Annotated in this window: 36 protein-coding genes (1 of these 36 running past the window's edge); 28 read left to right on the top strand and 8 right to left on the bottom strand. The window is 37.7% G+C overall.

Annotated elements, in window-relative coordinates; genetic code table 11:
- Nucleotides 1–1,779 carry the 3' portion of a sialate O-acetylesterase gene (locus tag QM524_RS22225; RefSeq protein ID WP_283346291.1) on the top strand. It extends 147 nt beyond the left edge of the window, so the window shows 1,779 of its 1,926 coding nt (coding positions 148–1,926); its start codon lies beyond the left edge, outside the window; the stop codon is at nt 1,777–1,779.
- Nucleotides 1,780–1,877: 98 nt separating this feature from the next.
- Here the strand turns inward: QM524_RS22225 and QM524_RS22220 are convergent, their stop codons facing one another.
- Nucleotides 1,878–2,900 (bottom strand): LacI family DNA-binding transcriptional regulator, encoded by a 1,023-nt coding sequence (locus tag QM524_RS22220; protein ID WP_283346290.1) that lies wholly within the window; start codon nt 2,898–2,900, stop codon nt 1,878–1,880.
- A 264-nt stretch (nt 2,901–3,164) separates the two neighbouring features.
- Here QM524_RS22220 and QM524_RS22215 point away from each other — a divergent pair, with 264 nt between their 5' ends.
- Nucleotides 3,165–4,715, top strand: coding sequence for a glycoside hydrolase family 43 protein (locus QM524_RS22215; protein WP_283346289.1), 1,551 nt, complete (start codon nt 3,165–3,167; stop codon nt 4,713–4,715).
- Between the two features lie 228 nt (nt 4,716–4,943).
- Here the strand turns inward: QM524_RS22215 and QM524_RS22210 are convergent, their stop codons facing one another.
- Nucleotides 4,944–5,573, bottom strand: coding sequence for an RNA polymerase sigma factor (locus QM524_RS22210; RefSeq protein ID WP_283346288.1), 630 nt, complete (start codon nt 5,571–5,573; stop codon nt 4,944–4,946).
- Nucleotides 5,574–5,861: 288 nt separating this feature from the next.
- On the opposite strand from QM524_RS22210, the gene QM524_RS22205 reads away from it, so the two are divergent.
- From QM524_RS22205 to QM524_RS22135, 15 genes are all read left to right on the top strand, one after another.
- A complete protein-coding gene (locus QM524_RS22205; protein WP_283346287.1) occupies nt 5,862–6,959 on the top strand; it encodes a FecR family protein in 1,098 nt (365 codons plus the stop codon).
- A 205-nt stretch (nt 6,960–7,164) separates the two neighbouring features.
- Entirely contained in the window at nt 7,165–10,767 is a 3,603-nt protein-coding gene (locus QM524_RS22200; RefSeq protein WP_283346286.1) for a SusC/RagA family TonB-linked outer membrane protein, read from the top strand.
- A 36-nt stretch (nt 10,768–10,803) separates the two neighbouring features.
- Nucleotides 10,804–12,531: a RagB/SusD family nutrient uptake outer membrane protein gene (locus tag QM524_RS22195; protein WP_283346285.1), complete on the top strand. Its 1,728-nt coding sequence runs from the start codon at nt 10,804–10,806 to the stop codon at nt 12,529–12,531.
- Nucleotides 12,532–12,686: 155 nt separating this feature from the next.
- A complete protein-coding gene (locus tag QM524_RS22190; RefSeq protein WP_283346284.1) occupies nt 12,687–18,341 on the top strand; it encodes a cellulose binding domain-containing protein in 5,655 nt (1,884 codons plus the stop codon).
- Between the two features lie 356 nt (nt 18,342–18,697).
- On the top strand, nt 18,698–19,726 hold the full coding sequence (locus QM524_RS22185; RefSeq protein WP_283346283.1) for a LacI family DNA-binding transcriptional regulator: 1,029 nt from the start codon (nt 18,698–18,700) through the stop codon (nt 19,724–19,726).
- A gap of 387 nt (nt 19,727–20,113) precedes the next feature.
- Complete coding sequence (locus QM524_RS22180) at nt 20,114–21,301, top strand: glycoside hydrolase family 88 protein (protein WP_283346282.1); 1,188 nt, start codon at nt 20,114–20,116, stop codon at nt 21,299–21,301.
- A gap of 134 nt (nt 21,302–21,435) precedes the next feature.
- Complete coding sequence (locus tag QM524_RS22175; RefSeq protein ID WP_283346281.1) at nt 21,436–23,337, top strand: glycoside hydrolase family 97 protein; 1,902 nt, start codon at nt 21,436–21,438, stop codon at nt 23,335–23,337.
- 20 nt (nt 23,338–23,357) lie between these two features.
- The gene (locus tag QM524_RS22170) at nt 23,358–24,206 is read left to right on the top strand and encodes an ROK family protein (protein ID WP_283346280.1); all 849 of its coding nucleotides are present in this window, start codon (nt 23,358–23,360) and stop codon (nt 24,204–24,206) included.
- Between the two features lie 464 nt (nt 24,207–24,670).
- A complete protein-coding gene (locus QM524_RS22165; protein WP_283346279.1) occupies nt 24,671–25,885 on the top strand; it encodes a sugar MFS transporter in 1,215 nt (404 codons plus the stop codon).
- 508 nt (nt 25,886–26,393) lie between these two features.
- Entirely contained in the window at nt 26,394–28,037 is a 1,644-nt protein-coding gene (locus QM524_RS22160) for a glycoside hydrolase family 43 protein (RefSeq protein WP_283346278.1), read from the top strand.
- A 33-nt stretch (nt 28,038–28,070) separates the two neighbouring features.
- Nucleotides 28,071–30,350 carry a heparinase II/III domain-containing protein gene (locus tag QM524_RS22155; RefSeq protein ID WP_283346277.1) on the top strand — a complete coding sequence of 760 codons (2,280 nt, stop codon included), beginning with the start codon at nt 28,071–28,073 and terminating at the stop codon, nt 30,348–30,350.
- A gap of 272 nt (nt 30,351–30,622) precedes the next feature.
- Complete coding sequence (locus QM524_RS22150; protein ID WP_283346276.1) at nt 30,623–31,252, top strand: RNA polymerase sigma factor; 630 nt, start codon at nt 30,623–30,625, stop codon at nt 31,250–31,252.
- Between the two features lie 237 nt (nt 31,253–31,489).
- Nucleotides 31,490–32,605: a FecR family protein gene (locus tag QM524_RS22145; protein ID WP_283346275.1), complete on the top strand. Its 1,116-nt coding sequence runs from the start codon at nt 31,490–31,492 to the stop codon at nt 32,603–32,605.
- Between the two features lie 172 nt (nt 32,606–32,777).
- Complete coding sequence (locus QM524_RS22140) at nt 32,778–36,176, top strand: TonB-dependent receptor (RefSeq protein WP_283346274.1); 3,399 nt, start codon at nt 32,778–32,780, stop codon at nt 36,174–36,176.
- A 72-nt stretch (nt 36,177–36,248) separates the two neighbouring features.
- Nucleotides 36,249–38,012, top strand: coding sequence for a RagB/SusD family nutrient uptake outer membrane protein (locus QM524_RS22135; protein ID WP_283346273.1), 1,764 nt, complete (start codon nt 36,249–36,251; stop codon nt 38,010–38,012).
- Nucleotides 38,013–38,476: 464 nt separating this feature from the next.
- Here the strand turns inward: QM524_RS22135 and QM524_RS22130 are convergent, their stop codons facing one another.
- From QM524_RS22130 to QM524_RS22110, 5 genes are all read right to left on the bottom strand, one after another.
- A complete protein-coding gene (locus QM524_RS22130; RefSeq protein WP_283346272.1) occupies nt 38,477–38,884 on the bottom strand; it encodes a type II toxin-antitoxin system VapC family toxin in 408 nt (135 codons plus the stop codon).
- Nucleotides 38,866–39,129 (bottom strand): hypothetical protein, encoded by a 264-nt coding sequence (locus QM524_RS22125; protein ID WP_283346271.1) that lies wholly within the window; start codon nt 39,127–39,129, stop codon nt 38,866–38,868. Before QM524_RS22125 ends, QM524_RS22130 begins: the two co-directional genes overlap by 19 nt.
- A 127-nt stretch (nt 39,130–39,256) precedes the next feature.
- Nucleotides 39,257–40,315: a serine hydrolase domain-containing protein gene (locus QM524_RS22120; RefSeq protein ID WP_283346270.1), complete on the bottom strand. Its 1,059-nt coding sequence runs from the start codon at nt 40,313–40,315 to the stop codon at nt 39,257–39,259.
- Between the two features lie 8 nt (nt 40,316–40,323).
- On the bottom strand, nt 40,324–41,916 hold the full coding sequence (locus tag QM524_RS22115) for a hypothetical protein (RefSeq protein WP_283346269.1): 1,593 nt from the start codon (nt 41,914–41,916) through the stop codon (nt 40,324–40,326).
- A 24-nt stretch (nt 41,917–41,940) separates the two neighbouring features.
- Entirely contained in the window at nt 41,941–43,875 is a 1,935-nt protein-coding gene (locus QM524_RS22110; protein WP_283346268.1) for a glycoside hydrolase family 127 protein, read from the bottom strand.
- Nucleotides 43,876–44,092: 217 nt separating this feature from the next.
- Here QM524_RS22110 and QM524_RS22105 point away from each other — a divergent pair, with 217 nt between their 5' ends.
- From QM524_RS22105 to QM524_RS22055, 11 genes are all read left to right on the top strand, one after another.
- Nucleotides 44,093–45,268, top strand: a complete 1,176-nt coding sequence (locus QM524_RS22105; protein ID WP_283346267.1) for a patatin-like phospholipase family protein — start codon at nt 44,093–44,095, stop codon at nt 45,266–45,268.
- 169 nt (nt 45,269–45,437) lie between these two features.
- Nucleotides 45,438–46,130, top strand: a complete 693-nt coding sequence (locus QM524_RS22100) for a hypothetical protein (RefSeq protein ID WP_283346266.1) — start codon at nt 45,438–45,440, stop codon at nt 46,128–46,130.
- A gap of 72 nt (nt 46,131–46,202) precedes the next feature.
- Nucleotides 46,203–46,748, top strand: a complete 546-nt coding sequence (locus QM524_RS22095) for a hypothetical protein (protein WP_283346265.1) — start codon at nt 46,203–46,205, stop codon at nt 46,746–46,748.
- A 13-nt stretch (nt 46,749–46,761) separates the two neighbouring features.
- Nucleotides 46,762–47,628, top strand: a complete 867-nt coding sequence (locus QM524_RS22090; protein ID WP_283346264.1) for a hypothetical protein — start codon at nt 46,762–46,764, stop codon at nt 47,626–47,628.
- Nucleotides 47,625–48,488: a hypothetical protein gene (locus QM524_RS22085; protein ID WP_283346263.1), complete on the top strand. Its 864-nt coding sequence runs from the start codon at nt 47,625–47,627 to the stop codon at nt 48,486–48,488. The genes QM524_RS22090 and QM524_RS22085 overlap by 4 nt, the downstream gene beginning before the upstream one ends.
- Before the next feature lie 755 nt (nt 48,489–49,243).
- Nucleotides 49,244–50,149 carry a peptidase associated/transthyretin-like domain-containing protein gene (locus QM524_RS22080; protein WP_283346262.1) on the top strand — a complete coding sequence of 302 codons (906 nt, stop codon included), beginning with the start codon at nt 49,244–49,246 and terminating at the stop codon, nt 50,147–50,149.
- A gap of 659 nt (nt 50,150–50,808) precedes the next feature.
- Nucleotides 50,809–51,444, top strand: a complete 636-nt coding sequence (locus tag QM524_RS22075; RefSeq protein WP_283346261.1) for a hypothetical protein — start codon at nt 50,809–50,811, stop codon at nt 51,442–51,444.
- 260 nt (nt 51,445–51,704) lie between these two features.
- On the top strand, nt 51,705–52,607 hold the full coding sequence (locus QM524_RS22070) for a YwqG family protein (RefSeq protein WP_283346260.1): 903 nt from the start codon (nt 51,705–51,707) through the stop codon (nt 52,605–52,607).
- 244 nt (nt 52,608–52,851) lie between these two features.
- Nucleotides 52,852–53,364: a hypothetical protein gene (locus tag QM524_RS22065; protein WP_283346259.1), complete on the top strand. Its 513-nt coding sequence runs from the start codon at nt 52,852–52,854 to the stop codon at nt 53,362–53,364.
- A gap of 9 nt (nt 53,365–53,373) precedes the next feature.
- Nucleotides 53,374–53,598 carry a hypothetical protein gene (locus QM524_RS22060; protein WP_283346258.1) on the top strand — a complete coding sequence of 75 codons (225 nt, stop codon included), beginning with the start codon at nt 53,374–53,376 and terminating at the stop codon, nt 53,596–53,598.
- A gap of 216 nt (nt 53,599–53,814) precedes the next feature.
- Nucleotides 53,815–54,306 (top strand): hypothetical protein, encoded by a 492-nt coding sequence (locus QM524_RS22055; protein ID WP_283346257.1) that lies wholly within the window; start codon nt 53,815–53,817, stop codon nt 54,304–54,306.
- 221 nt (nt 54,307–54,527) lie between these two features.
- Here QM524_RS22055 and QM524_RS22050 read toward each other — a convergent pair whose 3' ends face one another.
- A complete protein-coding gene (locus QM524_RS22050; RefSeq protein ID WP_283346256.1) occupies nt 54,528–57,356 on the bottom strand; it encodes a glycosyl hydrolase in 2,829 nt (942 codons plus the stop codon).
- Between the last annotated feature and the right edge of the window lie 315 nt (nt 57,357–57,671).

Below are 57,671 nucleotides of genomic sequence, written 5' to 3'. Positions count from 1 at the left end.
AAAATTCAGGTAAAGTTTCAAAATAAAACCTATAAAACAATTGCTTCAAAATCTGGTCGTTGGCAATTGACTTTACCAGCTTTTGAAGCGGGTGGGCCATATCAGATGGAGGTGAGCGATCCAAAAAATAAAATTACCATCAACGATATTTTGATTGGCGATGTATGGTTTTGTAGCGGTCAAAGTAACATGGTACACCAGCTCAATATCCATGATGTTACGTATGCTCGAGAAATTGCGGAGGCTAATTTCCCTCAAATCAGACAATTTTGGGTACCTACCTTAACCAATCTCGTTTCAGCTCAAGAAGATATTCCTGCGGGACAGTGGAAAAAGGCCGTGGGTGAGGAGGTAAGACCATTTTCAGCAGTAGCCTATTTTTTTGCGAAACAGCTTCATCAAAAATACCAGATTCCAATCGGTATTATCAACGCTAGCGTCGGCGGAACTCCGATTGAAGCTTGGATTAGCGAAGAAGGTTTGCCCGAAATATCCAATATGAAAGAACTTGTAAACAAAAACAAGGATACTGCCCGCATCAATGAAGTCAATCGCAAAAGTCAGGAATACAGTCGCTCTTTGCCACAACCAAGTGACGAAGGAATGACTGGTAAATGGTATGAAACGAATTATATTCCCAAGAATTGGAAAAATATCAATGTGCCAGGGTATTGGGAAGACCAAGGTATTCGCAACTTAGATGGTATTGTTTGGTATAGAAAAGAAATTGAGATTCCTACCTCGATGATTGGTAAAAATGCCAAAGTCTTTTTAGGAAGAATTGTCGATGCTGATGAGTTATATATCAATGGAAAAAAAGTGGGTTCAACAGGATATATGTATCCCCAACGCAGATATGCCGTTGCTCCTGAGATATTAAAAGCAGGCAAAAATATCTTTGTCGTTCGAGTGACCAACAACGGCGGGAAAGGTGGTTTTGTACCAGATAAACCATACTGTATTTTTTCAGAAAAAGATACCGTTGATTTGAAAGGAACATGGCAATATAAAGTTGGAGCAGTATTTCAAAGACAATTTAACCCCAATGCTGTCTTTCCCATAAGTGCTCAAAATCAGCCAACTGCACTCTATAATGCTATGGTGGCACACGCTATTCCATACGCTATCAAAGGAATTTGTTGGTATCAGGGCGAGAGCAACGCTGGAAAACCTACAGAATATGCACAATTATTACCCGCTTTGATTAAGGATTGGCGACAAAAATGGAATAATACAACATTGCCATTCTTGTATATACAATTGCCTGGATATATGGATTATGACTATCTTCCTTCTGAAAGCAGTTGGGCTGTTCTGCGAGAGTCACAAGCCAAAGCATTGTCAGTACCGAATACTGCGATGACAGTTGCCATCGACCTCGGCGAATGGAATGATATTCACCCAGACAACAAGAAAGATGTGGGAGAACGACTTGCCTTGACGGCCTTAAAATTGGCATATCATGAAAATGTTGTTCATTCAGGTCCAAGTTTGCTTTCTTCCGAAATCAAGGATAATCAAATAATCTTGACTTTCGAGAATATAGGAAATGGACTCAAAACCAAAGACGGAGAACCTATTGGAGATTTAGCGATTGCAGGAACAGATAAGAAATTTGTATGGGCAAAATCAAAAATTGAAGGAAATAAAGTAATTGTTTGGGCTGATGGTATTTCGAATCCGAAATTTGTCAGATATGCGTGGGCCGATAACCCCGTAAATCCAAATTTAATCAACGCTGAAGGACTACCAGCCTCGCCGTTTAGGACGGATAATTAGGGCGATTCAAATTGAGTGATTCGTGATTGAGTACATGAGTGATTAGGTTCAAATTTGTAAGTTATCTGTAGAGACGCAATATTTGCGTCTCTGGTGCTTTACCTCCTCATCGAACTCTGCCTAGTCATTAATTCTGTCTCCAAAATCACTTCGTCTATTTTAGGAACGCCGTTATTTTTGCGAATATCGTCGAAATAAACTCGGGCGGCTCTGATGCCTAATTCCTTGCTTTTTTGGTCAACGGAAGATAGAGAGGGATTCATAATAGCGGTGAAGGTTTCATTGGCAAAACCAAAAATACCCAAATCTTGTGGTACTCGAATACCTAATGATTCTGCCTTCTGAAGTACGGCAACTGATTGGTGGTCCGATACCGTAAAAATGGCATCTGGTCTATTTTTATCCTGTAAAAGTTGGTCTATCACTTCGGTAACAACATTCAAATCAAAGACGTCGTCAAATAATAAGGGTGTTTTACTTGAAAAGGCAGAATCTTCCCAAGCCTGTAAAAAACCATCTCTACGTTGTTTGAAGGTCGTTAAATGAGTGGGGCCACCCAAAAAAGCGATTCGTTCATAACCTTGTCCAAAAAGACTTTGCATGACATCGAAAGCCGCTTTTTTGTTGTCGTTCAGTACTTTACAACTATTTAATTGGTCGAGATAACGGTCGATTTGAATTAGAGGAATATTATGCTGAGCTATGTTTTCCAAATGCTCAGTCGTTGTGGTTTCGGCAGCGACTGAAAGAATAATACAGTCTACATTTTGTCTCACTAGGGTATCAACCGCCAGACATTCTCTTTGGTATGACTCATGAGTTTGACATATAATGAGGCTGTGATTATGTTCAAAACATATTTCTTCGATTCCTGCAATGATTTCCGAAAAGAAACTCTGATTGATATGAGGCACAATAACCCCAAGCGTTTTGGAAGAACCTTGACGCAAATTGGCCGCATGCGAATTAAGCTTAAAATTCAATTCTTTGGCTTTTTTCTTTACCGCAGCTACGACATCGGGATTAATGGAAGGATGTTCGTTTAGTGCTCTCGACACATAAGATGCCGAAATACCCATGGCTCTTGCCAAATCATAAATGGTTATTCTTCTTTGACTCATTCTTTTTTGAAAATAACAGGGTTTAGGACTGTTACATTACTTTATAATGAAGTAAAGTTACGTTTTATTAATATCTACCTAACTCTTTTTTAGAATCAAACAATAAGATAATTAAATATATGAATAATAATATTTCAAAATGTTTGGTTTATCTTAAATCGATGGCTAAATTTGTCCTATTATTATGCATAAAGCAGGTCATAATTGACTTGCCTTTTATTTTACCTCTAAAAGTGTCAATTTGACACATTGTAAAGACGAATTATGTTGAAAAAAATAATTACCTCTTTATTCCTATTTGTAAGTTTTGGGAATGGAGTACAAGCCCAAAAAGCTCAAAATCCCGTCATCTTCGCAGATGTGCCCGACATGTCTATGATTCGAGTAGGCGATACCTACTATATGAGTAGCACCACCATGCACATGGTACCAAACGTACCAATGATGAAATCAAAAGATTTGGTGAATTGGCAATTGGTGAGTTATCCTATCGATACCTTGGGGTCAATTGATGAACTAAATCTTCGGAATGGCAAAAGTACCTATGGAAGAGGTTCATGGGCGAGTAGTTTGCGATTTCATAAGGGTACCTATTATCTTACAACCTTTGCTCAAACGACCAATAAAACCTACGTTTTTACTACAAAGAACATAGAAAAAGGTCCTTGGAAAGTCCACACTTTTGCTCCTTCTTATCATGATCATACCTTATTTTTTGATGATGATAAAGTTTATTTAATTTACGGAGGAGGAAAACTAAATATCATCGAACTTAAAAGTGATGCTTCTGGAGTAAAGGAAGGCGCTGTACCCCATGTTTTGATAGAAAATGCTAGTGCACCTGCAGGTCCAATTGGTTTACCATCTGAGGGATCGCAATTGTTTAAAGTAAATGGGAAATACTATTTATTTAATATTGCTTGGCCAAAAGGTGGTATGAGAACCGTAGTAGTGCACAGGGCAGATAAGTTAACTGGCCCATGGGAAGGTAAAGTGGCGTTTCAAGACAAAGGCGTTGCGCAAGGAGGCTTGATTGACACACCCGATGGAAAATGGTTTTCTTATTTGTTTAGGGATTATGGTGCAGTTGGTCGAATCCCTTATTTGGTGCCTGTAACATGGGAAAATGGCTGGCCAGTATTAGGTGAAAATGGCAAAGTTCCTGCTACTCTCGATTTGCCTATAAGTACTGGATTGATTCCACACTTGGTAAATTCAGATGAATTTACTCGTAAGAAAGGTGAGGCATCTTTTCCTTTAGTCTGGCAATGGAACCACAATCCTGACCATAAACTATGGAGTTTGACTGAGCGAAAAGGTTTTCTTCGTCTCAAAACTGCTCGCATAGATACTTCGTATTTGTTGGCAAGAAATACATTAACTCAAAGAACCTTTGGCCCAACTTGTTCGGGTAGCGTTTTACTCGACGTTTCAAAGATGAAAGAAGGTGATTTTGCAGGATTAAGTCTTTTACAAAAACTATTTGGACAAGTAGGAGTGCAGGTAAAAAATGGGAAGAAAGTTATAACCATGGTGAGTGCTAATACTGGAAAACCCGCGCTGATAGAAGAGGTTCCATTAGAGCAAAATCAAGTTTACCTGAAAGCGAGTTGCGATTTTACTGAATTGAAAGATACCGCAGCATTCTTTTACAGTCTCGATGGAAAGAATTGGACTAAGATAGGCGAGCCTCTTAAAATGAAGTACACTTTACCACATTTTATGGGCTATCGATTTGGCTTATTCAATTATGCTACGAAAGAGATAGGAGGTTACGCTGATTTTGACTATTTCAGAATCAGTAAAGACCTTTAAAAATATAAGTGAAATAAGAGTTTTGAGGCCTACAATTGAGGAATAGAGATTTTGAATTGGGAAATCTGATTTTAGTATAAAATATTGATAGTTATTTATTTATACTCAAAATTCACAACTCATAATTCAACACTCTTAAATAAGACAGTGTATTAATTATTTTGGATAGATAATGATAATCAAGCTATGCTCCAAGAATTTCTTGGAGCATACTTATTTTTGAAAGGATTATAAGTTCATTTTCAAGTGAATAAAGTAGGTAGCAACCCAAATTTCCCAATGATTTGGGAATAAAGTTCTCAAGGTATTCATCGATTTTTGAAGGTGATTTGAAACGGATTGTTTATTAATATTCATCAAATCAGCTATTTCATCGTGGCTTAGACCTTGATAAAATTTCAAAAAAAGTACTTCTCTTTGGCGCTTGGGCAGTAATTCTAAGGCTTTTCTTACACGTTGCTCATTTTGCGAATATATTTCCGTCGAAATCCACTGGTCTTCAATATTGGTTTCGTCAGCAATATTAGCCTCCTCTGAGTCAACATCGGTGCTGAATTCCTGCCATTTATTTTTACGCATTTGGTAGAGTAGATTGTTGCGTAAAGCTCTTATCAAATAAATGCTTATCACATTGATGGTGCCAATGGTATTTCTTTTTTCCCATAATTGTAGGAATAAATCTTGAATACCATCTTTAATGGCTTCTTTATCACTTGTGAAGTTCACGGCATAGTTGAACAATAGACGATAATGTGCTTCGCATAATTTGCTGAATGCCGCACGGTCACCTAGCTGAGATTGTTCCCATAAAGAGACATACAACTCATTATTTTTTGATAGAGAGGCTGACTTTACCATAAGTTTGCTTAATTGATTAAGCAAATGTAACAAAAAAAATAAATAATGATATATTTTTATGAAAAAACTTTTTCCATTTTTTCAAATAGAGGTAAAAGACGGTTTTATTTTTACTAATGATCTCACGAGGTTAATCGTTTAATAACAAGTTTAGATCCTTCGGACATACTGGATTGATTTACTTGAAAGCAATTTATTTTTATTTAAAAAAAAGTTTTCAAAAAAAGAGTATGACAAGAGTATTATTACATCTTTTGTTTGAAGAATAGAAAAAGTGCAATAAATCCTATGCAAGATTATAGACAATATAAGCCAACAGATTTTATTTCGGATGATTCTTTCCGAGCATGGGTTTTAGAAAACTCTGAGGAAGAAACCGCCTTTTGGGAACAATGGATGCTACTGAATCCTGATAAGAGAGCCGATATTTTGGAAAGCAAAGGCATTTTATTGTCGATTTACAAAGCTTTTGATCATGTAAGTGATGCAGAAGTATCGCTTGAGCTAGAAAAGTTAAATGCTCAATTGGATGAATCAGAAGCTCAGTACAAGGTAGTTCGCTGGCCTTGGAACAAAATTTTCTATGCTGCCGCTTCGGTGCTGTTGATCGTTGGCGTTTTTTGGTTGAATAAAGGTCGTGAATCCTCTCTGCAAATCGAAAAAAGTATTGCTTTGGCACAAGGTTCGTCCTTAAAATGGATTACCAAAGAGAATACGACCGATCATCAGATGACCGTAAACTTGGAGGATGGAAGTACAATTGTTTTACAAAAAAATAGTAAAATCCTGTACCCCGAAAAGTTTGAAAAAGAACAAAGAAAGGTAATACTTATCGGGGAGGCATTTTTTGAGGTAGCAAAAAATCCATCGAGACCATTTTTTGTATTTGCTGACAAATTGGTGACTAAAGTGTTGGGTACTAGTTTTTTAATCCAAGCAAATGAAAATGACAAAACTGTAAAAGTGGTTGTAAAAACAGGTAAGGTATCAGTTTTTGAAAATACAGAAAGTAATTTGGATGAACATACCAACCACAAGAAATTAGAAGGATTGGTACTCACGCCGAATCAACAAGTGGTATTCGACGAAACCGATAAGAGAATGATTAGAAGTTTGGTTGATTCACCAAATTTGTTAAAAGTTCCTATTCAAAATCAGGTGTTTGAATTTACTAATGTACCAATATCGGAGGTATTCAAAGTTCTTGAAAAAGCGTACGGTGTGAATATCGTATACGATGCTGATGTGATGAAAAATTGTTATTTGACGGCCTCGCTGGATGATGAACCTCTTTTTGAAAAACTCAACCTCATTTGTAAAACCCTTGATGCAAAGTATGAACAAGTGGATGCGCAAATTGTAATATATTCTAACGGTTGTTATTAAACGTTAGGAAGCGGACAATTTTATTTTGAGATAAAGTAAACCTTATTATTATGTAAAAACTCGGCTAGTAGCCACAAAAAAGAAGCGAAGGTGTTCCCGCACCCTCGCTTCGGAACTCCCTATCTTCTTTGGCAATGACGATACACACTAAAAAAGTGTGCTGGGGGAGCGTTTGCCGATTCGAAACGACAAATCAAACAAAAGTATGAAAAACAAAGTACTATTTCAAAAAACAATCCTAAAAGTCATGCGGATAAGTTTCTATCAGGTGCTTATTGCGATTATCTGTACAACGATGGCTGAGGCACGTGAAGGTGTGGCTCAAAACATCCTTAATCAGAAACTCAGTGTTCAAAGCAATAATCAGTCAGTTGAGAGTATTTTACATAAATTGGAAAAGTTGTCGGATGTACGTTTTTTGTATAACCCTCAAATTTTCTCGGCTAATTCTACTGCTACAATTTCGGCTAAAAACGAGTCTTTAGATATTGTTTTAGATCGTTTGCTTAAACCTTTAAGGGTTGATTATGAGATGGTTGGGAATAAAATAATCTTGAAAAAGAATATGATGTTAGCAACTATTTCTACTTTAGAGTCTCGTATCAATACCCTAACTTTATTGGGTGACCAGACGGTAAAAGGTAAAGTGACTGATGAAAATGGTCAGGCTGTTCCTGGTGCCAGCATTATCATAAAAGGGACTACTAAAGGAACTACGACAGATGAAAAGGGGGAGTTTAGCATTGTAGTGGCTGAAACAGGTACACTCATTATCTCATCTGTTGGCTTTAACAAAAGAGAGGTAAATGTATCCAAACGTGTAGTAGTAAACGTTACTCTTGAGTCGGATGTCAAATCACTTAATGAGGTTGTGGTTGTAGGTTATGGTACAGCAAAAAAGGCAACTTTGACGGGTTCAGTAGCAACGGTTTCTGCTCAAACTTTTAAAGATAGAGGTCCAGTTTCTAGCCCTTTGGCGGCATTGCAAGGTCAGGTGGCAGGCGTGACTGTAACGCGTAACTCAGCACAATCGGGTCGTGAGGGCTGGAATTTCCAAATCCGAGGTGCTGCCTCTGTTAACTCTACCGAACCATTGGTAATCGTAGACGGCGTGCCAGTTCCTTCGGTAGGGGCACTAAATTCTTTTAACCCTAATGATATCGAAAACATATCTTTCCTAAAAGATGGTTCTGCTGCGATTTACGGTTCACGTGCCGCTGGCGGTGTGGTATTGATTACCACCAAGCGTGGAAAGTCTGGTAAGGTTGTGATTGACTACAATGGTTCGACTTCTATTAAAAAAGTAGGTTTGCTTCCAAAATTAGTGGATATCAAAGGTTGGGCGCCATTTGTAAAAGAAGCACGTGCGACTGATGGGTTCCCTGCGACAGATATATGGTATAACTATGGTGCTGTAGCTGAAAAAGCATTGGCTGCAGGTAAGCAGTGGATGACAAAAGCAGAGTATGATGCTATGAGTGTCAATGGTGCCTCCTTGTTTGGAGATGTAAAAGATTTTACTTTTTTCCCAGGTACAGAACAAGATATGCTTTGGGGCTCGGCAACTTCTACCGAACATCAGCTGAGTATATCAGGTTCTACTGAAAAATCGGGTTACAGAATTTCCCTAGGCTATTTGAAAGATGGAAGTTTGTTGCAAGTAGGAAATAATTTCTCAGACAGATACAATGCACGTCTTACGCATGATTACCAATTTTCTAAGAAGTTGAAATTAGAAACGAATATTTCTTATGAAATTCAAAATATTGTTCAACCAACCTATTTAGGCGATGTTTTGAATAATGGTAATCAGCCGGGCAAACCATTGAGCGGTTTGGGCTTGACGGGCAAGCCTTACGTTTGGGGTTCGGGTTTGGGTAATGCTTCTGTCAATCAAATTGCGATTCAAGGGGGCGATAACAAGGAATATAACAACCGTTTGAACTCCAATGTGAACTTGACCTACGCTTTTAATTCAAATCTGAAAGCTGTTGGATATGCAGGATTTTATCAACTAGATACTGATATTCGTACGTTGGGTAATTCGATTGGATGGTATGATTATTCGGGAAATGTTTTGATTTCGAATTTACCTACAAGAAGTTTCTATCAACGTTCATCGCGTTTGGAGAATAACTATAATTTAAACGGATACTTGGAGTATGAGAAAGAGGTTGCTCAAAATCAGACGATTAAGGCTGTATTGGGAGCACAATACGAATTGTATCAGCGTAATATTTATTTAGCAAAAACATTTGATGTATTAGCAAATGTACCTCCTTCACTTTCTTTGAGTGTTGGTGACCCTACTTCCAAAACGGTAACTGAAAGTCAAACTCACACCGCATTAGCAGGTTATTTTGCTCGTTTTAATTACAACTTCAATGATAAATATTTTGTAGAAGCCAATGCACGCTACGATGGTTCATCAAAATTTAGAGCACAAGATCGTTGGAAATTGTTTTATGGTGTTTCAGGAGGCTGGCGCCTTGGTCAGGAAGACTTTATCAAAGATTTGAATATTTTTGATGAATTAAAATTAAGAGCTTCGTATGGGGTGATGGGTAATCAGAGTGGCATTAGCAATTATGACTATATCCAATTCTTGAATCTTGCGTATTCTACTAGTTCAACCGATGCCAGTTATCCAATTTTGGGTACTAGTCCAGTGGTTCGCGTGTCGCCAACAGGTACTTTGGTAGCGTACGACCGCACATGGGAAAAACTAGAAACCGAAAATATTGGTCTAGATTTTGGACTTTTGAAAAGACGTTTGTCTGGGTCATTTGATTATTTCTGGAAACGTAATGGTAATATGTTGTTGAGTCGTACCTATTCGGCAGTAATGGGGGCAAGTGCACCAACGGGAAACAATGGTGATTTAAGCGTTTGGGGATGGGATTTCTCAATGAATTGGAGAGATAAAGTAGGAGAACTTTCTTATAATTTAGGTTTTAATATTTCAGATAGCCAAAATAAATTAGTCAATTTTGGTGGACAAAATCTCATCAGTAGTGCCAACCGTGGATTTAACTCAGCAGTAGAAGGATATCCAATCAACTCATATTTTGGATTGGTATACGATGGTCGAATCCAAACTCAGGAACAATTAGACAATTATCGCAAGTATATCACTGGCAATAATATTGGCATGCCTTCGGGAGTAGCTACTGCACAGTCTAACAGCCGTTTGGCACTTGGCGACAATATGTTTAAAGATGTAAATGGCGACGGAAAAATTACTTTCCCAGAAGATGCTGTTTATCTTGGCACTGATAATCCTCGTTATTCTTATTCATTAAATGGTGGTTTGCAATTCAAGGGATTTGACTTTAGCTTTATTTTACAAGGAGTTGGCAAACGCACTATCATTCGCGATGGTAACTGGCGCATCCCTGCGGCGGTAATTTTCCAAGCTCAAAACGCAGCCTTCTTAGATCAGTGGTGGACACCAGAAAGAACCAACGCCAATTTACCACGTATTTCTTCAACGGGTACCATCAACAACTACAACTACTTCCCATCTGACTGGGTAGCAGAGGACGGTTCTTACTTACGTTTGAAAAACCTGGTGGTAGGTTACACTATTCCGAAGTCTATCACACAAAAAGCTAAAATCGAACGATTGAGAGTATATTTTTCAGGAAATGATTTGTATGAATTCTCTAAGATTAAAGACGGTTGGGATCCAGAAGCACCAAGAACGGTATCTAACGCAGGCGATTCTAACAACCTGAATGTTAGTACAACGAGTCAGCGCTTTCCATTCTATCGTTATTTCACATTTGGGGTAAACTTAACTTTCTAGTAAGAGAATTTAGGAAAATATAAATGAATTAAGATTATGAAAATCAATAAGATATATATTAAAGCGGCTTTAGTTGGACTTTTGTTTACCACTGTGAGTTGTAATGACTTGGTTGACCTAAAGCCTATCAATGAAATTTCGGATGCCGATTATTGGAAAAATTCCGATCAATTCAAATTAGCTGCCAACGAATTTTATACTTACTTGCGTAGCTTCTCGGATATCCTAAACGATTCACCACACTCTGACCGTAGAGCAGACTTTGTATTTGTTTCGGGTGGAAATGCTTTCAGTAATGGTACCAACACTATTCCACTGTCAGATGGTAACTGGAATAGTGCCTATTCAAGAATTCGTGCAACTAATTACTTAATCGAAAAAGCAAGCACTTATACACAACCTAATGATATTAAGCAGTTTGTGGCTGAGGCAAAGTTCTTTAGAGCTTATACGTACTTTGACTTATTGCAACAGTACGGCGAGGTACCATTGATTACTAAAACATTAACCACCACTTCGAGCGAACTAAGCTCTCCTCAAAATTCTAGAGAAGAAATTGTTAATTTTATTATTCAAGATATCGAATCCGCTATTACAGATTTGCCATTAGAATCTGCTATTGCTGCCTCCGATAAAGGTAGAGTAAGTAAAGGTGCAGCACAGGCTTTTTTGGGTAGAGTAACCTTGTATGAAGGTACTTGGCAAAAATTTAGAGGAAATACAGCCCGCGCGAATACTTTGCTTGACAAATCTATCTCGAGCAATGATGAGGTCATGAAAAGCGCTTTGTATGAGTTGTTTGCGCCAACTGCTTTGGGTGATTCAGCACAGAAATATATGTTTATTTTGGAAAACCAGCAGTCAAATCCAGCCAATATTACGAAGGCAGCCAATAAAGAATATATTTTGGCGAACAGATATGATTTTGCTAGTCGCCAAATTAGGTTAAATATTACCCATTCTACACTCAACAATATTTATTGGGTAACACGCAAGTTTGCTACGCAATATCTTTGTCAGGATGGTTTGCCCATTGATAAATCGCCTTTATTCAAAGGCTTTGCAACCACAACATCTGAGTTTCAAAACCGAGATAATCGTATGCGTTACAACATGATGATTGATGGAAATTATTATTGGGATAACGAAAACCCTGGTGCCCGTGTAACATGGAAAGGAGATGCGGCTGATATAGCGGCTTCGAGAGGAAAACACAAATCAAATTCAAACTCTGGCTATGCCAATCAGAAATGGGCGACCGAACGCCGTTTGGACGATAACCAAGAAGGATATGATTTTCCTGTTATTCGTTATGCAGAGGTACTTTTAAACTATGCGGAGGCGGTTTATGAAAGAAATGGTTCTATCTCCGATGTCGACTTAAATCGTTCATTGAATCTGGTAAGAAATCGTGTAAACAAGACGATGCCAAGGTTAAGCAATGCATTCGTTTCGGCAAATGGCTTGGATTTGCGCACAGAAATTCGTCGTGAAAGAAATATAGAATTGTATTTTGAAGGTTTCAGAAGAGATGATTTGATTCGTTGGAAAACGGCTGAAACAGAGTTGCCCATGGATATCCAAGGGATTCAATGGACGGGTACGGCTTATGAAACGTATTGGACAGGGATTAAAAATAATATTTCAGGTGGTCTTTACAGAATTGAGTCTGGTAGAAAATGGCAGGATAGAAATTACCTCTTGCCAATTCCTTCCCAACAAATTCAGCTAAATACAAATTTGAAGCAAAACGCTGGCTGGTAATCCTGAATAATCTGATGACGTATAGGGTACAAAGTAAGACCCTATACGTTATTCCTAAAATACCTAATCACCCTGTAATTTTGCCCTCTTGAAATGCCCTACACTTCTACTTAAAACCTCGCAATTTGACTTTCTAACATTTACTAAACGTTGACATGAAAACTAATTTAACGTGGCAACTACGATTATTTTTTCTAATAATTGTAGGATTGATGCCGTATGTCCATACTCAGGCTCAAACCTTTATTCACCCCGGTATATCTCACAAAAAATCAGATTTAGACAGAATGAAAGCCATGGTTGCTGCTGGAGTAGAGCCTTGGAAATCCTCCTTTAAATCTCTTTCTCAAAGTCCCTATGCCAGTTATAGCTATGCTGTTCGAGGCAATGGTAGTACAACTTTGGCAACGGTTTCGACCATATCTGGTTTCAATTATGATGACATCAAATACGATGGACTTGCAGCTTATTGTAATGCCCTCATGTGGTATGTAACAGGTGATGAACGTCATGCCAAAAAGGCTGTGGAGATTTTTAATGCTTGGTCCTATTTGCAAAGAATCAAAACGGGTGGTACCAGAAGCTTGGATGCTGGTCGTGTAATATGGAAATTGTTGGAGGGTGCCGAAATAATTAAGCATACCTACAGCGGTTGGAACAGCACAGATCTTGAAAGATTTAAGTCAATGTTGGTTTTCCCGGGTTATTCTTCTACCATAGAACCAACGTCCCAGATTAACAGCGAAGAAGTTACTTTCTATTGGTTTATGTACAATGGAGATGCTGGTCGACACGGAAACCAAGGAATATTTGGAATGAGAGGTGTTGCTGCTATGGGTATTTTTCTGGATAATCGTGTAATGTATGAACGCTCTATTAGATACCTTAAAGGTTTACCCCACCGAGCAGATGACCTTCCTTATCCTGCTGGGCCTCCAATCAATGGAACTACTCCGACTAGTGCTTCAAATGAATATCAGGAGGTATATGCCTTAAATGGTTTCGATAATTCTGTTCCTGACTATGGTTATAATGAATTAATTCAAAACTATGTTTGGGAAAATGGTCAATGTCAAGAAAGTTCCCGAGATCAAACGCACTCTTTAAACGGAGTCGGGAATATTTTGACTATTTGTGAAATGGCTTGGAATCAGGGAGACGACATCTATGGTTTTCTTGATAATAGATTGCTTAAAGGCATGGAGTATAGCTATCGTTACAATGTGTCTCTCAACTATCCTTATCCCGACCAGACAAGTCCTTGGGAACCAACCGTAGAATCAGGTGAGTTTATTAGCCGCCGAGATAGAACTGGTAGATGGCAGTCTTTAAGAATGAATCCACTCAATGAAGGAAAAACCGCCACCACTCGAGCTACTGGCTTTAAATTTGACCGTGCGCCTATTACCGAAATGGTATTGGGGCATTATCGGGATAGAATAGGTGTTAGTGCTGATAAATATAAATGGACTCAACGTGCCTATGACATTTCTACACAAGAGTTAGGGGTAGAAAGTCAAGGATTTGAAGTCGATTATCCTGGTTGGGGCGGACTGACTTTTCATAGAACCTCTCTTTCTCCTGGTGATGCCTGTTATTTTGTCAATGGAAAACCTGTCTTTGCCATTCCAAGTTTTCCTGCCACTATCGAAGCAGAGAACTTTGATTATATCCCGACCGATGGCCAGAATAAGACCTATTATGATTTAAGTAGCACTAACATTGGCGGTCAATATCGTCCAAACGAGGCTGTTGATATCGAAAGTCGTGGAAATGGTGCTTATCATCTTACGTCCTTAGAAGCTGACGAATGGCTAAACTATACCGTGAATGTGCCAACTGCTGGACGTTTTAAACTCAATATCAATGCTTTGATACTTGCTGCTGGTGGTAAAATCAAAATCGAGTTTGACGGCGGCGATAAGACTGGTGAATTTGAAATTCCTGTAAATGGAAATTCTACTTGGCAAACGATTACCATTGCACCTCAGGTAAGTCTACATGCAGGAGTTCAAAGCATGCGAATCAAAATTTCAGGAACTTCAAACGCCTTCAAATTGGATAATATCGTGGTGGAATACCTAGGTGCTTTACCTACTCAAACCATCAGTTTTCCATCTATTACGACGAAGTCATTTGGTGCTGCAAACTTCAATCCAGAAGCTATTGCAAGCTCTGGATTACCTGTAACTTACACAAGTTCAAATACCTCAGTTGCCACGATCGTGAACGGACTTGTTCAAATTGTAGGGGTTGGTTCTTGTTTAATCACAGCCTCTCAAGTCGGAAATGATGATTACGCTGCTGCACCGACCGTAAGTCGTACCTTATTAGTGACGGGTATCGCTGCTGGGGATTACCTTTCGTCTGGCAATATGAATTGGAATGGTGGCACTTGGAATATCGCTGATGGAAACGGAGGAATTGCAAGCTCAACCACTATTGCTCCTTCGGCCAATACTAATGTTCATATTCTGGCTGGACATACCGTAACTTTATCTTCAGTGGCAGGTTCTTGCAAGAGTTTGACGGTAAACGCGCAAGCAACGCTAACAGAAACAATTGCCCTAACTGTAGCCAACACGTTGATTATGGACGGAACCATGACGCATACAGGCGCCATAACCGCCAATGGGGATGTATTTGTAGGTGGAAATTGGACAGCCTCAAGTAATTTAACAGTGGCAAAGAATTTTTCTATTCAAAGTTCAGGCGTGTACAAATCTTCAACTGCGCCTGGTGGTTCGGTATTTAGCTTGACTGTTAATGGAACAGATGCTGTAGTACGAGTGGACGGAACGTTGGGAGGTACTTCTACGGGTAATAGTATGGTAGGAGAGGGTATTAGACTCTACCTCGGCGGAAGCGGTTCTCCAACGGTAACAGGAACTGGTATCGTGAATATTGCTCGTTTTCAACCAACAGGTAACAATATCCAGAATATCATTTTTGATATAGATATGAATTTTGGCAACAACAGTGTGCAGTCGAGTGGAATAAATACCTTTTCTCTTTTGGCAGGTACTTCCAATAAAACATTGACCATTAATGCAGGAAAAACGGTAAAGATTTCTAATCCAAATGGCTCTTTTCATTCTCCTACTAATGCTACAGAAGATAATACAGTGGCAGCACTGAAATTAGGTGGAACCTCAAACTTCGGGAATATGACCTATAATATTTTGGGAACATTGGATGTGAGCCAAGCACACTTTGTGGTCTATTCAAATACAAGTACTTCTAATCCTTGGGCGGTTCAGACCATTACTATTAATATCGGAAATCAAGGTACGCTAAAATTGGGGTCTGATGTTAGAATGGCAAAAAATGTGGCTACACAAAATATCTTTGTAAATGTCGCAGATGGGGGCGTAATCGACGCTTCGACAACTCCTTTAAATTTGACAACGGCGCCTATTAGTACCAACGGTCATACGACCAACGGTTCGGGTCAGTTATGGTTTACGATGGCGCCCAATGCCCTCTACAAACAGGCTTTGAGTGCTGGTGTTGCGACACCACTTTGGGTTGGTGTGTCTAATACCAATTATAACCCTATAACGATTACTCCTATTACTTCAACAATTGTTGAGACTAGTCTTCAAACAGGTTTTTCACCGAGTGGATTAACGACTCAGACTACCGAAAAAGCCGTTAATCGCACATGGAGTTTGAAAACGAACAATGCTGTGAGTAGCTCTTTAAAGTTTGGATTCAACACTTCTGATTTGAATGTAGGGGCAAGCGCCACTCAAGGAATGAAGCTTATTCGTTATAACTCTTCAACAAATACTTGGGAAAAAGTAGCCAATAGCACGCCACAATTAGGTCAAAATAACAGCCTTACTGTTTCTTATGATAATGTTTCACCACTGTCGAGTTTTGTTCTGAGCAACAGATATTATATGCCAGTGAATATTACGAATCTTAGTTCGTTTTACTGTAAAAATTCTCCTGCTGTAACACTAACAGGAACCCCTTCTGGTGGGACTTTTACAGTAGATGGTAATCCCGTAAGTGTATTCGATCCTGCAAGTTTATCTTCTGGAATGCATACAGTCATTTATGCTTTAGCAGATGGTGAAAATTCAGATACCTTGCAAGTGGAGGTAGGAGTTTCATTGACAGCTCCAAGTATTTCGGGTGCAGGAGTCTATTTTATGCCAAATCCTGTAACTCTAACAGCTTCTGGTTGTTCTGGTACCGTTCGCTGGTCAAATAATACCTCAGGAAATACGCTAACACTTTCTGGTGTAGGAAACTACACAATCACGGCTACTTGCCTAGTTAATGGATGTGTTTCTCCTATCAGCGAAGTAGCAAATGTGGAAATCAAAAAGCTGGAGCAGTCAATTACTTTTGAGGAAATTACCAATAAGTTTATCGATGAAGCAGACTTTACTCCTGCGGTTTCTTCAAGTGCTGGTCTAGGTATTTCGCTGAGTAGCTCAGATACTAGTATTGCTAAAATTTCGAATGGACAAATTAGCCTTGTTGGCGTGGGTACCGTCCAAATCACAGCATCCCAAAAAGGAAATGAAAATTACAATCCTGCGGCAAGTATCTCTAGGAGTTTTTCGGTATTGAGTTCAGTTAAAATAAAATATCAAAATGGGGATAATAGTACGACAAACAACCAAATAAAACCATTTTTGACATTGTTTAACGAAAGTAATCATGCTATTCCCTACAACGAATTGACCGTGAAATACTGGCTTACTCCAGAAAACTATTCAGGTATCAATACATGGATTGATTATGCTGTCTTGGGTAATTCGAATGTGAAGATGAGTTACACTAATTTGGCGACACCACGAAACAATGCCCTCGGATATGTAGAATATAGCTTTTTAGCAGTGGCAGGTAATTTGGTAGCAAATGCGAACTCAGGTGTTATCCAATCCAGATTTGCCAATACAGATTGGTCAGATTTGAATGAACAAAATGATTATTCGTGGACAAATACCAATACCTCGGTCTTAGTGAATAATATTACGGTTTACCGAAATGGTAAATTGATTTGGGGACAAGAGCCTTCTTCAATCCCAATAAATCAAACAGTGAAAGTTTATGCGAATTCAAAATCACAGCCTAACTCAAATACCATAAGTACCTATTTAACCTTGAATAATGAGGGAAATACTCCGCTGAACTTCAAGGATATCAAAGTTCGCTATTGGTTTACTAAGGATGGAACGGCTTATTTGAACGCATTCTTTGACTTTGTACAATTGGGAAATGCCCAAGTAACTGGAACATTCGGAAGTGTTGCAAACAAGCAAGGGGCAGATTCGTATTTTGATCTTGGGTTTAATCCTAGTGCTGGAGTACTTTATCCGCTATCCAACTCGGGGAATATTAACTTTAGAATTGCAAAAGCAGACTGGAGTAATTTTAACCAAAATGATGACTATTCCTATCTGAATGTTAACGGAAATGCATTAACGCTCAATGCCAATATTTCAGTGTATTATCAGGGGAACTTGCTGTTTGGTTCAGAGCCAAATAATATGTCCAGTAATGTCATAAAAGAAAACGTCTTTCTTAATTCAGAGTTGTTGCAGTACTTGGTATACCCAAATCCTTCTTCCCAGAGCAACGTTAAAGTAATGTTGAAAAACGATGCAAAGATAGAAAATGCTGTACCAATTCGAGTATATAACAGCACAGGGATGCTTATTACAGAGAAGATAGTAGAGGCTGTTGAAGCGAGAACAATAGATCTCAATTTACCAGACTCCTTGATAACAGGTGTGTATTATGTCCAAGTTGGAAATTTGCCATCTGTGAAGCTAATCCTTCAAAAATAGATCAGGTTTTTACGAATTAGAGAGTCTTTTTAAGGCTCTCTAATTTTTTTGCCTCTCTTGCTAATCCTCCCATACGCATGCTTACGTGCTTATGTTTTACCCCAAAAACTTTTTTACATATTTTTTATTAAAAAAGGGTATCAAATGTAAAAATTGGCATCTTTCTATTGTAAGCTCCACAGAAATTGTACTTAGGGTATAAGTTACATTATTAATTCAATAACAATTTGAAGCTAGAATAGCGGTACAGAATGAATGCAGATGTGTGTTTTTTTCAAAAACTAGGTTTTTATATGAGAATAATCGTTTAACTTGTATGCTACTTCCCGAAAAATTTAAAACGATTGTGTTTGTAGATGAAAAAAATGTCTATCAAAGAGGTGGCAAGTGCACTTCAAATTTCTACGGCTACGGTGTCTTATATTCTTAATGGCAAGGCCAAAGAAAAACGTATTAGTCCTGAATTAACTAAAAAAGTAACAGCTTTTATTGAAGAAAATAACTTCAGACCGAATCATTTGGCTAAAAGCCTTCGTACAGGTAAAACGAATGTGATTGGCTTGATTGTAGAGGATATTGCCGATCCGTTTTTTGCGAGTGTTGCAGGACATATCGAAAATGTGGCTTACGAAAATGGTTACAAAATTATTTATAGCAGTACCAAAAACGATCCTAAAAAAGCCAAAGAACTGATAGACACATTTAGAGATCGTAATGTCGATGGATATATTATTACTCCTACAGAGGGTATTGATAGTGAAATTAAATATCTGATTGATAGCAAGTTACCTGTAGTTTTGTTTGATAGAAATTGTAATGATTTGGATGTGAGTTATGTAGGTATGAACAATTTTGAAAGCTCGTATCAAGCAGCCAAATACCTGATTTCTCAAGATTATAAAAATATCGCGTTCGTCACGCTCGACTCTGTTCAGCCGCAAATGATTGATCGTTTACTCGGTTACGAAAGAGCGATTTATGAAAACCGTTTGGTTTCCTATGTTAAAAAAGTAGAGTATCGTGCAGCTAAAGAGCATTTGATCATGGCCGAAATTGAGCATATGCTCAACACAGAACCTCATATTGATGCGATATTTTTTGCCACTAACTATCTAGCAATCACAGGAATAGAACTGCTTAACAGACTGGGTGTAAAAATAGGAGAGGAGCTTGGGATGATGGTTTTTGATGATAATGATTTGTTTCGCATTCATCAACCTTCTATTTCTGCCATCGCTCAACCGATTCAGGAAATGTCCCAACAATTGATTAACGATTTGTTGGAACACATGCAAGATACCAACGAATATACCAACAGAACAACCGTTTTACCTGCACATCTTATCATTAGAGATTCGTCAAGTAAAACGCGCAAAAATGCTTAGTGGAATACTGGAATTGTAGATAGGAAAGTAGTAGTGTACGAAGGATTCTAAAACTGTCTATTTCGGATATCGGATATTGGATTTCGGAAGTGTAAGCTTTTATTTTTTGCAAAAAATAGAGGTATTTTACTTTATTTCCGAAATCAGAAATCCCAAATCCGCAATTATTGGAAATCCTTCGTACAACCCTAATAGGAAAGTAATAATGCAATTTGAAATTGCATTATTACCCTCTGTAAGCCGTAGGCGTTAGGCAAAGCTATTTCCTTATCATAAATAATACTTTTAAACTTTTAGCTTATGGCCTAAGGCTTATAGCCTTCAGCCCTTTTATGTATATCCCTTTTTTTTATTTTTAGCTTAATCCTTTAAGCTAACATGATTGCTATGAGAAAACTAATTACAACGTGTTTATCTATGTGTTTGGCTTGGACTGTACAGGCACAATTCAATCCTCAAAAAGAAATTGATTATTGTGCCAATCAAGCGCTAAAAACGATACAGTCTTTACCAAAAGAAGGTCAAGGAAAGAATATTCCAAGAAGTATTGATAAGGATAAAACAGACTGGCGTTATGTCGATTACAAAGATTGGTGTAGCGGTTTTTGGTCTGGAGCACTGTGGTATTTGTATGAGGGTACCAAAAATCCTGAGTTTAAAGTCCAAGCGAAAAGATTTGACAAGCAACTAAAACCTCTATCCCAAGAAAAAGCGTTTGACCACGATTTAGGGTTTCAGATTTTCTGTAGCTATGGAAATGGTTACAGACTTACGGCTGATGCATCATACAAAAAGGTAATATTAGCCACAGCTGATACGTTGGCGACGCTCTACAATCCTAAGGTCGGAACTATTTTGTCATGGCCCAGAGAAGTAAAGAAATTTGGTGCCCACAATACCATTATCGACAATATGATTAACCTCGAACTGCTATTCTGGGCAGCAAAAAATGGGAAGCATAAAGAGCTGTACAACATAGCCGAAAAACATGCATTGACAACCATGAAGAATCATTTTCGAGACGACCACACCTCATATCATGTCGTTTTGTATGATTCTTTGACGGGTAAGAAGATTAAAGGAATAACTCATCAGGGCTATGCAGATCACACCATGTGGGCAAGAGGTCAGTCATGGGCTATTTATGGATTTACGATGTGCTATAGATTCACCAAAAATCCTCAATTCTTAGATTTTGCGCAGAAAGTGACAGATGTGTATTTGAAGAATTTACCCGATGATTCCTTGATTCCCTACTGGGATTTTAACACCCCTGAGATACCTAATACCACGAGAGATGCCTCCGCAGCAGCAGTGACAGCATCGGCCTTATTTGAATTGGCAACATATGTAAAAAGCCCAACAAAAAAGGCATTGTATCTCTCAAAAGCCAAAAAAATGGTAGAAAGTTTGTCATCCCCAGAATACCAAAGCAGGAAGGTAAACAATGCATTTCTTCTACATTCGACAGGAAATAGACCAATCAACGGGGAAGTGGATGCATCGATAATTTATGGGGATTATTACTACTTAGAAGCTTTGTTGAAATATAAGAAATTACTCAAACGTAACTGAATTTTTATCACTTAACCTCCGAATGTACCTACTCATCCCGTCTATTGGGGTTTTAGTTTTACTCCTATTGGGATTAGATAGTTTTCCCGAATAGACGGATGAGCAACTCAGAAAAAACAATCATTTCTAAAATCATGATGAGAAAACTTACCATAACCTTGTGTGTTTTTTTGATGCAAACCTATGTTTTTGCCCAAAAAGGACTTATTACTCAAACACTTCAAACTGTCAAATCACCTGATGGGAAATTACTCTGTCAACTTTATCAAAAGCTTGACAAAAAAGGGAACAAAGCTATTTATTACACATTAAGCTATAAAAATACCCCAATCATTTTGGAGTCAGAGCTTGACATTCAGCTCGATAATCATTTGTCAGAATTAGCAATGGCCTTGAAAGTAGACAAAACTACCAAATGGTGTGAAGACATGGAGTTTATCAAAGCGAGTACATCCGAGGTTGATTCTGTCTGGAAACCTTTATACGGAGAGCGATCAGTCATCGAGAATCGCTACACTTCTACTGCACTTTCGTTTCAAAAGGCGGGTAACCATGACTATAAAATGGATATTCAGGTAAGGTTGTATAATGAAGGTTTGGCACTTCGTTATTTTTTTCCTGAAAATCCCAAAGGTTCATATTACCAAATCACCGCTGAGAATACGGAGTTTGCAATGCCTGAAGGAACAACGGCATTTTACACACAATGGGCGCAAGGAAAGTACCAAGAGCTTCCTCTCAAAGACTGGGTAGATTCAGGAGAAAGACCTATGCCTTTGCGACTTTCAAATGGGTTGTGGGCTTGTTTGGCAGAAGCTGAAATGGTGAATTATGCGCGTGGAAAATTTGCGCTTTCCAAAACCAAAAAGAATACCATTCAAACTAGCTTATATGGTGGAGTTGATGCTATTACCTATTTTGGCACGCCTTGGCGAGTAGTTATGGTGGGGGAGTCGGAAGGACAACTCATTGAAAATAATGATATTCTCCTGAATCTAAATCCTGCTAACAAGATTGCTAAAACAGATTGGATTAAGCCAGGGAAAATCATACGTGAAATGACTCTGACCACGCAAGGTGCCAAAGATGCGATAGATTTTGCCGCCAAAAATAACCTACAGTATATTCTATTCGACTGGAAATGGTACGGTCCAGCGCTGACTTGGGACACTAACGCAGCTACGGTTGTAGCTCCAATTGATATGCCAGCTGTAGTAGCCTATGGGCAGCAAAAAGGAGTAGGCATTTGGTTATACGTCAATCTCCAGTCGCTTGTCAAACAGGCTGATGAGATTTTCCCTCTCTATAAAAAATGGGGTATTAAAGGAATCAAATTTGGTTTTGTGCAGGTAGGTTCTCAACATTGGACGTCTTGGGTTGAGGGGGCTATTAAAAAATGTGCTGCCAATGATTTAATGGTGAACATCCACGACGATTGGAGACCAACAGGTGAAATGCGAACCTATCCTAACCTCATGACGGCTGAAGGTATACGAGGCAATGAAGAGATGCCAGATGCAACCCATAATGTTACTTTGCCATTTACCAGATATATTGGTGGCGCTGCTGACTATACGATTTGTTATTACACCAATAGAATCAAAACTACGCATGCGCATCAGTTAGCTATGGCAGCGGTATATTACAGTCCTATTCAGACCTTGTTCTGGTATGACAAACCATCACAGAGTAAGGATGAGCCAGAACTAGAATTTTGGCGCAAAATACCAACCACTTGGGATGAAACAAAGGTTGTAAATGGTAAGATTGGCGAGTACGTTACGATGGCTCGTAGGTCTGGAAATGACTGGTTTTTGGGAAGTATGACTAACAATACTGCTCGTAAACTTAATCTCGACTTTGGTTTTTTAGCAGTTGGGAAAAAATACAAAGCACATCTTTATTTTGATGATGCAACTGCAACAACCGCCACTAAGGTCGGATTGAAAACAATCAGTGTTGATTATACAAGTAAGTTAGAGGTAGATTTGTTAGCCTCAGGAGGATATGCAATTTGGTTTGAGGAGGAAAAATAGTTTAGAGAAACAGGTTAATTATGAAACATATAGGAGTTGATATTGGAGGCTCACATATTACAGCCGCCCAAGTTGATTTACATAAAGGAGAGGTAATAGCTTCTACCTTGTCGAGAGCAAAAGTTCACCCTCATGGAACTGCTGAAGAAATTTTGGGTACTTGGTCAAACACAATCAGGGAAGCACTAGGTGGTTCGGTAGAGGGGCAGATTGGTATTGCAATGCCAGGACCTTTCGATTATTTGACAGGAATTTGTTTGATGAAAAACGTCAACAAATACGAAGCCTTGTACGGACTAAATATCAAGGAAGAATTTTCGGAAAGACTTGGAATAGCCCCTGAGAACATCGTATTCAGAAATGACTCTGAGGCTTTTTTAGCGGGAGAAATGCGCTTCGGTGCCGGTAAAAGTTTTGACCGAGGTATGGGTATTACACTTGGTACAGGTCTGGGCACCTCGATTTACGAACATAATGAAGCCCGAGATATGGCACTAGGTATCAATTACCCTATGTTGGAAGGAGTTGCAGAGGATTATATCTCTACTCGTTGGTTTGTAAGCACTTATCAACTCAAAACCCAGAAGTCAGTTGAGGGAGTAAAACAGTTAGTTCAGTTGTATTCTTCAGACGAGGCCGTACGTGAATTGTTTGAGGATTTTGGACAAAACCTTTCCACATTTGTACATGGATTCATCAAACAGTTTACCCCTGAGGTCGTAGTCATTGGTGGTAATATTGCGAATGCTTCTGAAAAGTTTTTTCCAAACCTTTCCCAACAGCTTTCAGAATATCAACCTCCTATACAGCTCAGAAAGGCCATTTTGAATGAAGAGGCAGCTCTGCTCGGTGCTCTCAGTAACAAGTAAGCATCAGTACCTAATACTGTTGAATTCGGAGTTAGTGCTGTACTAATAAATCCGGATTTGGGATTTCTGATTTCGGAAATAAAGTAAAATACCTTTATTTTTTACAAAACATAAAAGCTTACACCTCCGAAATCCAACATCCGATATCCGAAATAGAAAGTTTTAAAATCCTTAGTACAACCCTAATTCGGAGTTTTGAATTATTCGGATATATTTTGGGAATAGAGGTATTTTACTCTATTCCTAAAATCAACAATTCCCAAGTTGTAATAGTTGTAAACCATTCGTGTATTACTATTCATGAATGTTGAATCAATTTTTTAATGATTAATATTTTACCCTAAATGTATTCATGATTTTATAAGAAATACATTCGCTTGTGAAGTATATCTTAATGTCTATTGCGGGTACAATCAATTCAGTTTTGCCCAATAACTTATTCTAGCCCAAAGTTTTTATAATCCATGTCCAATATTAAGGCTTCCCTTACGGAGCGAAAGTATCTAATGACTTTCGCTTTCGTTACCTCTTTGTTTTTACTTTGGGGTGTAGCACACGCCATGAGCGATGTGTTAAATAAACATTTTCAGAATGTATTACATGTCAGTAAAGCCCAATCAGGTTTAATTCAACTTTCAGTATTCGGAGCCTATGCCATTATGAGTATTCCTGCAGGGTTATTCATGAAACGTTTTGGGTATAAAGCAGGGGTGTTGTTTGGCTTAGCCTTGTTTGCCTCAGGAACATTTTTATTCGTTCCAGCCGCCAATGCCGAGTCTTTTGGAATGTTCCGTCTAGCGCTATTTGTCCTCGGATGTGGTATGGCTACCTTAGAAACGGTTGCACATCCATTTGCCGCTGCACTTGGCTCGCAGGAGACCTCCGATCAACGGCTGAATTTTTCACAATCATTCAATGCTGTTGGTACGATTATCGGTCCAGCCATTGGCTCATATTTTTTGTTGAGAGCAGGTGGTAACGAAGGCAGTGATTTAGGCTCTGTAAAAAGCTTGTATGTGTCTATTGGCATTACAATTTCTATTATTGCTGTTTTGTTCTCCTTGATCCAAGTTCCTAATTTGGAGGTTGGTCATCATGGTGATGAGGCAGATATCTCACTTGAAGAAAAACCATTGTGGAGACAAAGCCATTTTATTTGGGCAGTTATTGCACAATTTTTTAATGTTGCGGCGCAGGCAGGAACATGGTCGTTTTTTATTAATTATGGGCATGATGTGATGGGATTCTCTGATGATCAGGCGGCAAATTACATGATAATCTTTATGGCTATGATGGCACTTGGACGTTTTGTAGGGACTTTCTTAATGAAATACATCGCGCCTAACAAGCTCCTAGGAATGTTTGCTTTGGGCAGTATCATGTCGTGTCTGCTGGTGGCACAGGCTTGGGGATGGGTATCTTACGGTGCTTTGATGATGATTAATTTCTTTTTCAGTATCATGTTTCCAACCATTTTTAGTTTAGGTCTCAAGAGTTTGGGTAAGCATACCCAACAGGGAGCATCTTTTATTTCGATGGGAGTAGTTGGAGGCGCATTTTTTCCACTTTTGATGGGATTAGTTGCCAATCAAAATGTAGCCCAAGCTTATTATTTACCGATTATCTGCTACGTAGTAATTGCAAGCTTTGCTTTTTGGTTATATAAAATAAAAAAATAATACAAGTAGGGTATTCTAACATCAATTTTTTCTCCTTATCTCAGAAACTCAATTTTGCCCTAAACAAGAATTTATTGCTGTCCCAAAATTGTTTCCCCATCCTTCAGTGAGTTCCCTCGCTTGAGGATGGGAAATTATTGATATACAGGGGTTTGGCCGAAATATGAGTGCTGAATTATAATTTCTCATTAGGGCTGTGCGAAGGATTTCAAACTATTGCAGATCTGGGATTTCTGATTTCGGAAACAAAGTAAAATACCTTTGTTTTTTGTAAAATATAGAAGATTATACTTCTGAAATCCAACATCCGATATCCGAAATAAGCAGTTTTTATAATCCTTCGTATAGTACTAATTTCTAATTGTCAGCATTATACATTCTTACTTAGGTATTAAGCAAAATGATTTCTGTGAATCCATAGGAATGTTCTCCCCAAAGCCCATGGCTGAAAGCTAAAATCCAAATAGTTGATTTTTACTTTGCCCAAAACTTATTTAATTCTAATTCAATGAATTTACTCAAAAATCTATTTTTTAAGATAACATTATTGGTAGGTGTTTGCTTTTACCACAGAGCATTGTTTGCACAAACGCCATTTGTGTCAAAAGCATGGGTGGCCGATAATGGTGCTGGAACCTACAAAAACCCTATCCTTCATGCAGATTATTCAGACCCTGACGCTATTCGGGTTGGAAATTATTACTATCTAGTTTCTTCCTCTTTCGAGAATATTCCTGGACTTCCGATTCTACGTTCTAGTGACTTAGTTAATTGGAAAATAATTGGAAATGCATTGACTGTTCAAACGCCAAAAGAGGTATTTGATACTCCACAACATGGAAAAGGGGTATGGGCGCCAGCCATCCGATATAACAAAGGTGAATTTTTGATTTATTATCCAGATCCTGATTATGGGATTTATGTAATTCGTGCCAAAAACCCAACTGGGCCATGGTCTACGCCCGTATTGGTTGAAGCAGGCAAAGGATTAATTGACCCTTGTCCTTTTTGGGATGAGGATGGAAAGGCCTATTTGATTCACGGATATGCAGGAAGTCGCGCGAGTATAAAGAGCATTCTGGTATTAAAATCTTTGAATACAGATGGTTCCAAAGTACTCGATGCTGGCAAAATTATCATAGATGGACACGAGACTGACCCAACATTGGAAGGGCCTAAAATTTACAAGAGAAATGGTTATTATTATGTATTTGCCCCAGCAGGTGGGGTAGCTACAGGTTGGCAATTAGTGTTTCGTTCCAAAAATATATATGGTCCCTACGAAAGAAGAATTGTAATGGATCAAGGGAAAACGACTATTAATGGTCCACATCAAGGAGCTTGGGTCACAACTCCTAATGGCGAAGATTGGTTTTTACATTTTCAAGATAAAGGGGTATTTGGTCGTGTGGTGCATTTACAACCAATGATTTTTAAAAATGATTGGCCAGTCATTGGTATCGACCCCGATCGTGATGGCAAGGGTGAACCTGTCATGACCTACAAAAAGCCAAAAAGTGTTCTTCCTGCGGTCATAGAAACTCCTCAAGATACAGATGAGTTTAATAGCTTGGATTTGGGTCTTCAATGGCAGTGGAACGCAAATCCCAAACCCACATGGTCGTTTATGTACCCGAGTAAAGGCGTATTGCGATTATTTTCTGATAAAATTCCCTCCAACGAAAACCTTTGGTGGACTCCGAATGTATTGCTACAAAAGTTTCCTGCGCCTACTTTTACGGTCACCACTAAAGTTCAATTTACACCAAATGACAGACTCACCAATGAAAAAGTTGGACTTGCTATCATGGGTTTCAGTTATGCCAATATTGCTTTAAAATCTACGAAAGATGGCGTTTGGCTTACCTATACCACTTGTAAAGATGCCGATAATCATAAGCCTGAAATAGAAACAAAAATTACTCAAATCGACCCAAAATCTGCGATTTATTTTCGTGTGAAAGTACAAGAAGTTGGTTTGTGTAAATTTAGTTACAGTATCGACAATCAGAATTTTGTAGAGGTAGGAGAGGCCTTTCAGGCAGAAGTCGGACGTTGGATAGGCGCAAAATTTGGGCTCTTTGTTACCCGTGAAGACTCGATTAATGATGCTGGTTATGCCGATTTTGATTGGGTAAGAGTCGAGAAATAAATTAGTTATAAAACATTTTTCTAGTGTAAAAATATGAAGCATTTTAAAAAGCTTATTTTCCTTTTCTTGATTAGCCTATTCATGGAAATGAAGGCTATCGCACAAAAACATCAAAATCTATTCTTCACACCAGAACGTATCACACTTCTAAAAAAACGAATAGAAACTGATACTGAGATTCGTAAAAACTGGGAGGAAGCACTTTCAGTTGCAAAGCTCCAACTTCAAAAACCTGATTTGGATAAAATAGATTATTTGAGTTTGGCCTACCTGATGACTGGTGAGCAAATGTATGCCGACAAAGTAAAAGAGCAACTCTTAAAACTTTGTACCCGTAACACTTGGTCAAATCCAGAAATGCTGAAACGTCAACCAGCTTGGTCTTCAGACTTGCGAACTGCGGGTAATTGCTGGATAGTAACGATGGGACTCGAAGGTATCTATGACCAATTGTCGAAAGAAGAAAAGAATACCATCGTTTCAGGCTTGATGCGCATGGGTATTCGTCCCGCTTTAGACGAGTGGTTTTTACCCGAAAAAAGAATCCATACACTCAATTCAATGGGGCATAACTGGTGGTCTTCGTGTGTGTATATGGCGGGTGTTGCTTTGCTCTCGGTCAAAGATGAGGTGCCAGAATCTGGAAAATGGTTAAAAGATTTGAGCGAATCCTCAGAGGAATGGTTTGGTTTTGCGGGCGACCAATTACAAAATAAGGTTAAAACTTGGGATGCCAACGGTGGTATGTATGAAAGTGTAAATTATGCCTCTTTTGGTGTTTCTGAGTATCTATTATTTCGCTTGGCCTTTCAAAATGTATTGCCCAAAGTAAAACAACCTGATATTCCTTTACTCAAAAATATTCCTTCATTTTTTATGAATGTAGGATATTCTCGAGATGGAATGATGTATTCTTTGACTTTTGGCGATAGTCATAAAAATATTGTAGGCGAGCGACCTGTAAAATTACTATGGGCTCTAGGATATCAAAATCCTAATTCTTTGTGGTATTTGAACAATATCGAAACAGGACAGCACCGTGAAGGTTTGGCAAAAAATGCGCCGATGGGATTAGTATATCATCCAGATTTTTCAAAACTACCTCAATTACCAAATCTCCCTACTTCGCAATTGTATGAGGAAATGGATTGGGCAACACTTAGAGATTCTTGGAAGAAAAATTCGACACTTTTGGCGGTAAAATCTGGACATACTTGGAATCACTCTCATGCAGATGTAAACTCATTTTTGCTATTACATAAGGGAGAATTTGTGATTAAAGACGCTGGACATAGTTGGTATGCTTCGAAAGAATACCCTGCTTACTTTTTTCAAAGTCCTGCGCACAATGTGTTGACTTTCAATGGAAAATATCAGCCAACCGAGCAACAGTATCATGGTGCTCCCTTGCGTGGTGAAATGACTAATTTACTAGACGTAGGCGATATCAAATATGTGCTATCTAACGGCACAGGACCAACCTCCTCGATTTACAGTCGAAATTTCAGACATTTTTTGTGGATTGGAAAAGTAATCTTAGTAATCGACGATGTAAAGGCGCACGAGACAGGAAAATTTGAGTGGCTTATACACCCAGCTGGCGAGTCTCAGAAAGTACGTGGAGATATTAGTATTGTAAATAAAAATGGAGCTGTGTTGGTCAGACCTCTTTTCCCTGAAACCTTGGTAGAGACTGGGTTCAACCATGATTTTCCCGAAAAAATGATTCTGAATGAGGTCTTGGCACCTAAGGAGGACAATGTGAAGGAACAAGAAAAATATTATGGTATTGCTTATCCAGAACAGGTTCGTCAAACCAAGTTTATTACCGCCATTATTCTGAAAGATTCAGTGAATGATACCAATATTCCAGAGATAGAAAGAGTGACTGGAGAGGATATGATTGGAGTAAAAATTAAGCAAAATGGTAAGGTAACGGATGTGTATCTCAATCTCAAAGCAGATGGACGTTTGATGCACCTCAACAGTGTGAAGACCTTTGGCAATATTACAACAGATGCCTATTTGACGGCGGTGTCGCATCCCGAAAATGAGCCCAATACGATTTCGGATTATTTTATCGGATATGGTAGTTTTATTAGAAAAGACCAACAAACGTTGTTTAGTTCATTGTCAAAATTATCACTTGTAGTAAAGGCAAAGGATACCAATTATGATATCCAAATAACAGGACAACCGCTGATTCGGGCAAGTTTTGCCGCTTCAATAAAACCCAATAGTTTAAGCGTAAATGGTCAAATGCAGAAAGTAGACTTTCAAAAAGGAATTTTTTCTATAAATTTACAAAAGTAGAAATATCAAAAGTTTCTTTTGATTATGAGTATTCAGTGAGTATTTCATATCAAAAGAAACTTTTACCAGTATGAAAACCTCCATTTTTTAAAATTAAGCCTAGAAAAGTAATGGGAAAGATGAAATAATATATCTGTGCCTCAATTAGAAAGTATCCTGCTGATTATGAGTGCAATCCAATAACTGATGTGCTATTTACTGATTACTTCTTTTACACATTAGTAAAGACAAATAAACCAAATCTATGAATTTCTAAACTTTAACTAATTTCTATGAAAATGAATGAAAATATACCTCGTGATGAAGCCTTAGTTAGTGAATTATGGTTACGATTTAAAAGTGGCGATGGAGAGGCTTTGGACCAAATTTTTGCATTACGCTACCGTGAACTGTTCAATTATGCCACTCGATTTACCAAAGACAAAGAGTTTATTAGAGACTGTGTTCAAGACCTTTTTCTTGAAATGTGGTCACATCGAGAAGGTTTAGTTGATAGTCCCTATGTAACAGTTTACCTAATTAAAGCCTTAAGAAATAATCTTTTCCGAAAACTGAAACTTGAAAAAAGATTAGGAGAATCTACCGATCTTAATGATGAATTATATTTTCTTTCGGATGGCCAATCAATTGAGTCGGAGTGGATCGACGCTGAATTGCTTCAAGAAAATGAGCAGACGATTCGAGATGCTATCTCCCAACTTCCTAAGCGGCAGCAGGAAGTAATTTTCCTTAAGTATTACAAAGGTCTTTCAAACGAAGAAATTGCCTCAATTATGAATATTGAGAGACAAACTGTTGCCAACTTTTTGCATCGCTCCCTCACGAGTTTAAAGCGTAATTTAGTGATGCTGGCCGAATTTTTAATCCTACCTTTTATCAATCTTCTTTTCCTAAAAATCTAAAAATAAACTAAATCCAATCTTCATATTTTGATTACCGCAACCAAAGTTTTGACTTTGGTTATGTTTGTTTATGACATGTTGTAATTGCTGTTCTTTATTTTAGATTAATTAACTTGTTGATTTTTAGTGATTTATGTATTTGTCTTAATTTTTTTTGAAATTTTACTAAAACAAGGAGTATTGAGTGTACAACTTGTACTGTATCATATTACAAAGGCTAATAATCCAAATTTATCTATGCAAAATTATAAGAGTTATAATACAAAGGATTTTATTCTCGACGATGCCTTTTGCCGATGGGTTCTACAAAAGTCTGAGACAGATAATCAGTTTTGGAACCAATGGTTACTAGAAAATTCTGAGAAGTCGCATCAGGTGATGATTGCTAAGGAAATTATCCTCAAAATCCAGAATGCGCAGAATGAGATTACAGAAAGTGAGTTAAACGATGAAATACAACGTTTTTCTGAAAAGAGAAAACAACTAGATAATAAAGAATTTACCTCTAAACCTAATATTAAAGTTCTTTCTTGGCTATTATGGTTCAAATACTCTGCTGTTCTGGCCATTGCAATAATTGGCTTTGCTTTGATAACAAACCAAGATACCGTCAAAAAGTTAACTTTTTCAGAAACAGCCTACGATAAAAGAACAAAGGCTATTGAGAAAGCATTGGTGGAAGTAAGCAACGATGGGAACCATGAAAAAATGGTAAAACTCCCAGATGGTAGCCAAGTATTACTTTCAAAAAACAGCAAAATTAGCTATCCCAATCCCTTTGGCGTAACACAAAGGTCTGTCTATCTGAGTGGTGAAGCATTTTTTGAGGTAGTGAAAAATCCGAGCAAACCCTTTGTGGTATATGCCAATGAACTGGCTACGAGGGTTCTTGGAACCAGTTTTACGATTAGTTCATACGATAAAGCCGATGAGGTAAAAGTAATCGTAAAAACAGGTAAAGTGGCAGTTTTTCCATTAGGTCTTGAGGATGAAGTGTTGGATAAAAAGCCAGAAATGATGCTTACCCCAAACCAGAAGGTTGTATTTAATAGGATTGATAATCAAATGAAACGCTCTTTGGTCGAAATCCCAGAACCTCTGAAAAATAGTGCAGATTTTAGTAAATCGTTGGTTTTTGAAAATAGTCCTGTGACTAAAGTTTTTGAAAAGCTTTTTGAAGTTTATAACATCCCTATAGTGTATGACAATGCCCTGATGGAAAACTGCAGAATTACTGCCGAGCTGGGGAATCAACCTTTGTTCGAAAAACTAGACCTCATTTGCAGGGCAATCGACGCTAAATACGAAGTTATAGATGGCCAGATAGTCATACATGCTAAGAAATGTAATTAGCCTATAAACAGTTCTATATCAAGATTTAGTACCCATTTCAACAAAAAAGTCGAAGGTGTTGGAGCACCTTCGACTTGACTTTCCCAACACGTTGCGCTAACAACTTCCAACCTACGCTAATAGGTTGGGCTGGGATTATTTTGCTCATTCTTAACAAAAGTCAAAACAAGTTATGAAAAAATTTACGAAACAAATTAAGATTTTGTTGAAAATCATGCGCTTTTCTCTTTATCAAATTCTGTTAATTTTTTTATGTGCAACTTTTGCAGTGGCACATAAAAATCATGGGCAAGAATGTTTGAACCAAAGAATTGCTCTTCATTTGGAGAATAAACCCTTGGACATGGCTTTGCGACAAATTAAGAAGAATGCCTCAGTTAGTTTTATTTACAGCCCTCAATTGATTGGTTCAGAGCGTAATGTAACGATAGTAGCGCAAGGTGAGTCGATCAAGAATATTCTATTCAAGATCTTACCTCCTTTGGGAATTTCGTACGAAGTATCGGGTTCAACCATTATCCTTAGTAGGGTAGAGAAACAACTTTATTCTCCTTTGCTAGCCTTGAAAAACCCTATTCTTGAGGTGATGGTTGAAAAAACCATCACAGGATTGGTACTAGACGAAAAAAACCAACCGATGCCAGGCGTGAATATTTCAATTCGTGGAACCTCAAAGGGTGTATCTTCAGATGCAGATGGGAAATTTTCAATTCAGGTACCCAATAATAGCACTGTATTGGTGTTTTCGTTTGTGGGTTACCAATCGCAAGAAATTACGATTGGGAGTCGCTCAAAAGTTGAAGTTGTGATGCAGGTCAACAACCAAGCTCTTGACGAAGTTGTGGTGGTAGGTTATGGAGAACAGAAAAAAGAAAGCGTTGTAGGAGCAATTACTACCGTTAAAATGGCAGATATCAAATCTGCTGCTCCACGCTCATTGAATAATGCCTTGGCTGGTAAAGTGGCAGGGGTCATTGCTGTTCAACGAAGTGGCGAGCCTGGCTATGATGATGCCCAATTTTGGGTACGCGGTATCAGTACTTTTGGCGCTGGTGCTTCGCCACTGGTATTGGTAGATGGGGTAGAAAGACCTATTAATAACATAGAACCAGAAGAAATAGAGTCTTTTTCAGTCTTGAAAGATGCCTCAGCAACGGCAGTTTATGGTATTAGAGGTGCCAATGGGGTAATTTTGGTGACTACTCGTCGGGGCGTTAACGATAAACCATCGATTAGTTTCAAGTATGAGTCAGGATCGAATTCGCCAACAATGCTACCACAAATGGTAGATGGACCCACTTACTTGAATCTTTATAATGAGGCACAATTGGCATCCAATCCCAATTTTGTGACGCCGTACACCCCAGAAGTAATAGCTAAGTATGCCTCTGGCGCAGACCCATATTTGTATCCAAACGTGAATTGGATTGATTTGTTAGTGAAGAAAAATACGCCAACCAAACGTGCCAATTTGAATATTTCGGGTGGTTCGCCCAATGCTAAATATTTTGTGTCGGCCACCTATTATGATGAGGAGGGTATTTGGAAAGGTGACAATTTGAACAGATATAATACCAATGCAGGTTTGAAGCGCTACAACTTCAGAGCCAATACGGATGTTAAATTAGGAAAAACGACTGAATTAAAACTAGGCTTGGGCGGTATTTTGATTACTGCCAATTATCCTGGAGCATCGGCTGGTTCTATTTGGGGCGATGCACTTTTCAACACACCAGTGGGATATTCTCCAACATATCCTTATAACAACCCTGCGGGTTTTGTCTATGGTGGCGTGAATGGTATAACCAACCCCTATCAGTCACTGACGGGCAAGGGTTTTGCTACCGAATGGAGAAACAATATTCAGTCTGATTTGACGCTTAATCAAGATCTTTCGAGTATTACAGCAGGTTTGAAGGTTTCAGGAAAGTTCGCCTTTGATGGCTATAATTACCACTTTATTCAGCGCTATTGTTCTGCCGTAGACACTTATACTGCTCCAACCAGAGATGCCAACGGTAATTTATTACTGACTAAGCTGGTAAATGGAAATGCTGATTTAGGGTTCTCAAAATCTTCAGGTGGAAACAGACGTATATACATGCAGGCAAACTTGAACTATGACCGTACATTTGGACAACATTCTGTCAGTGGTCTGATTTTATACAATCAACAAGATTACCAAAATGCTGATGCTACTGATGCGATTAGTTCACTGCCATTTAGATTGCAAGGCGTGGTAGGTAGACTTTCATACAGTTTCAAGTCTAAGTACTTCTTTGAATTTAATGCTGGTTATAATGGCTCAGAAAACTTTGCTAAAGGGCATAGATTTGGATTTTTCCCCGCAGTGGCTGCTGGTTGGGTGGTTTCTCAAGAACCCTTTTTTAAAGATAATGATGCCCTTCAATACTTAAAATTGAGAGCCTCCTACGGGCTGAAAGGAAATGATCAAATTGGTGGTCGTCGTTTTGCTTACTTGACTACAGTTGGCGGAGGAAATGGAGGATACACCTTTGGTCAAGATGTAAACAATGGCTTTGGAGGGAGAGGAGAAGATCAGTGGGGCGCAGATTTGACATGGGAGCAGGAAGTAGAAGCGAATATAGGCATGGAAGTGCGTTTTCTGCGTGGTTTTTATCTACAGGCTGATATTTTCAAAAGAAACAGAACTGGAATTTTTATGCAAAGAAACTCTTTGCCAGCAATTCTCGGACTACAAAATAACCCTTGGGGAAACATTGGAGAGTTTGAAAATAAAGGTATTGATGCCAACATGGAATACAACAAAAAAATTGGCAAGCTTAATCTTGGGTTGAAGGCAAATGTAACCTTCGTAAAAAATACTTTGGTAAACGACGATGCTCCTGACTATAAATATATCTATCAAAACAGAAGAGGCAATCGCTACCAACAGCCATTCGGGTTAATCGCCGAAGGATTGTTTAAAAGTGAGGACGAAATTACGACTTCTCCTAAGCAAACTTTTGGACCAGTTAGAGTTGGAGATATCAAGTATAAAGATGTCAATGGTGATGGATTGATAGATTCTTATGATGAAGTAGCCATCGGAAATCCTCCAACGCCACAATTGGTTTACGGTTTCGGAACAACACTTGGTTTTAAAGGCTTTGATGTTTCGGCATTTTTTCAAGGAGCTGGTACTATGAGCTTTATGTTGGGTGGGGTAGGTTTCTATCCATTTGCTGAGGGAGGTTTGCGAGGAAATGTCAATATCAATGCACTTAGTAGATGGACAACTGAAAATCCTAGTCAAGATGTTGTTTTTCCTAGACTTTCATTTGGAACAAATTCAAATAACTTTCGCTCCTCAACATGGTGGCTCAGAGATGCAACCTATCTGCGTTTGAAAACTGTGGAAGTAGGCTATACGATACCTAAAAAACTAACTCAAAAATTAAAAGTGAATACCATGCGATTTTATGTTGCAGGTTTGAACTTACTCACATGGAGCGCCTTTGATTATTGGGATCCTGAATTGGGCAATGGTAGAGGCGCTGTGTATCCAATCCAGAAAAATATCACGATAGGGCTCAACATAAGTTTGTAATTCACTGTACAAAGAACTTTAGACGAACAGGCATTCTGTTATTCCTTGGTCAAATTTTATAAAAATATTACTATGAAAAGAATCACCATTTTTTTATTGTTCATAGCTGGTTCAATGAGTATTTCTTGCGAAGATTTTTTGGATAAGCAACCAGATGATATGCTGACCATCGACGCTGTATTTACAACTAGATTGGAAGTAGAGAAATACCTAGCCAATGTTTACAGCTATCTGCCAGACCCCGCTGAGCCATATGCAAACTATACACCGATTTCAGATGAAGGCGATTTTGTATGGACAACCATTGGCGCAAACTCAATTAACACTGGGAACTGGGGACCAACCTCCATACCTTACGACCGATATTCATATTACTACAAAGGTATACGAGCAGCAACTGTTTATATTAATTCTGTAGATAAATGTCTTGAATGTGAGGGTGTTACACCAGGTATAAATGTCAGGACTAGGGCTGAGGCAAGAGCTTTACGTGCTTATTACTATGCTATGTTGCTAAATCAGTACGGTCCAATCGTGTTATTACCCAATATTATTCCAGTAGATGCCTCAACTTCAGAGACTACTAAACCAAGAAATTCCTACGACGAGTGCGTAAAGTATATTGTTGATGAACTAGATTTAGCAGCAAAAGATTTACCAACAGTTACTGAAAATGTAATAGACTACGGTCGAGTTGATAAAAGAGCTGTTATGGCTATCAAAGCGCGAGTATTGTTATATGCAGCGAGTCCTCTTTATAACGGAAATAATCAAGATTATGCTGGTTTTAAAAATGCTGATGGTAAGGCGTTAATAACCAATAATTACGATGCTAATAAATGGAAACTTGCAGCAGATGCTGCTAAGGCAGTTATTGATTTGATGCCTAATGGTTTATACAAAAAAATGGATGCATCAGGCAAACTAGACCCGTATGTGTCCTACAGGGATGTATTCATCGACCGTTGGAACAGTGAAGTAATTTGGGGACGTTCTAGTGTCAATACAAATAAATGGACCATCCATGCCGCACCTCGTCAAATGAAAGGTTGGAACGGCTTAGGGGTAACTCAACAGATGGTGGATGCCTACCACATGGCCAACGGTAAACGGATTGATGAAGCTGGTTCAGGTTACGTTGAAACAGGTTTGTCGACAACTGATACCAAATATACAAAAGCTTTGGATTGGAATATGTATCTCAATCGAGAACCAAGATTTTATGTAAGTATTCTTTACAACCATGATACATGGGTGTTCACAGGGGCGTCAGGAACGCCAATACAGTTGTATGCGACTGGAGCTTCTGGGAAAAACGGTTCGCATGACCATACCGAAACGGGTTATTTATTAACCAAGTTTGTAAGTCCAAACAGTGATGTTCCCAACAATAGATATACAACACAATCGTGGGTATATTTTCGCTTAGCAGAAATGTACCTTAATTATGCCGAAGCACTCAATGAATATAGTCCCAATAGTGCGGATATCGCTAAATATGTTAACCTAGTGAGAGAAAGAGCTGGAATACCTGCCTTGCCGACGGGCTTATCACAAGCAGAGATGCGTGAGCGTATTCGTCACGAACGCCGTATAGAACTAGCATTTGAAGAACATCGCTTATTTGATGTACGCAGATGGAAAATTGCAGAGAGTACCCAAGGTGGACCAATGTATGGGATGAATGTAAGTAAAGGTACAAGTTTTACCGATACCGAATTTTACCAAAGAGCAGTATTCGAAACCCGTGTATTTGAGAAAAAACACTATTTCTGGCCAATTCCACAATCGGAAATAGACCGAAATAAGCAAATGGTTCAAAACCCAGGCTGGTAAAAAAAAGAGAAGCCCTCGATGGAAATAAATTCAACGAGGGCTTCTTTTTTTAACCTTTGCGCCTTTGTTGGAATTATTTCCAACAAACTTGCGTCAGCCACAAACAAATTTGTTATTGTTCGCGATACTATGCTAGATAGGAACAGTATTTTCTTACCTTTCAAAAAGTCATATAACTGGTAATTATTAAAATCTAATAAGTTTAGATCATGTCGCTCAAAGATACAAAATGGGCAAAAGCTTTATTGATAGAGTTTTTACTAATAGAAGCACCGAAAGCGACAATATTCATTTGATTGCGGTTTGAAGGGTTTATGGTTTAGTTTTCTCAAAAATACAATAGAAGTTTCTAAATGTTTTATCTTGATGAATACATTTCGCCCTTATTGTCTTTCCGCCTTTGTTGGAATTTTTTCCAACAAACCTGCGTCAGCAACAAATTAACGTGATACTGCTTTAGATATTTAGCTAGTTGCTAACTGATATTTACGTGGATTAATATATCTTAAGGTTGGAATTTTACCAAAATCAGAATCATTATCAGAGAGTAAAATCAGGTCATAACACATAGCTGTTGAGGCGATAGTTGCATCGGGTAGTTTTACCTTATACATTTTCCTAATCTTAATAGTCTGTTGCACAATTTCCTCCGATATCCAAAATTCTTGGCAAGCATCAATAAAAATATTAATTGATGCCAAAAGGTTTTGATTTTTTGGTGCGAAACTCAAAAGTTCTATTCTAGTAATTACAGAGATATATGCCTGTCCGTTGTCAAGCACATGATCAAGTAACATAAGTCCATGTTCCGAAAGAGTTTCCTCAAAATATTTAGATACAACATTTGTATCAATTAAATATCTCTTTCCCATTCGTTTCTGATGTTGTCAAAATGCTTGTGAATTTCTTCTTTGTCTTTATCATCAATATTTTTCCAAGTCCCTCGTAAACTTCCTTTTAATGTATGAGCAGGAACTAGGTTACTTTCCACAGTAGTTTGGTCATTGACTACCTCCTCAGTAAACATGACAAAGACCTTTACTTTGTGGGTAAATTTGGGCACTTCAGTCAGTATGATTTGCCCATTATCGTAAACTCCTTCTACGGCTGTAAGCATAATTGTTTCGTTTTAAGGTTACCCAAATATAACAGTTTTTCGCCATTGTTAAAGTTATCTATCACAAACTTGCGTCAGCAAAAACAACAACTTGATACTTAACTAGAAAACTCTAACTAGGGCAACATTATTTTTGAGAAAGTGCTTTTCTGACGTCTAAAGCTAATTGATGACTTGTATAAAATGGCGAAAACCCTTTTTTGAAACCTGTTACATGAGTCAGAAAAAAGCCATAAACACCATTGGTTTTATCAATCCAAGGATATGCGCCTGCCCACGAAGGACTGCTAAGAAGTGTGGCTTCTCCTTGAGTATTCACTTCTTCGCGCCATTCACCTATGCCATATATATCTGCTCCTTTTCGACCCCTTGCCCGCTCGACAAATTCCCCAGCCTGAACTTTCGCACGCTTTATTTGGTCTGACTGCATAAAAGTAATGGTCTTTTCAGATAAAATCCTTTTGCCTCTATACATCCCTTTGTTGAAAATCAAGGATAGAAAATTGGCATAGTCCTGAAGGGTAGAGCGAGCACCGCCGCCCAACATTGGTGCATGTCCACCAGATGAATCGACTGGAGTAAAGTGAGTATGAGTCATTTCAAGGGGGCGAGCAATTTTTTCTTGAAATAATTCTTCCCAGCTTTTACCAGAAGCTAATTCTGCTATTCTACCTGCAACTTGCATAGACAATCCTCCATACTTGAATTTTGTTCCTGATAATGTATCGGCAGGTAAAGGAAGAATGTTGTCAACAGAGCTTTTTAATTCCTGAGATATATCGACAGGGTTACCTTGGGGTTGATAATCAGGATAGCCAGCAGTATGTGATAGAAGTTGCGCTAAAGTCGCCTTACCTTTGGTATCCTCAAATTCGGGAAGCCATTTTTTTACAGGATCGTCCCAGTGGAGGATACCCTCATCTACCAAAACTCCAATGGTAGCTGCTGCCAACCATTTGCCAGCTGAGGCAATGAAAACAACTTTATTTTTGTCATAATTTCCAAAATAGGCTTGGTAAATCTTTTCATTTTTTTGAAAAACAACGATTGAAGCGCCATCATAATGACCACTATCTACCCAAGTTTGAATTTTTTGTTGAATAGACACAAAGCGCTTGGGTGTTTTCTGAGCAAAAGCTGACCAAAAACACCCACACAAGCAAAGAATAATAAGGAGTTGTTTCATAGAGTGTCTTATTTTTCAATCCAAAAACTTTGTTCGACTGGTTCAGCAGATTGTACTTTTCCAATAATGCCATATTGCCAAGCTACAACGGTTACTTTAAGAGGCATCTTTGATTTTGGTGGAATTTTGGTGAAAACTAATCGCTGATTTTTGATGAATGCAGGACCTTCTTTTACATAAAAATATATGGGAAGTCCTGCATTTGAGGTAGCTCTTAATGCAATAGAACGCACATTCTTTTGGGAGTTTGGAATAGCTTCAAAAGAAATTTCTTGTGTGATACCTTGCGTATTGCGCAAAGGAAACTTTAGTTCAAATTGCTGAACAACAGATTTATAGATCTCATCGCCCTCATTATGCGCCAATAGCCAAATAGCATTACTCCGTTTTTTGTTGTTAAACCCCATACGGTAAAAACTAATTTGAAAAGTACTATTATCCAGTTTTTTAACAGGACCACAAATACGGTCTATCATAATCGGTGTTTTGGCGTGATTAATAACCTCCTTAGTTTTGGAAGTATCACTAAAAAAAGCTTTGAAACGAAAACTAATACCATCAGACAAAGGCTTGAAAATAGGTTGATATTGAGCATGATTTTTGGATGGAACAAGTATTTTCCCTTCCTGAACCAATCCTAAATATTGCATTTTTTTGCTACGAGCTTTTGCATAAAATGCCTCTGTTGCTAGGGCATGTTCTTTGTCAAAACACCAAGATGCCGTATATTTATTTCCTGTAAATTGCGAATAGGGGCGAGCTGGAGAAATAGGTAAGGAGTCTTTTCGCCAACGGTCAATCAACCAGCCATTTTGAGGATATACAGGTCGTAAGACTTCACCGTTTTTTTTCGAAAGTCTGTATTTAACGGCTTTTTCAATAAATAATCCTACATAATCGACCATGGATTGATTATAGTCAAAATGACCGTGTCCAGCATCAGCAAAGAAAGTAATCGGTGTTTTGGGGTGTTTGGAAACATATTGAAAACCTGGTTCGAGTCGTTTTTCCCACCATTCATATTCGCCCATAATAAATAGGCTTGGTACACCTTCAATCGTTCTATTTCCCCAGTCTGGATTAGCTCTGCCATAGCCTGTCAGGTTGGTTTGGGGTGTATCTCCATGAACAGAAATGATTGCCAAAGTTCTGGCAGGATTCCAAGCACCAAAATTCCAAGGGTAAGTCGCCATGGCGGAGTGTCCGAGCGGAATTATTGGAGCTTTGGATAATTCGGTATATCCCGAAACTGTTGCAAGTGCATCCATCATGGTTTGGAAATGCTTCGGGGCATCTTTATGAAAATCGAAAGGAAATTCTAAAACGGGTGTAACCCAAACTTCGGCAAGACCTAGCTCGGTAAGCTTTTTCCTAAAGTTTTCGTTTTCTAACATGCCTTCTTCTATCATATTGTGCATTCCGAGGACCACGCCTTTTACTTCCTTACAATTCTCAGGAATCCACAGAAATGCTTGCGGATGGGCGTTGGTTTCCTCGCTAATGAGCCCCTCCACTGGAGCTGACCATTGCCAGACTTGTGCGTACGTATGTGAGAAAATACCCAGCAATAGGAGGGTAAAAATGATGTTCAACTTCTTCATAAAAGTATTTTTAGCCAAGAAAATTTAGTCATGAATCATATCCCAATACACGACATAGCGTTCTCGGTGAATATCGTAAAGTGGTTGCAAAATAATGCCTTCTGTCTTTGTTTTGAAGGTTAATGTCTCATTGGAAAGCTTCTCTATTGTAGATGTCAAGCTTTGTGGATTGAGGTGTAAACTTGTGATCATATCCGAAGGAACATGGTATTGATATTTGTAATAGTCGTTGTACACACTTGCATCTGAATAGGGGGCTGGACTGTTCATCTGAGCGGTACCCATTTTGCCTGCTAGCACAATGGGACCATACATAATGGCAACTTTGTTGGGATTATCATTGGTGGGTTTTAGGCTAAGTTCCATCGGAAATTCCACTTCGATGATATCATTGGTTTTCCATTTCTGAAACAATGAGATGTACTCTCCTGCAAGATTATTGAGTTTTTGAACCTTTCCATTCAACTTCACAATCACACTTTTTGCCCAAGATGGATAACGAATTTTGATTCCCAAAGGCTGTGAAGGTGCTGCTGTAACGGTAAACTTCATTTGTCCATTTTGTGGGAAAATGGTCTCTTGTTTTAGGCTAAAATTTTGTTCTTTCCAATTTAGTTCAGAAGCAATAAATAAGTTGACAAATATCGAATTGGCATCATGATAGTAAATACCTTCGCTATACTTCGCATGATTTTCAAAGCCAGTTCCCACACAACACCAAAAGGAATTTTCGGGCGTACTATACACCTTATGCGCCCCTGCCAACATCGGGAGAAAATACGCCACCATGCCCGTAGCGGGGTCTTGCTGACCAAGGATATGATTGAATAAGGCTTTTTCGTAATAGTCGGCATATTTGACATCACCCGAATGCGTGTATAAATGGCGTGTTAACTTGAGCATATTATACACATTACAGGTTTCGCCAGTGTAGCCCGAAAGGTGCTTGGAAAGTTCGTCGGGCTTAAAAAAATGTTCTTTGTCGCTGTTGCTTCCTGTGGCAAAAGAGTGATGATTGATGACGGTATTCCAGAAAAATGCTGCTATGGTATCAGCATCGCCTTTTCCTTCAATTTCATAATTGCGAGCGAGTCCCAACAGTTTAGGAATAAAGGTGTTGGCATGTTTGGGGTCAAGTACATCTTTTCCCTCCTTTATTGGGTCGATGGTTTCGTTATGATAAAAGAACTCCGCTAGCCATTGATATTCTTTTTTCCCCGTAATAGCATACAAATTATAGAAAGACTCGTTAATACCCCCAAACTCGTTGCGAAGCATGATACGACGTTGTTCAGGCGAGATTGGTTGGAGCTTTTTGTACGCCCACAAGCCCATCTTTTCTGCTATTGCTAGCGCTTGTTTATTGTCACAATACAAATATTGGTCAATTAATCCTGCATAGATTTTGTGTAAAGTGTACCAAGGTGCCCACACACTTTTTCCAGCCAAATTTCGATTGATTAATTCTTGTGGAAAAGCACTCAAATAGCCCTCTTGATTCAAGGTGGTTTGCACTTCTGCTAGTCCTTTTATCAAAGAATCTGCTTTAATTTTGTAATAATCATCACCCGTTTGAGCGTACATCAATGCCAAGCCAGACAACAAATGTCCAGTGGTATGACCTCTCAAATCACAGTCGAGCGATTCCCATCCACCGTATTTCTTCATGGCGAAATATCCTCCTTCATTGGCTGAATAAATGCCCGCATTATTTCTGAAACTATGGAGTAATCGTTTGGTATCCAGTTGCTTAATCCATGCTTGTTCGCGGAGCATATTTTCTTTGAAACGACCATCTAACAAACGAATTTGATGCAAATCGAAAGCCTGAATGTGCGAAAATAATTGGTCGTGCAAGACAAACTTATCTTGGTGCTGACCGGGGTAGTGAGATTGAGCCTCAATGGAATATGAAAAAAGTAACACTATTCCAAGAATGAAAAATCCTTTTCTGAACATAGTTAAAAGGTTTGTTTTCAGAAAAGATGAGTCGACGACCTATTTGATACCCTTTTTTTCTTAGAAATTATCTTTCAAACGGCCTTATGTTCTAAATTTTTGGGTTTGAAAAATGTGATAAATACTATTTTTTACCAGATAATAAATATAATAAACCTAATTTGCTAGTTTGCGAGAATATTCCCACTTTCAGGTCGAACAATAACACACAAAATTTATGTCAACTGAATCAAAAATTAAAGCACGCCAAGCCCTTAATATTGCACCAGACAATAAGGTGATTTTTAGTTTTGATGGGGGAGGAATTCGAGGCATTTTTACCATTCAGCTTTTAAAAAAAATAGAAGAAATCGTAGGTGCACCTATCTATGAATGGGTAGATATGGTGGCAGGAACATCTACTGGAGCAATTATCGCAAGTTTGATTGCGAATCAAAAATCCGCAACCGAAATAGAAGCCCTCTATGAAGATTTAGCGACAAAGATCTTTAAAGATCGAGCGTTTGGTAATCGTTACACAAATCCTCCTCAATTCGATAAAATCAATTACAGGGCTATTTGTAAAGATATTTTTGGTAATAAATCATTGAAAAATCTAGGCGAATCATCAGGAATAGATTTATTTTTCACCGCCAAAGATATGGTTGCTGGCGAAGAAACGTTTTTTACTTTTTTTAATAAAAATGAAAGCTCCAAAATTGTGGATACCTATCAAGATGCCCTGATGCGTGCTGTGGTGGAGGCTACGATGTCGGCGCCAACGTATTTTCAACCTTTTGAACGCTTTATCGATGGAGGTACTACCGTGTACAATAATCCTGTGATGGCGGCGCTTATGGAGGCATTTCATTATAACGGAAAAGACAAATATAGTTCCGACAACACAACCGTTTTTAGTTTTGGTACAGCAAGCTTGTTTCGGTTTGTACCTCTCGAAGAAATAGCCGAGCCCAAAGGACTTGATGTATTATTTTGGTTGGATTATGTCATGGATGAATCGAGCAAAGATGCTAGTGAAATGCAGGTGAATTTTCTTAGAAGTACACTCATGAAAGGACTCGATTTTCGAAGATTTCAACTTTCTTTGGATCGAGAGTCTATAAAGAAATTACCTAATAAATCGCTCAGAAAATTAGACAATATCGATGCTAATTCTCTACATCAACTTAGTAACAAAGAATTAGCGAAAATCAATATGGCAGATGTGAACATGTTACCTTTAATGAAGGTATTAGGGGAAGCCGTGGCAGATTTTGTACAGGAAAGAAATGGTTTTCAATCAGACCTGAAAGGGGAGAATAAGTTAGTGACTGGCATGGATAGCGATTATCGAGAAAAACTCAAAAAGCATCTTCAAAAAGCAAGTTGGATAGATAAATTACCGACAGCTTGATGACGATTTTTACATCACTGGTCAGTGTCCCACTGACCAACAGGCGGCAGCAAAAAAAGAAGTATCATAAAGATAATAAAAGAAGTCTACTGTACTGCCACGAGTTGTCGAGTGGGATACTCGCCACAAATAGAGAAAACGTTATATCCAATTTTAAAAGACCTAAAACATGGGCAATTTTTTAGCACTTTCATCAATAATTGGTAGGACAAAAAACGAAGTAATAACCAGTTTGACAAATTATGCCATTTCTGTTAATGGTGGGCTTCAAGAAGAAAGTCACATTGACTCATCTACTGACAACTGTTGCATCATCGACGAAGAGAATGGAAACGTCAGTATTTTCTATCCAAATGGCTTTGTAGAATGGGATGACAGTTCGGCTTATTTGTCACGAGAATTAAATGCGACAGTATTCTCATTTCATATTCACGATGGAGATTTTTGGATGTATGTTTTGTATAATAATGGACAAATAATTGACCAGTTCAATCCAATTCCAGACTATTGGGATGAAAACATTTCAGACGAAGAAATCGAAAGTTGGAAAGGCGATGCCAATATTCTTGCTCAATATTTAAAGAATGTAACACCAAGCGACATTGACAAATATTTAGTTAAGTGGGATTTAGAAGAAGAAGAAACTGAAAAAGCATATTCTACGGACGAATATGCACAGGAAGAATGGCAACTAATAGACTTTATGAATAGATTAAGTTTGCCATATCCACTTGATTTCGACGGTAATCCCAAAGGTCTAACTTTTAAGCTTTGGACAAAGCAACTTAAGCTTGTAACTGTAAAGAAAAAAAGCAGTACGACAGAAATCAAGAATGAAAAACCTTGGTGGAAGTTTTGGTAGCTTTGCGGCTTGATGTACCATAAACTTCTTCAAATATAGATACTTACCAATAAGAAAACACAGAGATTAAAATTGAAAGAATTACAAAATATTTTGCCAATAGAACTTGAAGAAGCGTTTTCATCACCCGAATTTGAGAATGATGGCGGACTGGAAATATGCTCTGTTAAGTACTTAGAAAATGAACTTCTTTTAAATTTTTCGTTTTATTCAGACGAACAAGATGAACGTCGAAAACAGTATTGGCAACTTGTTGTAAACGGCTATATAGAAAGTAAAATTGGTGATTTCGGCAGCTTTATGAGTTTTTATTCTGAACATATCTTACTTGCTGAATTTCAAGATATAGAAACTGAATTATACTTTAAAAGAAAAGGGTATTATCCAGAATTGTTACAGACAAGCATTTTCGGTATATCTATCGAAGAAAATAGTCTCACAGATGAAGGACAATTAATTGATAATTATGATAAAGCCCTTGAAATCCAGAAGGAGATTCAAGAACTTATCAACTCTACCAAGACATATATCCAGCTTGAATATGCTCCTGCAGATGACGAAGAAGAGTTTGACAGTGATATTAAACATTGGCAAATAATGAACGAATCCAAACGATAGCCATAAGTACATTATGAAAAAATACACTCATTTCTACACTTTACTTTTATGGACACTTTCATATTTCAAAGGGTTTTCTAGTTCACAATTACCAGACCTACTGATTTATAAAGGAGATACTATTCCAATTTATGCAAATCCTCTCGAACAACTTTATGCGAAAAGCAGCTCACGCCCCAACTTTTTGGGAAGTAAGCATCAATGTACTTCAACTAGCTGCTGGCGAGGTTATTATGCTGAATGGGAGATTATTAACAACGAAATTTATTTAACAGGCATTTTTAGTTGTTGCGATGAGCATCGTGAAACTAAAGCAGACTTGAAAGATTTGTTTGGCGAGAAGTGTGTTAACGGCAAAGTAAAAGCAGTTTGGGTTACTGACACTTTTATTTCGCCACAAGGAAAATTGTTACATTACGTTCACATGGGTTATGGTTCTATATACGAAAAGGAATTAGAGTTTCAATTTAAAGAGGGAAAACTTTTGGGCATTAAATCTTATGACAACTCAAAATCTAGAACTTCCTTTTACAGAGCAAATCAAAAGGCATTAATGAAGTTCATTGATAGAAAAATCAATTGGAGCATTTTACCAAAAATTAAGGGAGAAATAAGAGTATTTGTGCAGTTTTCGGCAAATATCCATGGATTGATAGACCGCGCAGAGGTTATTCGAGGATATAACAAAGACTTCGATAAAGAAGCCATTAGAGTAGTCAAATCAATTCCCCAGTGGGATATTTTATATAGTCATGGTAAATTCATTCGTATGAATTATATATTGCCAGTTATATTTAACACCGAAAAGAAAGGGAATTATCGAGTTAAAAAAATTAAGAATTCCCTATATTATCACAGATCCTATAAAGCCATCCGATGAGAAAGCTAAGAGAACTAACCTTTTGGTTGTCGATTTTTACCGCGTTGACATCATGCAAAAATGATAAAAGTAGTAATGAGTTTAAATTTCCGCCATTAACTGATACATTGAAACTTGCGGAACACTATTATTCTCCAGCAGTGATGACGACACCACAAACATACATTGAAGCGGTTTGGAAGTTTGGTGAAAATATCGAGGTAAATGATACCACAACTAGAGAAAATGTTTTTATAGATGACTTTAACGGTAGCGATACTTTATTCAAGTCTTTAAGAGAACATGATGGATTGAAATTATTGGTAGACAATACAAAATTAGTTTCGGTCAACCTTTATCAATGGGCGTTTCCACCGTTCCTTTTTGAAGACATTCCAGACGATGAAAGACCCAAATCCAAAAATCAAATAATAATTGATAGCCTTGTTTATCAGGCAAAATTAAAAACTTGGAAGGATCATCAAACGATGGTCAAAGGCTATCCCGTTTACATCGTTAACCCAACTAATAAAACAATTAGAGTGGAGGAACAAGATGGAAGGTTAATGATTATACAAGAAGCAAAAGATAAAAATGGCAATTGGAAACCGATTGAGTTTTGGCAATTTAGTAGTTGTGGAAATAGTTATGGAGGAATAGCGGTAAAACCTAATTCATATATTTTTACAAAAATCATAGCTTACAGAGGAGAGTTTGAAACGACCTTACGCTTAAAAATGCTCAATGATACCATTGTATATTACTCTGAACCGTTTAAAGGCAGTATCAATTTAACCCAGCTGGACACAGCATTAATTAAACAAAATGTTAGTCCGAAAAACTTTTTAGTGAACAAACATGGCAATCCCACTAAGAATTGAATAGAAAGTTGAATAGAATTTTTAACAACACTTACTCTATAATTGAGTCAAGTAAATGACATAGTATTGCAAATACCGAAGTCAATACCGAACAATTAAATCAAAATTACCTTAGACCGACATATTTATTGAGGAGTTAAGATTATCATAGAGTATAGAACGACGCCGAAGAACGGTTCAGAGCACAATCAAATCAAATAATTTCTAAATATTTTAAAAAATACTAAAAACTAGAAGTATTCAGTAATACCTCTATAAGTCGACTGTTCTATAGATATGTATATTGACTTACTCATGACAAGTGTCAAATAATAACATTTAATAAAGAATATTGTAGGTAAATTCTTGTATTTGTGTCTTTTTAGTTTTACCTTCAAAAGGTTTTAAAAATTAAAAAATCTACAATAAAAAAACTTCTACTTAAGTACACCAAAATAAGGATGTTTGGTGTATGTTTATTACTGTCACTCACTCTATATCCTAAGATTGCTAGTGCCACTGGATGGGAGTCTACATTTAGAGGATCTTTTACCTGTACAGCAACTGGGGGAGCTTATACAATGGAAATCCAAGAGTTCTGGTTATTTGGCATTAAATGGTCTGAAAGGGTCATATACCGTGATGGAAATAACAGAGTTCTTGAATATGATCCTTGTCAAGAGGATCAGTCTGGACCGCAAGGTTGATATGATACTTTTATGAGTTTTACTAATTAGTCTTTTGATTTCCAAAAGACTAATTTTATTTATTACATTATGAAATATTATCTAATAATAATCTTTTTTATCATTACAAACATTGTATTCGCTCAGAATACGAAATTAATTATTATCGATAGGGGAACAAACTTACCAATTGCCCTTGCTTCAATTTACACACAAAGAGGTGTCGGATCTTATTCTAGTGAAGATGGATCTGCTGTGTTAAATATTAATACCAATGACACTTTATATATAAAGCATTTAAGTTATAATGAGGTTATACTCACTTATGAGGATATTAAACATTTAGCTAACAATACTATTTACTTGAGCCCAAAAATTATTGAGTTGCAACAAGTAGTAGTTAAACCCCAAAAGCTTAAGAAAATATCTTTAGGCTATTATAACGAAAATACGCTTTCCAATAAAGCCACTCCAGGGGGTATATCAGATTTTGAAATATTTACCAATCATATAAAAAATACAACAGGTGGCGTTGGTCTTCTGAACAAATTACACTTTGACCTACACGTAGACCTTACTGAAAAAAGTAATTCTAGTGTTCGAATTAGGGTATTTTCTGTAGGAAAGGATGGTTTGCCTGATCAAGATATGTTGACCAAAGAAATTATTAAGAAGGTTGACAGATTTACTCCTAATATTCATATTGATGTATCTGAGTTCAAAATTCCATTTCCCCCAGAAGGCGTTTTTATTGGTCTGGAGTTTTTCTGTACATTTAGAAGTGTCACTGCTCGTAGGGAGAATCATTTAAAGATTATTACTAATTGTCCGCATGTCCCAGTCAGCAAAGTTTCTAATGCTGACGAAGTTGGACATAGTTACAATTGGACCTTACACAATAAAAAATTTGAATGGTTTTGCCGCAGTGATGGAAGTGTATACAGAGGCCTTAAAGGGAATGTATATAAATTTGGAGCTGATGTTTTAATTAATTAATCAGAGACAATCAGTTTACGGCTTTATATAACTTATATAAATAATAAGCTGGGAGCGTACTCGCTATTAGCTTCTCATTACAGTAATCAATTTGTTCTGTTCCTATATGTAGCCACCAGATTCAAATAGAACTTCCGATTTAAATCATCAATTAATGGAAAGACCTAGATAACCTCCCTCGCTAGTGCTGGCTTCCAAGCCAGCACTCACTCAATCTAAGGATTCCGATCTCCGATCCTATTGGCAATTATAATAGTTCCCTAGTCACAATTGAAAATTTTGCACAAGATGGAAATCAATTTTTATTTCTCTATATTTGAATTGTACTACAGCTATATAGCTAAGCCTCATCTATTGCCAACAAAATAAATTCGACACTATGAACTCTCAAGAGACTCTACAAAATCACATAAATTCACTGCAACAGCGACCAGACTACGCTGAGAATATGGCCTTAAAACATATCGTGGGTATACTGATGGAGGTGAAATCACAGGCTAATCTGCACCACCGAGAAAGCCTTTTTAGCCGAATGGGGACACTTTAATTTTATTTCATAATTTTAACTACAAATACAAATGAGATGTATATTTGAATGATTCTGTTCGGTATTCCCAATATCCTATCATTCTGCGTACACATCATTTAACTACAACTCTATGAAAACTATAGCAATTACACTAGTGACACTATTTCTTTCACTGACTTCGTCATTCGGGCAAACCTCAAAAGATAGTTTGTTGGTCTTTATTGGAGAAAAAATAGAAGTGAAATACATACCTGAAAAGTCTTCTTCTGATACGACAATTCTGGGAAAAGACACAGTTATAACAGTTGGATTAAAACTTGATAACCGATATCGCGCCAAATACAAAATATTACAAGTAATTAATGGTTCGTTCAGACAAGATACGATTACATTTACTGCATACGACCATTATGGTGAACCTGCATTTTCCAAGTTCAAGACAGTTCTTCTTTTTGTTTCTCCTCACAAAGGCGAGCTATATCATGAGAAATACCAATATTTTGATTTGTATTTGACGGCTGATAATAAATGGGCAAGTCCGTATTCGCGTAGATACACTAACGATTATTACAAAGACAAGGTTACTATTAGACCTGAGAAAATTTCGTTTAAAGAAGAAGTTTCGTCTCCAATTAGTCATTTATCAGAAGACGAACGCAAAACGTTGTTTCCTAAACCATATTTTGACATAAAAAATGGAAACGCAATCGCTATTTATGGCAACTATGTAGATGATCTAGTCAAACTCAAAAAACAGACAAATTGAAATAAAATGATATAGTTGGAAGTCGTGGTTATCTGAGTGTTTAACCGTGCTGTAGCGAGTTGTCGAGGCGGTCTTATATATACCTATGAACAAACAGCTTACAGGTAGCTTCGATAATATACGTATATTGACTTTAGTTAAGAAAATGCTTGGCATGATTCATAGTTTCGTTTATATTCCATATTGGTTTTATAGACGCAATAAGTTTTAATTATATTGCACTTATATAATCGTTGGTGGTAATTCTATAAAAACATCGCATGGATAATAAAGAACAACTTTTTGACAGACTTAAAGCAAACGGACTTGATAAGTATTTTGACAAGTTAGAGCCAATAGTTCGCAACACAATCAGGCTTTATTTGACTTCATGCAGTGATGATGAAATTCCTGTTGGACAGTCGAAAATTGGTGGACAGCCAGATTTGCCTGCAAGTTTTTCGTGGTTTACCGAAACTAAAACAATAATCTCAAAAAAACTTTGGATTTTCGGAAAAGAAACTGAACAGACGATTACTAAATCCCTTTCATTTATTGCTCAAATTAACCTATCAGAAATATCACAGTTTGACAGCGAAAATCTTTTACCCAAAAGTGGCATACTATATTTTTTCTATACAGAAGCGCAAGATGCTTGGGGATTTGACACCAAAGACCAAAATAAGTTCAAAATAATATACTTTGATGAGGATTTGACAACTTTGAAGCGGTTTGATTTTCCAGTGGATTTAGAAAATTCAAGGTTTAAACCCTGTTCAATAGAGGCAAAACAAGAAATTAGTCTACCATCATATGGTTATGGATTGGATGAAGAAATGAGTTTTACAGACGATGAAGCTGATATTTACTATGATAAAATATACGAAGACGGAAACATAAATAAACTTCTCGGTTATTCAGACAATATTCAAGGTGAAATGGAATTGGAATGTGAGCTTGTAACGAATGGACTTTATTGTGGCGACCCATCAGGCTACGATGACCCAAGAGCAAAAAAACTTGAACCAAATGCTAAGAATTGGCGACTTCTTTTGCAAATTGACAGTAACGATGAGAATGAAATGATGTGGGGCGACTGTGGACGACTTTATTTTTGGATAAAAAAAGAGGACTTGATAAATAAGCAATTTGACAGAGCTTGGATTAGTCTTCAATGCAGTTAGACTGGATAGTGACTAAAAAGAACGACTGCAAACATGGGTTTGTGGAAAGTGGGGCTTGACGGAATAAACCTCAACTTTGGGAATTTTTTCACACCTTTGTTTCGGCTGACGGAAGTCTTTTGATACTGTTAAGTAGTTCATAATCATTAATTTATATCGGATTTCGTTCGGGCGAAGGTGTTTCAAATTCCCCACCTGACCACAAGCCCTGGTCGTCACCATCAATGTAAAGAAGGACAACTTAATGAAAAAAATAACCTATATAAATCAGGGAGACTTATTGATATTTAAAGCAGCTGATGACAAGTATAAAGTTTTGCTTTGTACGAGTACATCTAAAGAGAAAAGTCCACAGAACTTTTCTTTTGCTGCTTTAACTTACGACAATGAAGATAAACCGACAGTTGAAGACATTTTGCGTAGTGACTTTTGGGGAATTGGAAATACAAAAAATGACTATTTTAAATATTCCGACATCGAACTAAATCAAATGTGGAATATACACCCTGAGACAAAACCATACTTTTTAGGTTCGTATAGACTAATTATTTGGAGAAAAGACTTTATGAAATTTAGAGACAATTTTGAAATTATTGGTAATCTTAAAATAGTTGACAATCTTGACAATAATGGTAATGGTGGAATGAATGCAAGTGATTGGAATTTAATAAAAGACTTCTTCACCACCAAAATAAATTCTGTATTGCCTGAAAGAGGACAGAAAACGTTTAAGTTAAAGGCAATTATTAAAGAGTGACTAGTGAGAATGAGTAAAGCAAATTCTGGTAATACGGGTAACTGTTGCAGTGATATTAAAGTGGTATGGGTACCAGTTCATCCACAAAACCACACCTATCTAAGCCACAAAACAAATACTCAGAATGGACACAGATATACGCCAAAAGGAAATTTCTTTTGCGATGAGTACCAAGGAAATTTGATACAACTTGGCAACCTGAATTTTAAGCTTTTCGGTACTTTACATCAATAGCTTTTCTGGTGTTAGATTAGTCAGTGTCTTACAGACTAACTAGCGAAAGAGAATATTTGTGGTGATGTACTTAAAGAGTTTATATTGATTGGCAAAGAATAAAAATAGATATAAGCAATTCCTAGAGTCCAAGCCTCAAAAACGAAGGAGGAAAATAAAGGAGTCGAGCTCAGCGCACTCAAAAATTAATTTTACAGCAAAACAAAATAATACATTATGGGACTTGACATAGGTCTTAAACTAAATAAAGAAATTGCGTCAGATAAACTACGCAATCAATTTTACAAATGGAGTACAGAAAATACCTCAGACGACATTTATTGTCTTAGTAGAGGCTATTGTAATTTAGTGATGAGCAAACATTATGCTGACAGTGAACCATTAATTACTGAATTGAACAAAGTTTTAGAAGCAGATTGTAGCTTTATTCAAGAACCCAAGGTAAATCATTGTGAAGAAGATGACGAAACAAAGTTCCAATTTGGTTGGATAAGTTCAACTCAATTCTTGGACAACTTGAAATATGTAAAAAGCCTAATTCAAAATAAATCGGACTTTTCAAGCAGAATGAATTTGAACGATGAGTGGAAATACTATTTCGGTGGACAGGACGAAGATTGTTTCTCTCAGGATATTGACAACCTAATCGAAGTCATTGAGATTGGCAATTTGCAAGGAGTAACTAAAATTTGTTATTCAGTTGGTTGACCAGCTATTTCCATTAACTCATAAAATATCATTCCTACAGAGCACATTATTTTATTCAAAACGGTCAGGCAAACCGCCCCATAAATAAGCTATCGAATGATTCACTTAGAAAAGAGAATCATTCGATAGCTTTTAACATACACAAATAAATAGATTGATTATGAAGGTAAAGTATTGATAACTAAAGATTATACCCGTGATTCACAATTCACCATTAAAGCTTACTCAACCCGTTTTACCTCAATCAATCTTACTGGACCAACTAAACCAGATGGTTTGGGTGACCATTTTGAGGCGTCAAAAAGACCTTCCGCATTACGGTTTTCTGACCGTTTGGCTGCCATGTTGATATTATAATACTTTTTCCAAGGCATTCCATTTTTGTCCATCCAAGCCATACGATTGGCCATCAAATTCGACACTTGTATTTCCAACGTATTTTGGTTGTGTAACAAATCATTAGGGATTGTTACCGTAAAACTTGGTCCGACTAAGGTCGCAATTGCGTTACCATTTAATATTACTCGTGCACTTTCGTGTACTTCTCCCAAATCCAAAATCCAGTGTTGCGCATTGCCTGTTGGTTTGGCAAAAGTAGTATTGTAACTGGCTGTTCCCGAAAAACGATTCAATGCCTCGTCCGACCAAGTAGTCCAAGAGCTTAAATTAGTAATAGTTCTGGTAGCAGGAAGTTCGGGACCACCTTCTACAAAACTGACTTGCCAATTCCCCTTGAGTTCCTGAGTATTTTCAGACGGTTTGAAAAATGGATATTCTTTTCCTTTGAGAAGGCTTGGCGAAACTTTTACGATGAGTGATTCATTAGGTTGGAGCGAGATAAATACCGAGGTTTCCGAGCCTGTATTTTGTACTTTTTCAATACCTGATTCGCCAGTCATAGGGTTGAAAATAGCCACACTCATTCCTTTTCTTTGTAGATTTACCCATCCTGAAAAACCAGTTGCGTTCTTATTCCAAATGAAATAGACTGATTCAGTACCCATTTTTTTACGAATAAAAGACAAACCCTGTTGTGATAAGGTTTCCTCTTTAACACCATTGAAAGCCAAAAGTTTTTCAAAGGATTTTCCTACACTGATTTGTCCTAAGCCTACTTTGGCGCTTTGAATTGACTCGTTGGATGGTTGTAAGTGAATACTATTTTTGATTTGTGAAAAAGCCTTTTGTTTTTCCTCCAGATTTCCCCAACCAGCTACCGATTCGGGTAGTGCGTCGATAAACAAAACTTTGGCGCCTGCTTTTGCCAAGGCGTTCAATTTTTGCATAGTTGCCAAAGGTATGTAAGTGCATTTTGGCACCAGAATTACCTTATAGTTTGCATTTGTCGACTGAATTTTCCCACCAGCAGCGTTGAGTTTTTGTAGTTGACTATCAGAGATAAAATCGTAGGTATAGCCTTTTTCAAGCAATTCGTCCGCCAAATGTGAGAGTTCTGGTAAGCCTAATTCTTTGCCCAAACCATCATAATGACGCAAGAGCGATTTGCTTGGTTTTGACCAACTATCTGAAATTGGAAAATAAAAAAGTACATCATTGTCGGCAGTAGATTTTTGTAAAAACGACTGCACACGAGTCACATATTGGTTGATAGAGGCGAAATCTTTCCACCAAGGATTGGCAGGTGTAAACTCTGTAGCTGCATAAAACAATCTGCCTGGCCAAGGTTCATTTTCAGGAGAATAGGCTGTTCCATGATAAAAAATATGGTTGATACCACCCAAAAACATCAAGTCAATTGCCTTTTTGACATCTGCTAAATTCGAAACAAAATGCTCGTTGAGCCAAGTAGCAGTTTCTGAGGCAACGAGTTTTTTACCTGTCAAGTTAGCGGCTGAACTCGCAAATTTGAGTCTTGGCACTTCCATTCCTTCTGCTTCAGGAATGTCGGCTGCTATGTACAAATCCAAAATATTGGCAGGTGCACCATGGCTTTGGTTACGGATAATCTTCTTGTTTTTATGTGACCAAGAACTCCATACACCCATGTACTTTTCCAAGATTAAGTCAGAGATCGTTTCTCGATAATCACAGAGAATACGAGCATTTTTTTCTGGGGTATCTTTTCCGAAAAGTGCTGGTAGAAAATTCCTTAAATCATAGCCTCTACGTTTTTGAAATTCATTAAACATATCAGGTGTCCAATCGCTTTCACCTTTGGCATCGTCGACCTCATAAGAATCGTTGAAATAGCCACGTAGATGGCTAATATTGGCGTTTTTGAAAGCTTTGTCAAAATATGTAAGATAGTTTTGAATAGCTTTGGTCGAAAAATGGTCAATCACTTCGCCCTCGCCACCAGGACCAGCACGCTCGACTTGTTTGCCATGCAATCCCATAAATAAAGCCAACAACTTCCACTCACCTTTAGGGGCAGTCCAGTTCAAATGCCCATTTTTATCAACTTTATCGGTCAAATTCAAAATTTCATTTTTATCAGAATAAGCCATCAAAACCTGTAAAGGAATTGGGTGCTCAAAGCGGATTTGCTCAACAAAATCTTTCTGTAAATTAGGATTGAGATAATAAGGTTCTTTCAGGTCTTTGAGATTGAGAGACTTATTTCCTGCCTGAAGCAAAGGTTTTTGGATATATGTGACCGATTCAGACAAAGTTTGTCCTTCTTTCAAAGTCCAAGATTTTTCAGCAACGTATTTACAAGCATCATCAAGACTTACCCAAGGCCCACCAAAAGGCCAGCCTGAGGCATTAGCTAAATCGATACCCATTCCCAATCGCTTACTTTCAGAAAGAGTATGTTCAAACACCTTTACCCAATCAGGCGAAAGGTAATTGATGAACTCCTTTTCTTGATTTTGGACGCCATATATAACGGTGACTTCAGTACCACCAAGTCCTATTTGTTTGTATTTTTCTAAAGCAGCTGTTAATCCTTTGGGTGTAACTTGACTACCATTCCACCACCAGCGTGTCCAAGGTTTTGTTTCAGTAGAAATAGCAGGCCATTGAGTTTGGGCGTGGCTCATGATGCCAAGCCCCAGAAGAGGTAAGATAAGTGTTTTTTTAAGCATAAGTTTTTTAATTTATAAATCAGGTTTTGTACGGACAAGCAGTATATATACTAGAAAATACATAAACCATTTGACACCGTTAAACTAAAAGCATAAGCATAGGTATTTCTAATGAAAGGAGTGAAGGATAAAAGCTGTAAAGAAAATGAGTTTGAGTGATGTTATAGAAATAATTGTAGTTAGTGAAGAAATTAGATACTCTACCCTACTAAAAAATGGGACAAATTAGGTAAAAAGAAAGGGAAGCAAGAGTTTTGTAGTTACCAAGCTCCAAAACATCCCACTTCCCATGAACCAACGGCTCGAAAGCGAAAT

The sequence above is a fragment of the Flectobacillus roseus genome (assembly GCF_030056595.1).
GTDB lineage: Bacteria > Bacteroidota > Bacteroidia > Cytophagales > Spirosomataceae > Flectobacillus > Flectobacillus roseus.
Note: the sequence above shows the minus strand (reverse complement) of the source record. Positions and strands in the feature narration are given on the sequence as shown.

Coding starts and splice junctions, on each gene's coding strand:
- QM524_RS22185 (WP_283346283.1), top strand. CDS start 18,698: ATGAAAAAAATGTCTATCAAAGAGGTGGCAAGTGCACTTCAAATTTCT.
- QM524_RS22190 (WP_283346284.1), top strand. CDS start 12,687: ATGAAAACTAATTTAACGTGGCAACTACGATTATTTTTTCTAATAATT.
- QM524_RS22150 (WP_283346276.1), top strand. CDS start 30,623: ATGAAAATGAATGAAAATATACCTCGTGATGAAGCCTTAGTTAGTGAA.
- QM524_RS22070 (WP_283346260.1), top strand. CDS start 51,705: ATGGATAATAAAGAACAACTTTTTGACAGACTTAAAGCAAACGGACTT.
- QM524_RS22050 (WP_283346256.1), bottom strand. CDS start 57,356: ATGCTTAAAAAAACACTTATCTTACCTCTTCTGGGGCTTGGCATCATG.
- QM524_RS22160 (WP_283346278.1), top strand. CDS start 26,394: ATGAATTTACTCAAAAATCTATTTTTTAAGATAACATTATTGGTAGGT.
- QM524_RS22220 (WP_283346290.1), bottom strand. CDS start 2,900: ATGAGTCAAAGAAGAATAACCATTTATGATTTGGCAAGAGCCATGGGT.
- QM524_RS22090 (WP_283346264.1), top strand. CDS start 46,762: ATGAAAAAATACACTCATTTCTACACTTTACTTTTATGGACACTTTCA.
- QM524_RS22170 (WP_283346280.1), top strand. CDS start 23,358: ATGAAACATATAGGAGTTGATATTGGAGGCTCACATATTACAGCCGCC.
- QM524_RS22120 (WP_283346270.1), bottom strand. CDS start 40,315: ATGAAACAACTCCTTATTATTCTTTGCTTGTGTGGGTGTTTTTGGTCA.
- QM524_RS22180 (WP_283346282.1), top strand. CDS start 20,114: ATGAGAAAACTAATTACAACGTGTTTATCTATGTGTTTGGCTTGGACT.
- QM524_RS22195 (WP_283346285.1), top strand. CDS start 10,804: ATGAAAATCAATAAGATATATATTAAAGCGGCTTTAGTTGGACTTTTG.
- QM524_RS22100 (WP_283346266.1), top strand. CDS start 45,438: ATGGGCAATTTTTTAGCACTTTCATCAATAATTGGTAGGACAAAAAAC.
- QM524_RS22135 (WP_283346273.1), top strand. CDS start 36,249: ATGAAAAGAATCACCATTTTTTTATTGTTCATAGCTGGTTCAATGAGT.
- QM524_RS22060 (WP_283346258.1), top strand. CDS start 53,374: ATGAGTAAAGCAAATTCTGGTAATACGGGTAACTGTTGCAGTGATATT.
- QM524_RS22065 (WP_283346259.1), top strand. CDS start 52,852: ATGAAAAAAATAACCTATATAAATCAGGGAGACTTATTGATATTTAAA.
- QM524_RS22110 (WP_283346268.1), bottom strand. CDS start 43,875: ATGTTCAGAAAAGGATTTTTCATTCTTGGAATAGTGTTACTTTTTTCA.
- QM524_RS22200 (WP_283346286.1), top strand. CDS start 7,165: ATGAAAAACAAAGTACTATTTCAAAAAACAATCCTAAAAGTCATGCGG.
- QM524_RS22175 (WP_283346281.1), top strand. CDS start 21,436: ATGATGAGAAAACTTACCATAACCTTGTGTGTTTTTTTGATGCAAACC.
- QM524_RS22210 (WP_283346288.1), bottom strand. CDS start 5,573: ATGGTAAAGTCAGCCTCTCTATCAAAAAATAATGAGTTGTATGTCTCT.
- QM524_RS22125 (WP_283346271.1), bottom strand. CDS start 39,129: ATGCTTACAGCCGTAGAAGGAGTTTACGATAATGGGCAAATCATACTG.
- QM524_RS22215 (WP_283346289.1), top strand. CDS start 3,165: ATGTTGAAAAAAATAATTACCTCTTTATTCCTATTTGTAAGTTTTGGG.
- QM524_RS22115 (WP_283346269.1), bottom strand. CDS start 41,916: ATGAAGAAGTTGAACATCATTTTTACCCTCCTATTGCTGGGTATTTTC.
- QM524_RS22205 (WP_283346287.1), top strand. CDS start 5,862: ATGCAAGATTATAGACAATATAAGCCAACAGATTTTATTTCGGATGAT.
- QM524_RS22075 (WP_283346261.1), top strand. CDS start 50,809: ATGAAAACTATAGCAATTACACTAGTGACACTATTTCTTTCACTGACT.
- QM524_RS22055 (WP_283346257.1), top strand. CDS start 53,815: ATGGGACTTGACATAGGTCTTAAACTAAATAAAGAAATTGCGTCAGAT.
- QM524_RS22130 (WP_283346272.1), bottom strand. CDS start 38,884: ATGGGAAAGAGATATTTAATTGATACAAATGTTGTATCTAAATATTTT.
- QM524_RS22105 (WP_283346267.1), top strand. CDS start 44,093: ATGTCAACTGAATCAAAAATTAAAGCACGCCAAGCCCTTAATATTGCA.
- QM524_RS22155 (WP_283346277.1), top strand. CDS start 28,071: ATGAAGCATTTTAAAAAGCTTATTTTCCTTTTCTTGATTAGCCTATTC.
- QM524_RS22085 (WP_283346263.1), top strand. CDS start 47,625: ATGAGAAAGCTAAGAGAACTAACCTTTTGGTTGTCGATTTTTACCGCG.
- QM524_RS22140 (WP_283346274.1), top strand. CDS start 32,778: ATGAAAAAATTTACGAAACAAATTAAGATTTTGTTGAAAATCATGCGC.
- QM524_RS22145 (WP_283346275.1), top strand. CDS start 31,490: ATGCAAAATTATAAGAGTTATAATACAAAGGATTTTATTCTCGACGAT.
- QM524_RS22080 (WP_283346262.1), top strand. CDS start 49,244: ATGAAATATTATCTAATAATAATCTTTTTTATCATTACAAACATTGTA.
- QM524_RS22165 (WP_283346279.1), top strand. CDS start 24,671: ATGTCCAATATTAAGGCTTCCCTTACGGAGCGAAAGTATCTAATGACT.